Here is a 57,671-nt window from a genome sequence, read left to right as displayed (position 1 = left end):
GCATGATCTCGGTCGGCTTCCCGACCGCAGCGGGCTCGCTGGAGTCCGCCGACGTGCTCGCCGGACGGCCCCCGCAGGGCCTCCAGTACGAGCCGATCAAGTTCGTCGGCACCCGGGCCAACGCGACCTGGTACGGCGCCGTGAACTCGACCGGCACGCAGTTCTACTACTACGGCCTGCTGCTGCAGGGCGGGAACCTGTACCGGCACACGACGTACTTCTACGACAGCGACCGCGCTCCGCTCGCGACCTTCAAGAAGGTCGGCAGCGGCTGGTCGAGCTTCAAGACCATCGCCACCTCGAACTACAGCGTCGGCACGCCGCGGCACCAGTACCTGTACGGCCTGAACAGCAACGGCAGCCTGTACCGGTACTCGATCGTCGGCGCCGGCATCAAGTCGTACGGCTCGTTCCCCGGCTTCAAGGGGTTCAAGACGATGACGGTGCTCAGCGAGACCGCGACGTACGACACCCTGTTGATGACCACCACCGCCGGTGCGCTGTGGACCGTGCACATCCCGGTCGCGGCCGCCACCAAGCCGGTGCTGAAGCGGATCCGGACCGGTGGCTGGCAGAACTTCGAGTCCCTGGTCGTCGACGGCTGCGGCGACCGCGGCGGTTCGCTGATCGTTGGTGTGGACAACGACACCAAGACCGGCACGCTGTACGCAATGAGCAAGGCGAACGGCGCGGCCACCGCCCTGACCGGCTACGGCAAGATCCCGGACGTCGTCTTCAACGGCGTCAACTCGGTCCTGATCACCACGCACTACGACCAACTGGTCGGCGAGTAGTAACCCCGCCGGTGCCGCAATCGCAAGCGGCGTTTGGGTGGTTCACCTCAGAAATGGTCCGTTCCCACGCGGCATACCAACTGCACAGGGACAGCATCAGGGGTGAACCGCTCAAATGCGTGGCTGGGGTGCCTGGCCTCAGCGTTGCTTGTCGTGGGGCTAGTTGAGGCCTTTGAGGAGTTGGCGGGCCATGACGATGCGCTGGACCTGGTTGGTGCCTTCGTAGATCTGGGTGATCTTGGCGTCGCGCATCATGCGTTCGACGGGGTAGTCGTGGGTGTAGCCGTAGCCGCCCAGGAGTTGTACGGCGTCGGTGGTGACGGCCATCGCGACATCGGAGGCGAAGCACTTGGCGGCGGCACCGAAGTACGTCAGGTCGGCGTCGCCGCGCTCGGAGCGGGCCGCGGCGGCGTACGTGAGTTGCCGGGCCGCCTCGATCTTCATGCCCATGTCGGCGAGCATGAACTGCAGCCCCTGGAACTCCGCGATCGCCTTCCCGAACTGCTTGCGCTCCTGCACGTACCCGAGCGCGTAGTCCAGCGCCCCCTGCGCGATCCCGAGCGCCTGCGCCGCGATCGTCACGCGGGTGTGGTCCAGCGTCGCCATCGCGGTCGAGAACCCGGTGCCTTCCGCACCGATCATCCGCGCGGCGGGGATCTTCACGTTGTCGAAGTACACCTCGCGGGTCGGTGAGCCCTTGATCCCGAGCTTTTTCTCCGGCGCCCCGAAGGACACGCCCTCATCCGCCTTCTCCACCACGAACGCGGAGATCCCGCGAGACCGCGCCTCCGGGTCGGTGACCGCGAACACCGTGTAGAAGTCACTGACGCCGGCGTTGGTGATCCACCGCTTCACGCCGTTCAGCACGTAGTCGTCCCCGTCGCGGACCGCGCGGGTCTTCATCGACGCGGCGTCCGACCCGGCCTCGGGCTCGGACAGGCAGTAGGAGAACATCGCGTCACCGGCCGCGACCGGCGGCAGGTACCGCTGCTTGACCTCGTCCGACGCGGACAGCAGCAGCGGGAGTGAGCCGAGCTTGTTCACGGCCGGGATCAGCGAGCTCGAGGCGCAGGCCCGGGCCACTTCCTCGATCACGATCACCGTGGCGAGCGCGTCCGCCCCGGCGCCGCCGTACTGCTCCGGGATGTGCGGCGCGTGGAAGTCCGAGGCCTTCAGCGCGTCGTACGACGCCTTCGGGAACTCGGCCAGCTCGTCCACGTCCCCGGCGTGCGGGGCGACCTTGGCGTCGCAGACGTCGCGAACGGCCTCGCGGATCGCCTGGTGCTCCTCGGACAGCGCGTACAGCTCGAATGAGTTACTCACGAGTCACACAGTACGACGAACCACTCGCGCGCGGGGGACGTCGTACCCCGAAAGTGAGCAACAGCGCACTCTGCAGACATGAGCCGGTCACCGGCTGATAACCACGATGGGTAGAGTCCCCGACATGAGTGAAGCGACGCCCCGGCCGCTGCGGATCGCCGTCATCGGCACCAACTACCTCGGCGCGAACACCGCCGCGGGGATGGCCGAGTTCGGTTTCGACGTGATCGGTGTCGAGATCGACGAGCACCGGTTGAAGCTGCTGAACGACGGCAAGGCACCGCTGTACGAACCCGGGCTGGACCCGCTGCTGAAGAAGCACACCGAGTCCGGCCGGCTGCGGTTCACCAGGGACTACACCGAGATCGCCGACTGGGCCGACGTGCACTTCATCTGTGTCGGTACGCCGCAGCTCGAGGGCAGCGAGGCCGCGGACCTGTCCCAGGTGCACTCGGTCGTCGACATGCTCGCGCCACTGCTGACCAGGCCGGCGCTGGTGGTCGGCCGCTCCACGGTCCCGGTGGGTACGTCGACGATCGTCGAGCAGCGTTTCCACGCCGAGTCCCCGGCCGGTCAGGCGGTCGAGATCGCCTGGCAGCCCGAGTTCCTCCGCGAGGCGCACGGCGTCGAGGACACCCTGCACCCGGACCGGCTGGTCTTCGGTGTCCAGTCCGAGGCCGCGGAGACCCGGCTGCGCGAGGTGTTCGCCACCCCGATCGGCGAGGGTACGCCGGTGGTGGTGTGCAACCTGCCGACCGCGGAGCTGGTGAAGGCCGGCGCGAACGCGTTCCTGGCCACGAAGATCTCGTTCATCAACGCGCTCGCCGAGATGGCCGACGCGACCGGCGCGGACGTCACGCAGCTGGCCGACGCACTCGGGTACGACAAACGGATCGGCCGCGGCGCGCTGAACGCCGGGCCCGGGTACGGCGGTGGCTGCCTGCCGAAGGACCTGCGCGCGTTCATGCACCGCGCCGGCGAGCTCGGCGTCGAGGAGATCATCACGCTGCTCCGCGAGGTCGACGACATCAACCAGCACCGGCGCGCCGGAATCGTGGACCTGACCCACGAGATGCTCGGCGGCGAATGGGTCGGCAAGAACGTCACGGTCCTCGGCGCGGCCTTCAAGGCCGGTACGGACGACGTTCGGGACTCGCCCGCGCTGGACGTGGCCGGCCGGATCCAGCTGCACGGCGCCAACGTCACGGTCTACGACCCCGAGGCGATGGAGAACGCCCGCCGGGTCCGCCCGACGCTGCGCTACGCCTCGAGTGCGGTCGAGGCGTGCCGCGACGCGCACGCCGTACTGCACCTCACGGAGTGGCCGGAGTTCCGCGCGCTCGATCCGGCCGCGCTGAAGGAGGTCGTCGCCGCGCCGGTGGTGGTCGACGCCCGGCTGAACCTGGATGTCGAGGCCTGGCGCGCGGCGGGCTGGAAGTACCGCGCGCCCGGCAAGCCGTAACCGGCAGGCCGGCGCTCAGCTGACCCGGGCGTCGCGGATCACCGGGCGGCTGAGCGCGATCAGGCCGATCAGCGCGACCGCGACGCCGATGCCGAGGCAGACACCGGTGATCTGGATGCTCTTGACATCCGCCAGGCTGCCGAGCACCGGGTTCATCACGACCTGGGCGAGGCTCTGGCAGAGCACGATCACCGACTGCAGGCGGGACTGGTACTCGCGCTCGACCGAGTTCATCAGCAGCGGCAGGATGTGCCCGGTGAAGGTGCCGACGCCGATGCCGCTGATCACCGCCGCCACGATCGTGAGCGGCAGCGGCAGGAACGCGGACAGGCCGATGAAGCCGACGGCGGCGAGCAGCAGGCCCAGCATCGCGACGATCCCGGGGCGCTGGAACGCGCCGCGCATCAGGATCCGGATCGACACCACTCCGACGCCGAGGCTCCGGGTCGCGATCAGGATGCCGGCGGTCGTGGCATCCCAATGGTGGTCGCGGGCCAGCAACGGCAGCAGCAGGGCGTCCATCGGCATCAACAGGCCGGCCGCGATCGTCATCGTGATCAGCAGCGCCCGGGTGAGCGGCCGGCCGAAGGCCGCGCGGAGGCCGTCCGCGATCGAGCGGAACATGCTGGTCGTCCGGGACCCGTGCGGCGCGGTGGTGCCGCGGAGCAGGTACAGCACCACGATCATGATGCCGAAGGTGATCGCGTCGAAGCCGGCCGCCGCGGACAGGCCGGCCCAGTTGACCAGGAGACCGCCGACCGCGGTACCGGTGACGGCGAAGACGACACCCGAGACCTGGAAGCTCGCCAGTGCTCTCGGCACCTGTTCCGGCGGCACCAGGAGCCGCGGCATCGAGCGGGACGAGGGCAGGAAGAACGCGTCGATGACGCCGACCACCAGCGCCAGGACCACCAGCAGCCAGATCGGCTCGCCCACCGCGCGCGTGGCGGGCACCAGGGCGGCGGTGACCGCGAACATCGCGACGCAGCTGACGAGCAGCACCCGCGGAGCGCCGTACCGGTCGCCGATGGCTCCGCCGATCAGGAGGAGCACGGCGCGCGGTGCGGCAGCCAGCAGCAGGATCAGACCGGCCACCCGCCCACCGTGCTGGCTGGCGGACCATCCGATCGCGAACATCATGGTCAGGTCGCCGAGCAGCGAGACCAACGCGCCGAACAGCCAGATCCAATAGCGGACCGGAATGCGCTGCGTATCCGGTTCAGTGGGCGGAGTCACGATCGACGACCTTAAACGACAACGAATGGGATCTCACGACTACCCGCCCCCGTCCGGTGGAAACCAGCGACTCCCTCAGCCTTTACGCAACTCTGTCGCCCCGTCACGCACCGTGCTGCCCTTCCCGCGGGCGATCTCGGCGAGGGACTCCTGGAACCCGATCATCCGCTCCCGCAACTTCTCGTCGGAAGCAGCCAGGATCCGGACCGCGAGCAACCCCGCGTTCCGGGCGTTCCCGATCGAGACCGTCGCCACCGGCACCCCGGCCGGCATCTGCACGATCGACAGCAGCGAGTCCATCCCGTCGAGGTACTTCAGCGGTACCGGAACGCCGATCACCGGCAGCGGCGTCACCGAGGCGAGCATTCCGGGCAGGTGCGCGGCGCCGCCGGCACCCGCGATCAGCACCTTCAGGCCGCGCTCGTGGGCTGACCGTCCGTAGTCGATCATCTCGGTCGGCATCCGGTGCGCCGAGACGACGTCTGCCTCAAAGGGCACCTCGAAGTCCACGCACACCTCGGCCGCGGCCTTCATGGTCGGCCAGTCGGAGTCCGACCCCATCACGATGCCAATCATCAGCAGTCCTATTCGTCGATCGTGCCGGTCAGGTAAGCGGCCGCGTGCCGGGCCCGCTCGCGGGTTTCCTCGAGGTCGTCGCCGTACGCCGTGACGTGGCCGATCTTGCGGCCCGGCTTCACCGACTTCCCGTAGAAGTGCACCTTCAGGCCCGGGTCGCGCGCCAGGCAGTGCAGCAAGCCGCGGTGCATGTCCTCGACGTCCCCGCCGAGCACGTTCACCATCACCGTGTACGGCGCCCGCGCGGCCGGCGACCCCAGCGGCAGGTCGAGGACGGCGCGCAGGTGGTTCTCGAACTGGGACGTGACCGCCCCGTCGATCGACCAGTGACCGGTGTTGTGCGGGCGCATCGCGAGCTCGTTGACCAGCAGCCGCCCGTCGCGGGCCTCGAACATCTCCACCGCGAGGACGCCGACCACGCCGAGTTCGCCGGCGATCCGCAGCGCGGTCTGCTGCGCCTGGGCAGCCTTCTCCGGCGGCAGCCCGGGCGCGGGCGCGGTGACCTCGACGCAGATGCCGTCCTTCTGCACCGACTCGACGATCGGGTAGGCGACCGCCTGCCCGTGCGGCGAGCGGGCGACGATCGCGGACAGCTCGCGGACGAAGTCCACCTTCTCCTCGGCCAGGATCGGTACGCCGCTCGCGAAGGCAGTCGCGATCGCCTCGTCGGACGGTCCGTCGACGAACCAGACGCCCTTGCCGTCGTACCCACCGCGGGTGGTCTTCAGGATGATCGGGAAGCCGCCGACCCGCTTCGCGAAGTCCGCGACGTCGGCGGGCGTCTCGACCACCTGGTGCGCGGGCGACGGCGCGTCGAAGGTGTCCAGCCGGGCCCGCATCACGGCCTTGTCCTGGGCGTGCACGAGGGCGTCCGGACCGGGCCGGACCGCGATCCCGTCGGCCTCGAGCGCGTGCAGCAGGTCCGTCGGGACATGCTCGTGGTCGAAGGTGACCACATCGCACTCCGCGGCGAAGCGCCGTACCGTCTCGGGGTCCTTGTAGTCGCCGACGGGGGCATCGGCAACGGCCTGCGCGGCCGACACCGCGGGGCCTTCGGCGAGCACCCGGAGCTGGATGCCGAGCGCGACAGCCGACTCCTGGGTCATCCGGGCCAGCTGGCCGCCACCGACCATGCCGACCACCGGCGTACCGACGGGGAGGTCGTTTCGATCGAACTTCACAGCGGTGAGCCTAATGTCCATACAACATCGGCCGTACGGCGGCTACCGCAGCGCGCGGAGGATTTCGGGGTCCGACGGTCCGCCAGGTACCGTGGGAAGCTGCTGTGCCCGTCGCGATCCGATCACAGAAGGTTCCGAACCCCGTTGAAGCTCGTCACCACGCTGTACCGCCAGTTCCAGCACCTGGTGCACGAAATGGCCAAGTTCGGGCTGGTCGGTGTCCTGGGGCTGGTCGTGGACCTGCCGATCTACAACTGGCTGGTCTTCAACAACCCGCTGGTGCTCGCCGACTCGGGAGTCGGCATGCTGCACCACAAGCCGCTGACCGCGAAGCTGATCTCGACGACGGTCGCCACCATCGTGACGTACTTCGGGAACCGCTACTGGACGTGGCGGCACCGGGAGCGCAGCGGCCTGCACCGCGAGTACGTGCTGTTCTTCGTACTGAACGGGATCGGCCTGCTGATCGCGGCCGGATGTCTGGCGTTCTCGCGCTACGTCCTGGACCTGCACACCTGGCTGTCGGACAACATCGCGGCGAACTTCATCGGCCTCGGCCTCGGCACCTTGTTCCGGTTCTGGTCCTACCGCAAGTTCGTCTTCAAGGAAGAGATCGCCCTCGACGAGGTCGAGCACACCCCGGCCCCGAACTCCCCCGCCGAACTCGACGACACCGAGTCGACCGGCGACCTCCCCGCCGTCCGCTGACGGCGTCCGGCCGACGCCGGCTGCCCCGCAGCCACGGGCGTCCTCGGTCTCGTCCGGCGTGCGAAATTTATGGGACGACGGTTGTCGGTTCGGCGTGTGAAGATGCGGTGGTGACCGATATCGAGGTACGCACAGCGTCAGCGGACGATTTCGAGGCGATGCGGGACCTGTTCGCCGCGGCGATGATGTTCGACGCGTCGCCCGACGAGCTGTCCCGGCAGATCTTCGAGCCGGAGCGGGCGCTGGTCGCCGTCGACGGCGATCAGATCGTAGGCACGACCAAGGCGCTCACGCGGGATCTGTCGCTGCCAGGCGCGGTCGTCCCCGCGGCACATGTCACTGGCGTCGGCGTCCGCGCGACCCATCGGCGCCGCGGGATCCTGTCACAGCTGATGACGCGCCAGCTCCGCGAGGTCCCGGAGCCGATCGCGGTGCTGTGGGCCAGCGAGCCGGGCATCTACGGACGGTTCGGGTACGGCGCCGCCGCGTGGGCCGTGAACTTCGAAGCCGACCTGCACCGCGTCGGCCCGCCGGCCGTGCGGACGCGCCCGGGCGAGCTCGGGGAGATCTCGGTCGACGACGCCCTGATGACCTTGCCGGCCTTGTTGCGGGCCGTGCAGGACCAGCGCGCGGGCGTCTCGGGCCGGTCGGAGCTCCGCTGGCAGCAGCACCTGCAGGACAAGCCGGACGACCGCAACGGCCGCACCGCGCGGCACATCCTGGTGCATCGCGACGAGACCGGGACCGTCGACGGGTACGCGTTGTGGCGCGGGAAGATGAACTGGGGCCCGGCCGGTCCTGTCAACGAGGTCCTCGTCGAGGAGCTGGTCGCGCCCGAGTTCTCGGCGTACAAGGTGCTCTGGCAGCACCTGCTGACCATGGACCTGAGCGCCAAGCTCGGCTACGGCTACGGAGCGGTGGACGAGCCGATCATGCAGCTGGTGACGACGCCTACTGCACTGGATCGGCGAGTGAGCGAGTCACTCTGGCTCCGGGTGACCGACGTACCGGGTGCTCTGCGGCAGCGGCGGTACGCCGTACCGATCGACCTCGTACTGGAGGTGACGGACGACCTGATCGAGTCGAACAACGGACGCTTCCAGCTGACCGGCGACGATGCACTGGTGTCGTGCGAGCGCACCGACAGCCCGGCCGATCTGAGCCTGTCGGTGGGCGAACTCGGCGCTGCGTACCTCGGCGGCCGCAAGCTAGCGGAGTTCGCCACGACAGGCCGGGTCACCGAGCACACGCCCGGCGCCATCAACCGCGCAACCGCCGCCTTCACCTGGCCATTGGCGCCGGTCAGCCTGGAAGTCTTCTAGTCCCACCGAGTGACGCCGGGAGGCGTGCTACCTGTCGTCGTCCGAGCTGAAGAGGGTTTCGCCGTCCTCGGTGCGGGTGGGCCGTTCCTGCTGCGGGGCTCGGCGGCGCATGTGTTCCGGCGGTGCCTCGTCCTCGAGGATGCCGTCGCCGGGCTTGCCGTCCGGCCCGCCGAACAGCAGGTCGGACATCTGCAGGTGGACGTGCTCGACATGGGGTACGTCGGGCAGCACCACCTGACCGCGTTCACCGGCGGACTCGATGTGGAGCGTGCCGCACCCGAGGATGCGGTCGATCAGCCCGTGCTCGTAGGAGACGTCGTTCACCCGCATCAGCGGGATGTCGCGGCCGGTCCGGGTGAGGACGCCGTGCCGGGTGATCAGCCGCCGGTTGGTGATCGTGTACGTCGAGAAGAACCAGTTCAGGAACGGCTTCAGCGCGAACATCGCCAGAATCACCACGCCGACCGCGAGAATCGCGATCCGGGCCGGCGTCTGCACCGAACCGGCCGGCACGATCGCGGCCAGGAACCCACCGAGGGCCGCCACCACGAGCAGCAGGAGCACCGGGCCGATCAGCGCCTTCCAGTGCGTCCGGGTGCTGACGACGACGTACTCGTCCTCACCCAACAACTTCGCCGAGATCGCCATGGCCCCAGTCTCACAGGTCCCGGGTTCGGTTGTCCCCTCCCGACACGAACGGCCAGAAACTGGTTCAACTCTTCACAACGTGCATACAGTGAGCCAAGATGCGCGAGGGGTTACCAGCTGGGGGACGAGAGGAAGCCGTGATGGCAGTCTTGTCGGTACTTGATCGGGAGCACACCGTCGCACCGCCGGGGTACAGCCGGTGGCTGATCCCGCCGGCCGCGCTGGCCGTCCACCTGTGTATCGGGCAGGCGTACGCGACCAGCGTGTACAAGACGTCGATGGTGAAGCACTTCGGCGCCAGTCAGACGGCGGTCGGCGTGGTGTTCAGCATCGCGATCGTGATGCTCGGCCTGTCCGCCGCGATCGGCGGCACCTGGGTCGAACGCAACGGACCGCGGAAGGCGATGTTCGTCGCCGCCTGCTTCTGGGCGACCGGGTTCCTGGTCGGTGCCCTCGGCATCGGCACCGGCCAGCTCTGGCTGGTCTACCTCGGGTACGGCGTGATCGGCGGCATCGGTCTCGGGATCGGCTACATCTCCCCCGTCTCCACCCTGATCAAGTGGTTCCCGGACCGCCCGGGTCTCGCAACCGGCCTGGCGATCATGGGCTTCGGCGGCGGCGCGCTGGTCGCCAGCCCGCTGTCGCGCCAGCTCCTCGGCCTGTACGACGCGAACTACGACCCGAACGTGAGTACGTCGGTCGCGGGCGGCGGCGCGCTCGTCGGGCTGTTCATCACCCTCGGCGTCGGCTACTTCGTGATCATGATGTTCGGCGTCTTCAACATCCGCGTCCCCGCCGACGGCTGGGCGCCACCCGGCTTCGACTCCGCGTCCGTGCAGCAGAAGACGCTCGTCACCACCGCGAACGTGTCGGCCGCGAATGCGATCAAGACGCCGCAGTTCTGGTTGCTCTGGGTGGTGCTGTTCTGCAACGTGACCGCGGGGATCGGCATCCTCGAGCAGGCCAGCCCGATGATCCAGGACTTCTTCCGCGGCGACGACGGCAAGTCGACGGTCGCGGTCGCGGCGGCGGCCGGATTCGTCGGACTGCTGTCGATCTTCAACATGGGCGGCCGGTTCGGCTGGTCGAGTACGTCGGACGTGATCGGGCGCAAGCCGATCTACGCGATGTACCTCGGTGTCGGGATCGTCGCGTACGCGCTGCTGGCGACCGCCGGGCACACGAGCACGTTCGTGTTCGTCCTGCTGGCGGCGGTGATCATCTCGTTCTACGGCGGTGGGTTCGCGACCGCACCGGCGTACCTCCGGGACCTGTTCGGCACATACCAGGTCGGCGCGATCCACGGCCGGCTGCTGACCGCATGGTCGGCGGCCGGCATCGCGGGACCGCTGATCATCAACGGGTTCCTCGACAAGGAAGGCAAACCGGGCACGCTGACCGCGGCGGCGTACCGGCCGGCGCTGTTCACGATGGTCGGTGTGCTCGTCGTCGGGTTCGTCGCCAACCTGCTGATCCGCTCGGTCTCCGAGCGGTTCCACGAGAAGTCCGAGACGACGGCGGAGGCCGCACAATGAACCAGACCGCACGCCTGGTGATCTCCTGGCTCCTGGTCGCCGTCCTGCTCGGCTACGGCGTCATCGAGACGCTGATCACCGCAGCCAAGATCTTCACCTGACAAGACGAAAACGACCAAGTACGCCGGCCGCTCCGGGCTCTCAGGCTGAGCGTAGGTGCGTGACGTCGCCGGCTGCGAGTGGGCGTGGCCCTTCGGCGGTGTCGACGATCAGGCGGCCGTCGTCGGCGAGGTCGCGGGCGGTGCCTTCCAGGAAGGTGCCGTCCGGCAACTCCACGCGGACCTTCCGGCCGATCGTCGCGGACAGTTCGCGGTACTCCGGGAGGATCGTCTCCGGATCCCCACCCGACTCGACCCAGGTCCGGTAGCGGGACGCGAGCTCACGCAGTACCGCCGCCATCACCGTCGCACGATCAGTCGTGGATGCCTTCTCCAGCGCGAGTGACGTGGCCGCCTCATGCGGCTTCTCGGACTCGCGCAACGTCACGTTGAGACCGATCCCGATAACGGCGGCAGGACCCTCGACCCGTTCCAGCAGGATGCCCGCGAGCTTCCGGTCCTCGACGAGTACGTCGTTCGGCCACTTCACCTGCGCCGGTACGTCGGCCACTTCCCGCACCGCCGCGGCAACGGCCAGCGGTGCGAGCAGCCCCAGCCACGGCCAGCGCGACGCGTCAACCGCAGTGGGGCGCAGCAGCAGCGACATCAGTACCGCTGACTGTGGCGGAGTCGTCCACGTCCGCCCCAGCCGTCCACGACCGGACGACTGGTACTCCGCCACCACTACCAGCCCTTCGGGCTGGCCTTTCGCGGCAGCAGCCGCCACGACCGCATTGGTCGACGGCGTCTCCGCCAGTACGTCGATCTGCGTCCACAGCTCGCCAGGACGCACCAGGCGCCCCCGCAGGAACTTCTCGTCCAGCGGGGGCCGATCCAGGTTGTTGAACATCAGCCGGTGTTCTGGAGGCCGGCGGCAACTCCCGAGACGGTCAGCAGCAGCAACCGTCGAGTGCGGACGATCTGCTCCTCGCTGAGCGAGTCATCGGTCCGCAGTGTCCGCAGCGCGCGCAACTGCAGGTAGCTGAGCGCGTCGACGTACGGGTTGCGCAGCTCGACCGCACGGCCCAGCACGCGGCGGCCCTGCAGCAGTCGCTCCTGGTCGAGCACCTTGAGCACCCACTCGGTGGTGAGCTCGTGCTCGTCGAGCATCTGCTGTGTCAGCTCGTCCCGGTCGCCCAGCTCGAGGTAGCGGCCGAGGATGCGCCGGTCGGTCTTCGCCAGCGACATCTCCGCGTTCTCCAGCATCACCTGGAACAGCGGCCAGTTCTTGTTCGCGTCCTGCAGCAGCGCGACGTCACCGACGGCCTGCAGCGCCGTACCGAGGCCGTACCAGCCCGGTGCGTTCACACGGGCCTGCGACCATGCGAACACCCACGGGATCGCCCGCAGGTCCTCCAGCGACGACACCGCGACACCACGCCGCGCCGGACGCGAACCGAGCGGCAACTGCCCCAGCTCCTCCAGCGGCGTCACGGTGCTGAACCACTCCGCGAACCCCTCCGCCTTCACCAGCCGGTGGTACGCCGTCCGCGCGGCCTCGTCGAGCGTCTTCTCCATCACCGAGAACCGCTCGGCCGCCGCGACGGCCCGCTCCTCGATGGCCGGCGTCGACGCGAGCAGCGTCGCCGCGGTCACCTGCTCGATGTGCCGCTGCGCGATCGCCGAGTTCCCGTACCGGGCCGGAATCGCCTCACCCTGCTCGGTGAGCTTGAACCGCCCGGCCACCGACCCCGGCGCCTGTGCGAGTACGGCGCGGTTCGCCGGGCCACCGCCACGGCCGAGCGCACCACCACGGCCGTGGAACAGGGTCAGCCGGATCGCGTTGCGCTGCGCCCACGCGGTGATCCGCGCCTGCGCGTCGTACAGCGCCAGTGTCGCCGAGACCGGTCCGACGTCCTTCGCGGAGTCGGAGTACCCCAGCATGACCTCGAAGCGCCGGTCGTTCGCCGTGAGCCGGTGCCGCACGCGGGTGAGCTGGATCGCGTTGTCCAGCACCTCCACCGAGTTCTGCAGGTCTTCACCGGTCTCGAACAGCGGTACGACGTCCAGCTCGATCGGACGGCCGTCCAGCGCGGCGTCGGCGAGCTCGTACACGGCTGCCAGGTCACCGGCGTTGCGCGTGAACGAGACGACGTACCGACGGCAGGCCTCGGGGCCGAAGCGCTGCTGGATCTGTGCGATCACCCGCAGCGTCGCCAGCACCTCTTCGGTCTGGTCGGACAGCTCACCGCCGCCCAGCACCTCTTCCAGGGCCTTGGCGTGCACGGAGGAGTGCTGACGGACCTCCAGCTCGGCCAGGTGGAAGCCGAACGAGTTCACCTGCCAGATGAGCTGCTGGAGCTCGCCGTACGCCTGGCGTGGCGCGCCGGCGGTCACCAGCGAGTCCTGCAGGACCTTGAGCTCGTGCAGGAAGTCGGCGGACCGCGGGTAGCCGAAGTCGGCGTCCCGGTTCCGAGTGGCGGCCAGCCGGCGCGCGGCGAGCAGCAGGAGCTGCCGGTGCGGCTCGGCGGGCGAGCGGCTCTCGATGTCCGCGATCAGCTCCGGGTTGACCGCCCGGGCGTCCTCCAGGATCCGGCGGACCGGTGCGGACGGCGGAGTGGTCGCGGCGTCCAGGGTGAGCGCGCGGCCGAGCACCTCGGTGGCCTGCTCGAGCGCCCGCAGGACGTGGTCGGCCTGGATCTGCATGGCCTCGCGGGTGATCGCCGCGGTGACGTTCGGGTTTCCGTCGCGGTCGCCGCCGATCCACGAACCCAGGTGCACGAACGGCGCCACCACGGGCGGCCGCGTCCCCGCCGCGTCACCGGCGAGCGCGTCGTCGAGCCGGCGGTACACGTTGCCGACGACGTTGAACAGGGTCTCCTCGAACACCGCCATCGCGGACCGCACCTCGTCCAGTGGCGAGGGGCGGCTGGTGCGGAGTTGCGACGTACGCCACAGGACGTCGACCTGCTCGACGAGACGGCGGCGGTTCTCGGCGAGGTCGCTGTCGCCGGCACGTGGGTCGTGGCGCTCGTCCAGCAGCGACGAGATCCGCCGGATCGTCGCCAGTACGGCGCGGCGCCGGGCCTCGGTCGGGTGCGCGGTCAGCACCGGGCGGAACTCCAGGCCGTTCAGCAGCGCGCGGGCCTGCTGCTCGCCGCTGTCGCGCGCGATCTGCTCGACAGCCTGGGCCAGCTCCGACACCACGGCCTCGCTGCCGGCCCGGTCGCGCTCACGGAGCACGCGGGCGCGGTGCAGTTCCTCGCTGAGGTTCGTCAGGTGGAAGTAGCAGGTGAACGCGCGGGCCACGTCCTCGGCACGCTCGTGCGGCCAGGAGGCGACCAGTTGCTCGGCCGCGGCGCCGTCTCCGGCGATGGTCAGCTCGCGTAACTTCTCGACGTCGTCGAGCAGCGGCTGACCGGCGTACTCGACCAGAACCTTTCCGAGTATCTCGCCGAGCAGGCGGACGTCGGCCCTGAGTTCTTCAGGTACCTCGAACCGCGCGCGGGTACGGGTCTCACTTCCGGTCTCGGTCACGTTCGCCCACCCTATCGGCGGACGCCGTTCCGTGCCGCCGAGTCCGCCCACTGGAAGCCGATCGTGACCGGGCGTTCAGCTACTTCACAGTATGTGAGCCGAGAGTGCGGCGCTGGTCACACTCCCCGACCGCCGGCTCTGCCCGAGAAGGTTCAGACCGAGAAGGTTCAGACCGAGGCGAAGCCGCCGCCGACGACCTGGGACACGGTGCGCGCGAGTTCGGCAGGGGTTCGGTCGGTACCGCCGGGGCCGTCGGTGACGAGCATCCGGGCGCAGGTCTCGGTCATCGCGGCGAGCAGTTCGGCGAGCACCGGGAGGTTCGCGGCCGGGTCGGTGACGCCGGGCAGCGACTTCAGCAGGGTCAGCCGGAGACTCTCGACGAGGAACGCCCGCGCGGCGCGGACCCGCTCGGCGATCACGGGCGTGGCGCCGTACTGCGCTCCGAAGACGATCCGCCAGGACTGCGGCTGCTTCTGGACCGCGGTGAGGAACGTGGTCAAGCCCTCCAGGACGTGCTGCTGCGCGGTGCCGACGCCCGGGTCGGCCGGCAGCGCGCCGACGATCGAGATCACCAGATGCTGCTCCTCGCGGGCGAGCAAGGCGAGCAGGAGCTCGTCACGGTTCGCGAAGCAGTCGTAGACGACCGGTTTGGTGACGCCGGCCGCGTCCGCGATCGACTGCATCGTCGTACCGGCGTACCCGTTCGCGGCGAAGACCCCGAGGGCGGCGTCCAGGATCAGGGGACGGCGGCGTTCCGGACCGAGGTGCCGCGCCCGCCGGCGTCGTTCACTGTCCTCGACCACTTGACAAAGCTACCGCATCGTAGGAAATTCCTACGGTCTGGTAGGGAAGTTCGCCGGACGCACTTCGGCGCCGCAAGCGGCGAAGGGTGTGCGGCGAACCTCCCACTCACTGCCGCGGGGGTGGTCGATGACCGAACGAGGCAGTGCCGGCTGGCTTGAGTCCGAGGGCATCACCGCCCTGGACGCGAGCGAGCTTGCCCGGATGGTCGACCGGACGTCGGAGCGGGAGCTCCGGCATCGACTCATCGGGGGAGTACGAGAGATCGCGTTGCGCGAGATCTTTCGGCGGATGCCGGAGTACCTGCGACCCGCCCGGGCCGCCGGGTTCGATGCCGTCGTCAGATGGCAGATCACCGGCGCGGGCGGGGACGGCCTCGACGAGTACTGGATCCAGGTGCACGCCGGCCGCTGCGCCGCCGTACCGCCGCGGGCCACGCCACCTGACATCTCGATCCGCACCGACCCCGCGACCCTGCTGCGCATCGTCACCGGCAACGAGGACCCCATCGCCGCCGTCCTCAAACAACGCCTGACCGTCCAAGGCGACCTGGCCCAAGCCGCCCGCCTGACCAAACTCTTCGCCGTCGGCCCCACCTGAGGGGTCGTGGCTCAGCAGCCCGGGGTGTCGTCACTGACTGGCAGGGTGCCTAGTCGGACGATGCCGCACCCTCGGCCAGGGTGCCGAGCGTTTCGGCCAGCGACTCGTTCATTTCCAGGGCGGCGTCGCGTTCGGCGATGGTCGGCGCGGCCTCGGCGATGCGGGTGATCTCGGCGATCCCGGCCTCCGCGCGGGTGCGGCGTTCCGCCGGCGTACCGTCCGGTCGGGAGGCCTCCAGCAGTACGTCGCCCGCTCGGCGTACGGTCTCGCTCTCGGGTGTCCGCGCCTCGGTGACGAGGTCGTCGAGGATCTCTAGATAGCGCATCGCCCGGGTCTGGTCCGCCTGATCGGGGAGGCCGGCTGCCTGCTCGTGCAGGGCGGCGACGGCGGCGGCGAGTTCCTGAGGGTCGGTGATCGAACGACCCCAGGACTGGGCGATGCGGCGGCGTTCGGTGTCGAACTCGCTGTACTCCACCGGTCAATCGTGACAGCCGACGGGTTCGCGACCCGGCTACTTCCCACACCGCGCGGGTTCGCGACCCGGCTACTTCTCCATGCCGCGCGGCTTGTACGGGCCCGAGCCCGTCGCCTGGCTTGCCGGTTGGGTGTCGGCGGGTGCCTGCACGGCGCCGGACCTTGCGCTCGTCGGGTCGAGGCCGGGGACGAAGCGGGCGGCGGGGTCCTGGCGCGCCCAGACCAGTTCGTGGACCTCCCGGGCCAGCCCCTGCCCGAACTCGCGAGACCTGCCCGCGATGTCGCCCTCCGCCGTACCGGCTTCTCGCCAGGCCTGCACCTGCGCGGGCAGCATGCCGAACGCCGCGTCGACCCGCGCGGCGACGTCCCGGGCGATCGCGGGCCGCTGCTCGCTGGGAATCCTGGCGTGCGCCGTCAGTACGTCGGCTGCGGTCGTCGCGATCGCCGCGCGGTGCTGACCGGCGAGCTGCCGCAGCGTCTCGCCGGCGTCCCGACCCGTGACGTCGTCGATGCCGCGAGCGAACGCCCGTGCGGCCGGTGCGCGCTCCGAGTCGACGAACGGAACGGCCTGCCCGGTGAGCCGGGCAGCGACATCACTAGGCAGCGTCTGCTCGATGACCCGGTCGAGATTGTCCTCCGAGAACGCGAGACCGACCGCATGCGTGGTCTCAGGAGGAATGGCGGCCTGCGCCCGGAGCTCGTCGGCACGGGTGTAGCCCTCCGGAACCGCCTGCCACGACAACGTCGCGGTGAGGGACTGCATTGCTGTTCGAGCCTCGACGACCTGCTCGTCCGTCAGCACAGCCGGGCCGTCCGCGGTCAGTTGTCGCAGCGGGGTCTCCGCCCTGTCCCTGTTCAGGTACAGCGTGCCGTCGGCGTCGTGCGACACGAACACCTCGTCCCACGCACCACCGATCGGCGCGAGCGCATACTCCCCGTTCCACAGCGACTCCGGCGCCCCGGTCAGCTCACCAACACTCCCCCGCATCCCGCCAATCAATTCACCAACCGACCCGGGCCGCGAGCCGACGGGAGCTGACCCGACCGGAGCCGACTCAACCTGGGCCGACTCAACCTGGGCCGACTCGACCGGAGCAGGCCTGGCCTGAGCGCTCGCGCGGTTGGCGTCGCGGGTCTGTTTGGCCTCGTGCCAGTCCGGCAGCTGGTCGAAGAACTCGTGGAGTTCGCGGATCTCCGCGACAACTCTCGCGTTCGCCCCGTCGACAGCACCCGCGCCACCGGCAATGTCGCCCCAGCGGCTCTCGATCTCCTCGGTCAGGGCCCGGACCCGGGCCTCGCCGAGGTCCCGTGCCCCGAAGCGGGTCTCGAGCTCGTCGGAGAAGTTGTCCGCGAACACCTCCCGCTGCTTGCCGGCAGGCAGCGTCATGTAGTCCTCGTTCCGGTACAGCAGCAGGCCCGCGGCCGCCCGTCCGGCGCAGCCGGCACCAGCGCCTACCAAGGCCTTCAGCACCCGCTCGTCGTTCTGGTCGATCCGTGCGCCGACCGCGAGCGCGAGCGCCCGCGCGGCCGCGGCGTCGCCTTCGAGGATCGTGTGCGGGAAGCTCCCCAGGTCGTCCGGACGGCCGTTCGTCAACAGTCCCGGGACGATCCGCTGGGTCGCGGTCGCCGCGTACGCCTGACCGATGGCCGTCGTGAGCCGCTCGCGGCGCGCCGGGTCGGTCGTCGGTGGCGGCGGGATGCGGGCGTCGAGCGAGCTCGCGCAAGCGGCGACCACGGCGGTCAACGCTGCCCGGACGTCCTCCCGCCGGTCGACCACCTGCCGCGCCCCGCGGGTCAGGTCGACCTGGGGGCTGGAGGCAAGCTTCACCGGGAGGTCGAGGTTCCTGGCGAGCGCCCCGAGCGCCTGGTGGTGACCGCTCGCCGCCTCGAGCACCCGGTCGCTGGGTCCGGCCGATCGGCCCCGGCTGTCCCGGGCAACAAGCTGGTTGATTCTGTGCACGAGATTCAGGACATCGGGGTCGAGATCAGCCACCCAGAAACGCTATCCGCGCCGCGGTTCAGCCGGCCCACTTCAGCCCTCAGCGGGTTGGGGTGGCGGGGCCTTCGCGGCGAGTCGTGGGAGTGCTGAGGCGGGCTGCGGTGGTGGCGGGTCGGGTTGGGCGGAGTGGCGGTACGGCCTGGTCGTTGAGGAAGCGGGCTGCGGCGTCCTGGCCGCGCTCGGCGATCGGGTCCTGGGGGTTTGGTGGCCGGGTCTCGAACTGTCTGATCGCCGCCATCGTCTGGTCCCCGAGCGACGCGCCGTACACCCGGGCCTCGTGCGCCAGGTCGTAGCCGCGCGCCTGCCACTCCGCCACTCGGGCGGGCAACTCATCGAAGCCCTCGGCCAGCATCGTGGCGGTCGCGGCCGCGGCGGCCGGACGGCTCGCCCGCGGGATGCTCGACGAGCCCACCATCGCGTCCGCCGCCGCGACGGTCACGGCAGCCGGCGACGCCGCCTGGGCCGCGGTGAGGCTGGTGTCGCTGCGGGAATGGTGCTCGACCCTGGTCAGGAGCCGCTCGGACACGATCGCCTGGAGCGCCTCGAACTGTTGATCAGCCACGCCCGGCAGCGTAGCGACAAGCAGAGTCAGCGCACCGTGCGGCGGACGTCACAGGCGGTACGGCGTACTGGCGCGTAGGCTGCCCGTTCATGGGAGAGACCGTGAACATCCACACCACGGCCGGCAAGCTCGCGGATCTCGAGCACCGGCTCGACGAGGCCGTGCACGCCGGGTCGGAGCGCGCGGTGGAGAAGCAGCACGCGCGCGGCAAGAAGACCGCCCGCGAGCGGATCACGATGCTGCTCGACGAGGGCTCCTTCTCCGAGCTGGACGAGTTCGCCCGGCACCGGTCGACGAGCTTCGGCCTGGACGCGAACCGCCCGTACGGCGACGGCGTGGTGACCGGCTTCGGCACCATCGACGGCCGCCAGGTGTGCGTGTTCGCCCAGGACTTCACGGTCTTCGGCGGCAGCCTCGGCGAGGTGTTCGGCGAGAAGATCGTCAAGGTGATGGACCTGGCGATGAAGATCGGCTGCCCGCTGATCGGCATCAACGACTCCGGCGGCGCCCGGATCCAGGAGGGCGTGGTCTCCCTCGGCCTGTACGGCGAGATCTTCCGCCGCAACGTCCGCGCGTCCGGCGTGATCCCGCAGATCTCGCTGATCATGGGCCCGTGCGCGGGCGGCGCGGTGTACTCCCCCGCGGTCACCGACTTCACGGTGATGGTCGACGAGTCGTCGTACATGTTCATCACCGGACCGGACGTGATCAAGACCGTCACCGGTGAGGACGTCACCCAGGAGGAGCTCGGCGGCGCCCGGACGCACAACACCAAGTCCGGGAACGCGCACTACCTCGGCAGCGACGAGGAGGATGCGATCGAGTGGGTGAAGACGCTGGTCGGTCACCTGCCGCAGAACAACCTCGAGGATCCCCCGGTGTACGACGCCGCCTATGAAACTGCGGACCTCGAGCTCGCCGACACCGACCTCGCCCTCGACACCCTGATCCCGGATTCCCCGAACCAGCCGTACGACATGCACACCGCGATCGAGGCGGTCGTGGACGACGGCGAGTTCCTCGAGGTGCAGGAACTGTTCGCGCCGAACATGATCGTCGGCTTCGGCCGCGTCGAGGGCCGCCCGGTCGGCGTGGTCGCGAACCAGCCGATGCAGTTCGCCGGCACCCTCGACATCGACGCGTCCGAGAAGGCGGCCCGCTTCGTCCGCACCTGCGACGCGTTCAACCTGCCGATCCTGACCTTCGTCGACGTGCCCGGCTTCCTGCCCGGCACCGACCAGGAGTGGAACGGCATCATCCGCCGCGGCGCCAAGCTGATCTACGCCTACGCCGAGGCGACCGTCCCGATGATCACCGTGATCACCCGCAAGGCCTACGGCGGCGCGTACGACGTGATGGGGTCGAAGCACCTCGGCGCGGACATGAACATCGCCTGGCCGACGGCGCAGATCGCGGTGATGGGTGCCCAGGGCGCCGTCAACATCCTGCACCGCCGGGAGCTCGCGGCCGCGGAGGACGTCGACGCCCGGCGGCAGGAACTGATCACGGAGTACGAGGACCACCTCGCGAACCCGTACATCGCGGCGGAGCGCGGCTACATCGACGCGGTGATCAAGCCGAGCGAGACCCGCGCCGAGATCGTCCGCGCCCTCCGCCTGCTGCGCACCAAGCGCGACACCCTGCCCCCGAAGAAGCATGGGAACATCCCACTGTGATCGAGATCCGCAAAGGCAACCCGACCCCGGAGGAGCTCGCCGCTCTGGTCACGGTCCTGGCCGCCCGCGCCGCCGCACCCGCACCCGCCCGAGACCCGCAGCGCGCGAGCAACTGGGCAACGTACTGGCGCAACGCCCGCACCCCGTTCCACCCCGGCCCCGGCCAGTGGCGCGCCTCCGCACACCCGTGACCTGCGGACGCCCACCACTCACCAACGCGCGGCGCGAGGCCAAGTCAGGACCTGGCTGAGCGTCGGCCGCGTCCGGTGCCTCCGGTTGGTGAGTGGTGGGGATCCGCCTTCACGTTCAGACGCGGAGGAAGCGGATCAGTGGGTAGAGCGGAGCAACGCCGGTGTGACGGGTAGGACCGGCGAAGGTCGTGGCACTGTCGAGGGCCAAGCCGTGGCGGGCGGCGACTGCGACCAGATGGGCGAGTGAGTCCTGGGAGCGGGTGTCGTTGGGGCCGCGACCGTCGGCGTACCGGCTGGCGTCGGTCTTCTCGGTGGTGGTCACGAAGACGCCGTCGGTGCGCAGCACCCGGGCGACCTCGGCGATCACGGGCTCGCTGTCGTCGAGCAGATGCAGCAACCACACGGCGACCACCGCGTCGCACCGGCGATCCGCGATCGGCAGCCGGCCCGCGTCCGCCGCCGCGACATGCCCCGGCAGCCGGACCCGCGCGTGCCGCAGCATCGCCGCGGACAGGTCGACACCGTGCACCAAGTTGCCCAAAGCAACCAGCTCGGCGCCGACGATCCCGGTCCCGACCGCGAGCTCGAGTACCCGGCCGCCCTTCGGCAGCAGCGAGTCGACGGCACGGGCGGCCGCCTCCGCACGCGCCGGTCCACCACGCGTCTCGTCGTACGTCGAGGCGACGGTCTCGTCGTAGGTGTAGGCCTGCTGCGTCTTCCACAACTCCGGCCAGGCGATGCCGACCTCGGCAAGCATCCGCCGGAGCAGCGGGAGCGAGACGCCGACGACGTTGTGGTAGTCACCCTCGGTCGAGGTGACGAACGGTCCGCCCAGACCGTCGACGGTGAACGAGCCCGCCACCACCAGCGGCTCACCCGTGGCGACGTAGGCATCGATCTCGTCGTCGGTGAGCTCCGCGAACTCCACGGTCGTCGACGCCAGCTCACGCAGTTCCTGCTTGCTCTCGGTGTCGATCAGGCAGTGTCCGGTGTGCAGGATCCCGGTCCGTCCGCTCATCGCGCGCAGCCGTTCGCGCGCGACGTCCGGCGTACCGGGTTTGCCGTACGGCTCGCCGTCAAACTCCAGCACCGAGTCGCATCCGAGCACGGTGGCGTGATCGGTCAACCCCGCGACCACCGCGCGGGCCTTCAGCGTCGCGAGCAGCCGGGCGAGCTCGCCCGGGGACTCCGCGGTGATGTGGTCCTCGTCGACGCCGGAGACGATGACCTCCGGCTCGACGCCCGCCCCCCGCAGGGTCTTCAGCCGGGCCGGCGAGGCCGACGCGAGGACGAAGCGCGGGCTCACAGCTTCGCCAGCGCCCGGCGCAGCGGGTCCAGCCCGATCGACCCGAGGTTCAGCGCGTCGGAATGGAACGTCCGCAGGTCGAACGCGGAACCCTTGCGCTGCTTGGCCTCCTCGCGCGCCTGCAGCCACATCCGCTCCCCGACCTTGTACGACGGCGCCTGGCCGGGCCACCCGAGGTACCGGAGCAGTTCGGCGCGCAGGAACTCGGTCTCCATCCGGCAGTGCGCGCGCAGGAACTCGAACCCGAGGTCGGCGTTCCAGCGCTCGCCCGGCCGCCAGCCGAACGGGTTGTCCCGCGGGACCTCCAACTCCAGGTGCATGCCGATGTCGACGATCACCCGCGCCGCCCGGAAGCTCTGCCCGTCCAGCATGCCGAACCGCGCGCCGGCGTCTTCGAGGTAGCCGAGCTCCTCCATCAGCCGCTCGGCGTACAGGGCCCAGCCCTCGCCGTGTCCGGAGACCCAGCAGGCGATCCGCTGCCAGCGGTTCAGCAGGTCGGTGCGCAGCATCGTCTGGGCGACCTGGAGGTGATGCCCGGGCACGCCCTCGTGGTAGACCGTGGTGACCTCGCGCCAGGTGGCGAAAGTGTCCACGCCGCTCGGGACCGCCCACCACATCCGGCCCGGCCGGGTGGTCAGGTCCTCGCTCGGCTGCGTGTAGTAGATCGAGCCGTCCGAGGTCGGCGCGATCATGCACTCCAGGGTGCGGATCTCGTCGGCGATGTCGAAGTGCGTGCCGCCGAGCTCGACGACGGCCGCGTCGGACAGCTGCTGCATCCAGTCCCGGAAGGCTTCCTTGCCGTGCACGGTCCGCGCCGGGTCGCTGTCCAGCAGCGCCGCGGTCGCCTCGATGCCGCGGTCGCCGCCGTTCAGGCCGGCCGCGATCTGCTGCATGTCCGACTCGATCCGGGCCAGCTCCTGCCAGCCCCAGGCGTAGGTCTCCTCGAGATCGATCGTCGCGCCGAGGAAGCTGCGCGAGGCCAGCTCGTACACCTCCCGGCCGCACGCGTCCCGCTGCGGTGCCCGCGGCGCGAGCTCGGTGGTCAGCCAGCCGCCGAACTGGTCGAACGCCTTCCGGGCCGCGGCCGCCGCGGCCTCCACCGTCGGCTTCACCGCGCTCTCCGGCGCCCGCGCGGCGAGGCCGGCGAAGAAGTCGTCGCCCTCGGCCCCGGTCCAGCTGGCGATCCGCTCGGCCAGCCCGTTCACCTGCCGGACCGCCGAGACGCGTCCCAGCTCGGCCTGTTCGAGCAGCGTGTCGCGGTACCCGTCGAGCGCCGTACCGATCTGGTTGAGCCGGATCGCGACGATCTCCCAGTCCTGCTCGGTGTCGGTCGGCATCAGGTCGAACACCTGCCGCAGCGAAGCGGGAACCGACGAGATCGCGTTCAGCTGGTGCTGCGGTACGCCGGCCTCGTAGCGCTCCACCTCCAGCCCGAGCCGCTCCACGAAGGCATCCTTCGCGACCTCCTCACGGGGACTCGCGGGCTCGATCGCGCGGGCTTCGGCGAGCGACCGCCGGGCCAGCTCGGCGCGGGCCTCGAAACCTGCCGTGGTGAAGTCGGGCAGCTCGTGGTCGTGGCCGGCGATCCCGAGTTCGGTCGCCGCGATCGGGTCGAGAACGATCTCCTGCTCGAGGTGCCGTTCGGCGAGCTGGTCGATCGGGCTGTTCGGCGTCGTCGCCGGGGTACGGGCATCGGTCACGCTGCCGACACTACCGTCCGGGGGTGCTCCGAACTGACCTGATTGTTGCCGATACTGTGGCGGTCGCTGTGCCAGCCGGGGGCAGCAGAGGGACGAGAGGATCGGCGTTGAGCCAGCCACCCTACGGGCCGCCGGGCCAGAACCCGCCGTATCCGCAGTACCCCCAGCAGGGACCGCCACCGGGACCACCCCAGTACCAACAGGGACCACCGCAGTACCAGCAGCAGTACCAGCAGGGCCCGCCGCCGGGTCAGTACGGCCCGCCGCAAGGCCCGCCGAACTACGGACCGCCTGCGCAGGGCCCCGGCTTCGGCTGGGGCCCGAACTTCGGTCCCGGCGGCCCGCAGCCGCCGCGGAAGAAGTCGAAGGCCCCGCTGGTCGTGATCCTGTCGCTGATCGGTGTCGTGATCGTCGGCGGCTGGATCCTCGGCGTCGTCAAGAAGAACGCCGACAACACCACGACGCCGCCGGTCAGCCCGACCCGCTATACGCCGGAGCCCACCACGTCGGCCTCTCCGACCGAGGAGCCGACCGAGGAGCCGACCAGCACCGAGACGACCTCGACGACGCCGAACAAGCCGGCCGACTCGACGATCGTGGCGAAGAACGCGCTCTACAAGGTCGGCCAGATGCGCAGCGTCGGCTGCCGGGAACCGTCGGTCCGCCCGACCAACGCGCGGAACGCGGCCGCGTACTGGACCGCGATCAAGCCCTGCCTGGACAAGTCCTGGTCGCCGCTGGTGGCGAAGGCCGGCTACACGTTCAAGGCGCCGACGATGACGTTCTGGGCGGGCACCAACGCGACCGGCCCGTGCGGCAGCGGCCCGGTCAACGTGCCGTACTTCTGCTCGGTGAACAACAACCTGTACATGAAGGTCGACGTCTTCGTGAAGGCGTACACCGAGTACTCGGACGCGGAGTCCAAGGCCTACGCGCGGATGTGGTACACCCGCTCGGTCGCGCACGAGTACGGTCACGCCGTCCAGAACATGACCGGCATCCTGCAGGCCTCCGACAACATCCGGTACGAGCTGACCAGCTACGAGGACCGGACCCGGCAGACCCGCCGGATGGAGCTGCAGGCGAACTGCTTCGCGGGTGTCTTCCTGGCCGTCAACAAGCGGACCTACCCGATCAGCGGCGAGATGCTCTACGTCTGGAACAAGTGGGTGGTCACCGCCGGCGACAAGCCGGAGGAGGGCGACCACGGCAGCGTCGCGAGCCAGAAGCGCTTCATGGGTACGTCGTTCAAGACCGGCAACCCGGCGAGCTGCAACACCTTCGCGGTATCACCCAAGTACGTCAGTTAGACCAGTCGGCGAACTCCGGCGGCGCGACCTGGCGCCAGGAGTCGATCAGGATGTCGTGCAGTTCGGCGGCGTCCTCGAGCGCGGCGAGGCGGGCCCGAACCCAGTTCGAGCCCGCCTCGTGTTCGGGTACCCAGAACTTCTCCGGCTCCGCCGCGATCAGTTCCTCGCGCTCCAGCCGCGGACACCGGACGGCGAACGAGGTCTGGTCGTCCGGGACCGTGACGAACATCCGCCCGGCCACGTCGAACGTCGGGTGTCCCCAGCGCTGCTTCTCCACCGTCTCCGGAAAGGACAGCGCGATCCGTCGTACGTCGTCAGCGTCCAGCACGGTCACACTGTAGAGCGTTCCCGGCCCGGCAGCAGGAGCGCGGCGAGCGCACCGGCGGCCACGATCGCGGCGCCCGTCCAGACCGCGGGGACCAGACCGTCCGCGTAGCTGACCGGGGACTCGTAGGAGCCCGCCGACGCGAACACCGACGCCAGTACGGCGACCCCCATCGCGACCCCGACCTCGCGGATGGTGTTGTTCGTCCCGGACGCCACGCCTCGGTCCGCGTCCGACGCGCTGCCCATCACCACGCTCGCGGACGGCGCGAAGGTCAGCCCCATCCCGACCCCGGCGAGGACGAACGGTACGACGAGTTCGCCGTACTGCGTGGTCGCGGTGGTGATCAGTGCGATCCAGCCGAGGGCCCCGGCGAGGAACACCTGCCCGACGGTGATCAGCAGCCGCGCGCCGACCCGGTCGACGATCAGCCCGGCGATCGGGGCGACCACCAGCGGTGCCGCGGTCCACGGCAGCGTGCGGACACCGGACTGGAACGGCGTGTAGCCCTGCACGACCTGGAAGAACTGCGCGAGCAGGAACACCGACCCGAAGACGCCGACCGAGAACGTGAACATCACGACGTTCACGACGCTGAACGAGCGCACCCGGAAGAGTCGCAGCGGCAGCATCGGCGCCGCGGTCCGGCGCTCCCATCCGACGAACGCGGCCAGCAGTACGCCGCCCGCGATCAGCGAACCGAGGACTCCGCCCGAGGTCCAGCCGTCGTCGGCTCCGTGCACGACACCCCACACGATCGACAGCACGCCGGCGGTGGCCAGCACCAGCCCGAGCAGGTCGAGCCGCTTCGCCGCACCCTTCGACTCGGTCAGGACGCGCGCGGCGAGCACCACGGCGACGACGCCGACCGGGACGTTCAGCCAGAAGATCCACTGCCAGTTCAGGCCGTCCACCACCGCACCGCCGACCACCGGCCCGACCGCGACGCCGAGGCCGGAGATGCCGCCCCAGATGCCGATCGCGGCGCTGCGCATCTTCTGCGGTACGGCGTCGGCCAGCAGCGTCAGCGACAGCGGCATCACGGCCGCGGCGCCGATGCCCTGGATCGCCCGTGCGCCGATCAGCATCCACGGCTCGGTCGCCAGCGCGCAGGCGGCGGAGGCGAGCGTGAACAGCGTGATGCCGGCCAGGAACACCCGGCGCCGGCCGAGCCGGTCGCCGATCGCGGCCGCGGTCAGCAGCAGCGCGGCGAAGGCCAGCGTGTAGGCGTTCACGAACCACTGCAGGTCGGTCAGAGACGCGCCCAGCTCGGTCTTGATCACCGGGAGCGCATTGGTCACCACCAGGTTGTCGAGCGTGACCATGAAGGTCGGGATCCCCACCGCGGCGAGCACCACACCGAGCCCCCGGCTCCGCGCGGCGGTCCGTGCTGCGTCCCTCTCCTCGAGAGCGGTCGATGTCATCTCACTACCCCTTGTTGTAATTGACTGATAACAAGCTTGCGACGAGAGTATGCATCCACTGATAACATGTCAAGGGTCGAGAGGAGAGACGATGCCGAGCAGGGTCAGGCTGACGGCCGCCGAGCGGGGCGAGGAGGTGCTGCGGGCCGCCGTACAGGCGTTCGGGGTGTCCGGCTACGAGGGCACCAAGACGGACGAGATCGCCCGGATGGCCGGGGTCTCACAGCCCTACGTGATCCGCTTGTTCGGGACCAAGCAGCAGCTGTTCCTGGCCGCCGTCCAGAGCGTCTGCGAGCGGATCGAGCAGATCTTCCGCGAGGCCGCCGCCGAAAACCCTGAGCTCGACGCGCTGGGCCGCAACTACAAGCGGCTACTGGCCGAGCCCGAGCTGCTCCTGGTGCTGCTGCACGGCTTCTCCGCCAGCGGCGACCCGGCCATCGGCGACTGCGTCCGCGAGCGCTTCGGCAGCATCTACCGGCTGGTCCGGGACCTGACCGGCGCCTCGGCGCAGGAAGCCCGGGAGTTCCTGTCCACCGGCATGCTGATGACCGTCATGTCCGCGATGCAGGTGCTCGGCCCGAAGGCGATCCCGATGCCGTGGGCCGAGGAGATCATCGAGACGTTCGGGAACGAGGCCTAGTCGCGGCCGAGTTTCTGGCCGGCGGCGAACCAGATGGTCAGCGCGACCAGCGCCATCGCCGCCGCGACCACCACCAGCGACCCCGGCACGCCGGCTCCCTGAACCAGCCGCGCGGCCACCGCGCCGATCACCACCAGCAGCAAGGCGATTGCCGTCGGCAACCACCAGCGCCGGAGCGCCGCCGGACGAATCCGGACGTACGACGGAAGTTGCGCCGCGAACGCGGTGGCCAGATGCACCACCACGAGCGCCATCGCGGTGATTGCGAGACTCCAGCTGACCTCCCGCGGCGCCCGCAACAACCATCCGAGCCCGACGAGCAGCAGGAACCCCGTCCCCGCCAGCGAGTCGGGCAGTACGAGGGTCGCCAGCAGCAGCGGTGCGCCGACGATCGGCACCAGGTCCATCTCGTCCCAGGACTGCAGCGCCGGCACCACCAGCGCGACGGCTCCCGCGATCGCGATCACCGTGCGCGCGATCCGCATCGCCTGCCCCGACGCGCGGATCTGCTCGAGCCACAGCGAGATCCGTTCGGCGGCCGTCATGAGCGGATCCTCGGGGCCGCGGACAGCCGCGCCGCGTCCCGCAGTACCTCGTCCAAGGTCCCGGAACCTTGCCAGGGCACGGTCGGTACGCCGAGGTCGCTGAGGCGATCGAGATCGCGACGGCGTTCCAGCAGCCGCAGGCGCCAGGCAAGCGGCCAGGTCCGGGCGTCGTGGTCCTCGACGTCCATGATCTCGCCGACGTCGGGCGGCAAGGTGTCGATCGCGATCACCGTGCAGCCGGAGTGCACCAGCGTGACGATGTAGCCGAGCATGGTCTGCCGCAGCAGCGGACTGAGGACCAGCACCAGGCTGTCCGACCGGACCCGGTTCCGCCGCGCCAGCTGTTCTTCGTCCTGCTGCCGGCCACGCCGGTCGGCGTGCACCAGGGTGTCCAGGATCCGCCGCAGATGCCCGCGACCGCTGCCCGATCGCACCCCCCGGAACAGGCTCCCGGTGTCGATCAACCGCACCCGGTCGCCGTTGCGCAGGTAGTGCTCGGCGATCGCCGCGGCCGCCCGGACCGCGGTGTCGAGACTCGACGAGCGTCCGTCGATCCCTTCGCTGATGCCGATCTCGCCGCCGGTGTCGACCATGATCACGACCTCGGTGTCGCGGTCCGACCAGGTCGACGTGACGTGCAGTTCCTGCGTGCGGGCCGACACCGCCCAGTTGATCCGCCGCAGCCGGTCACCGGTCCGGAACGGCCGTACGCCGGCCAGCTCCGTCCCTTCACCCGGCCGCCGCGACCGGTGCAGCCCGACCAGCCCGGCCGGTCGCGGGACCGAATCCACAGCCTCGAATCCTTCGCGCAGCGGCAGCGTCGTCACCGACTGCGACTCCGCCGACGTCACCTGCAGCCGGTACGCACCGATCGTCGACGTCGCCGTGACCGTTGGCCTCTCCAACGACCGCAGTCCCCAGCGCTTCGACCGTACGCCGACCTCCAGCGTCACGTCGCCGTCCGCGACCGGTTCGGCGATCGCCGCCTGCGCCGGGTCGTACTGGAACCACGCCGTCCGCGGCAGCGCCGCCACGACCAGGTCGATGTCCGGATCCACCGCCTCCGGAACCCGCAAGCGGTACGTCGTACCCTGCCCCTCGAACAGCACGTCCGCGTCCAGCTCGGTGTGCACCTCAGGCTGCCCGGTAGGCCGGAAGAACCGCCCCCACGCAGCCAGGAACGCCAACGGCAACCCGAACACGGCCGCATCCGGACGCCGGAACAGTACGGCGACGGCGAGCAGCACCGCAGCGACGCAGACCGCCCGGATCTGCGCGTGCGTCGGCCGCCACCTCATGCGCCGGCAGTGCCGACGACGGTCGGCGGCGCCGCGACCGAACCGAGCACCGCCCGTACCACCGTCGCGCCCGTGACCTCGTGCAGCCACAGCTCCGGCCGCACCGTGATCCGATGCGCCAACGCCGGCACCGCAACGGCCTTCACGTCCTCCGGTACGACGTAGTCGCGACCCTTGATCACCGCGTAGGCCCGAGCAGTCAGCAGCAACGCCAGCGAGCCACGCGGCGACGCACCGACCAGCACCTGCGAGTCCCGTCGCGTGGCCGCGGCGAGATCGACGCAGTACTGACCGACCGTGTCGTCGACCGTCACCGTCTCGACCGTGCGTTGCGCGGCGAGCAGTCCGGCGGCGTCCGTCACCGCGTCGACGGTCTGGTCCTCGCGGCGGCGGCTCATCCGGCGGCGCAGTACCTCCCACTCCTCCGCGGGGCTCGGGTAGCCGAAGCCGATCCGCAGCATGAAGCGGTCGAGCTGTGCCTCGGGCAACGGATACGTGCCCTCGTACTCCACCGGGTTCGCGGTGGCGAGCACGTGGAACGGGCTGGGCAGCGGGAACGTCTGCCCCTCGACCGTCACCTGGTGCTCCTGCATCGACTCCAGCAGCGCGGCCTGCGTCTTCGGCGGCGTCCGGTTGATCTCGTCGGCGAGCAGCAGGCCGGTGAAGATCGGGCCCGGCCGGAAGACGAACTCGGACTCCTTCTGGTCGTACACGAAGGCACCGGTCACGTCCGACGGCAGTAGGTCGGGCGTGAACTGTACGCGGCGGAACTCCAGCCCCAGTGCCTGCGCGAAGGACCGCGCGGCCAGCGTCTTCGCCAGGCCCGGGTAGTCCTCCAGCAACACGTGCCCGCCGGCCAGGATGCCCGCCAGCACCAGCTCCAGCGCGTCGGCCTTGCCGACCACGGCCTGGCTGACCCGCTCCAGCACCTGCCGGCTCAGTGCGGACACCTCATCGAGGGTCAGCTCGGCATCAGTCGCGGTATCGCTCACGGATATCCCTCACAGGTTCTCGATGGTGTGAATCGCGTACTCGATGTCGTCGAGGGACGCGGTGCGCTGGCCGTCGCCGCTGATCAGCTGCCAGAGACGGTCCCCGGTGATCGCCCGGGCCCGCTCGGGCTCGGTCTCGGGATCGACACCGTGCCGGTGCACGAGGCGGTCGGTGGTCAGCTCGAGCAGCAACGGCCGGACCCGGCGCGCGAACGTCCGCGAGCCTTCACCGGCCCGCCGCTCACGGCTCGACTCCTGCAACCAGGTGGCGATGAACTGGGTCCGGTTGTCGTTGGCACGGACCCGCAGCGCGGCCAGCCGTTCGTCGTACCGTCCCGGCCAGCTGGTCTCCAGGACCTGCGGTACGAGCAACCGGATCGCCAGCGACCCGACTCCGATCGCGAGCGCGGCCATCACGAACCAGAGCGGCTTCGGCGCCATCCCGGCGGCGCCGAAGACGCCGACCAACAGCAGACTTCCCAGCACGGCCAGCCCGAGATGCTGGACGAGCAACTTGTTCGGCAGCAGCGAGCGGGACCGTTTGACCTCGGGCGGCGGCCCCTTCTCCTCCAACGGCGTCCAGCGGTACGACGTCATCCGGCCACCTCCGCCTGCTCGGGGCGAGCCACCGCGAGTTCCTCCCGCAACCGGAGCAACGCCGCGCGGGCCTCCGTCCGCGCCTGCTCGCTCGACCCATGCGTGGAGTACCGCGCCTCGCGGTACAGCTCACCGAGCCGGACCAGCTGCGGCTCGGAGATCCCGCCGACGCCGAGCACCCGCACGGTGAACTCGGCCGGCGTCTCGGACGCCTCCCGCGGTACGCCGGCCGACGCGGCCGCCTCCTCCAGCGCCACCCAGCACGCCACCACCGCGTCCGTCGCAGTGCCGCTGTCGATCCGGGCCAGACCCGCGTCGACCGCCTCGACAAGCCGCTCGGTCTTCACCCGTTCCCAGTCGGTGTCCTCAGGCTCCGTCTTCGGCAACCGGATCTTGCGCACGACCCGGACGATCGCCACAACGACGAGGACCACGACCGCTGCGACGACCAGGTACGCGAACGCCTGCCAGAGCGCCTGCAGCCAGGCCGGCGGCTCGGTCGGATGACTCTGGGCAGTAGGCGTCCCGAACGTGGCCGACGGCGCCGTCTGGGTCGGGGTGATGGTCGGCAGTGGGCGCGGGGTGGACCGCAGCGTGCTGTCGCTGACCGGGCGAACGGGGCCGCCGGCGGACGCGAGCACGACGAAGCCGGCCACCACGACTCCCACGGCCACAACGGCGGCCACCGCGAGCGCACCCCTACGCTGCGTCTGCATCCCGGCAGGCTACCCCCTCAAAAGCCAGTATCCAGGAAAGGAAGCCGAGATGTGGAAAACGCTTGCGCTGTCGCGGCCAGCGCACCGGCCGTGTGCTCGGCGACCAGACCGGCCCGGCCCAGCCTCTCCAGCGACGGACGTCCGAGGTAGACCGCGCCGAGGTCGCGGACATCCAGCGTGAGGTCGGCGTCCCGGGACACCGACTCACAGGTCGCGCCGTCGGGTCCACCGACCAGGTGCCAGCGGCCCGCGTTCCACGGCAGGAAGTCGTCGGCCACCTCGATCACCACGTCGACGTCGCGCGCGTACGTGCGGCCCGCGAGCGCGCGGCCGACATCGACCGGCCGGATCCACAGGCCGTCGCGCGTGATCGGCGACGGCGCCCGCGGATCGAGCAGCAGGTCGAGCAGCGGATCGTCGGACGCGAGCATCTCGCAGTGCGTCTGGCTGAGCAGGTCCGGCTCGAGCAGGTACCGCCACAGCGCGGCATGCGACGCCAGATCCACGGCGTGCACCCGCTGGACGTCGACGTACCCCTTCTCGGCGCGCTTCGTCCGGTAGTACGCGAACCCGGTCAGCTCGCCGTCGCGCTCGGCCACCACGCACCGGAGCTTCGACGCGTTCGCGGTACTGCTCGTGACGTTGTCGCTGATCGCGTACACCTGCCAGCGCTCGTCGTGCTGGAACATGCCCGGTCGCTCCAGCGCCAGCCGGTTCCGCAACTCGGCACAGCGGGCGAGGTTCTCGCGAAGGTCGACGTACCGGATCCGGATGTCGTCGATGCCCGCCACCGGGCGCAACGCGCGGGACACCTTCGGTACGACGATCTCCTGGTGGTCCGCCGCGAGTCCGTACCCGAACCGCGGGTAGATCACCGGCTCGCTCGCGGTGAGGGCCGCCAGCGGTTCGCCGGCCTCGTGCACGGCCGTCAGTTGCGCGCGCATCAGGTCGCGCAGGATGCCACGCCGCCGATGCGTCGGCCGGACGCCGACCATCGTCACGCCCGCGACCGGCAACTGCCCGCCCGGCACCGACATCCGGTGCGAGAACGTGCCGGTGTGCCCGACGAGCTGCCCGTCGTCGATCGCGACCACACTCCGCTCGCGCTCCCAGATCCCTCGCTCGGCCTCGTACTGCGCATCGGTCCACGGCGACGAGAACGCCATGTCCAGGAGCTCCAGGAGGTCGTCCCACTCACCGCTGAACTGCCCGATCTCGATCGCCATGCCTTTTACCTACCAGACGATCGGACCCTCTGGACTGATGAAAACCGTTTTCATATAATGCGGAGATGACCGCCCAGGGGAAAACGCCGTTGTCCTTGCTGGCCGGGCTTTCCGCGACCTTGCGCGAGCCCGTTCTCGAGGCGATGACCGATGCGACCACCGTCGTGGTGACGGTCGCGCAGGACGAGCTGACCGAGCGCGGCGTGCTGTCGTGGCAGGTGCGGGACGCGTCCGGCCCGATCGACGCCGGCGAGTTCGCGGTCGGCGACGACTGCGGCGCGTGCCAGTTGATCGAGTCGCTCGTGCCGCTGCTGGAGACCCTGGTCGCGCGCGGGCACTGGGATCACATCGTGCTCTCGGCGCCGCCCGCGATGGAGGCCCGGCCACTCGTCAGCACCCTCGTCGGCGTCCTGCCGGAGATCGTCGTCGACACGGTCACCTGCGTCGTCGACGCCGTACTGCTGGTCGAGCAGTTGTCCGGTGACGAGTTGCTCGCCGAGCGCGGGCTCGCGCTCGGTCTCCCGGACCGGCGCAACGTCGCGGAGCTGACCGCGCGCCAGATCGAGTACGCCGATGTCTGCGTGCTCGCCAACACACATCGCAGTACGGCGGTCGAGCGACTGGAACACCTGTTGGTCCACCTGAACCCGCGGACCTCGGTGCTGACGACGGACATGGACGGCGTACCAGGCGGACCCGTCGCGCGGACGGGACGGTTCGACTTCGACGCGGCGGAGGCCTGGGCCGGTGAGCTCGCGGCGTCGGACCGGGTGCAACCGAGTGGCGACGGGGTGACGACGGTGCTGTGGCGGTCGACGCGTCCGTTGCATCCGGCCCGGTTGAACGACGCGCTCGAGGACATCGTGCACGGTGTCGTGCGCAGTCGCGGCGTGGTCTGGCTGGCGAACCGGCCGACCCAACGGGTCCGCTGGGAGTCGGCCGGGTACAGCGCGTCGCTCGGGATGCTCGGCGAGTGGTCGGACAGCGAGCACCTGGCCGAGTGCACGGTGGTCGCGACCGGGATGGGCCTCGATCCGGCCCGCCTGCAAGCGGTCCTGGACGCCTGCCTGCTGACCGAGTCCGAGCTGGCGAAGCTGGACTGGCGCGATCTCGAGGATCCGTTCGCCGGGGTCTTCTAACCGAGCAGCGGCAGCCGGTTCGCGTGCGGACCGAGCATGTCCAGGTCGTCCTCGTCCAACGGCACCCGGCCGGTCGCCTTCAGCACGTACGTCGTGGTGTCCCAGCCGATCACGTCCCACGCGTCCGGACCGAACAGTCCGTCCAGCGTGCGCGCGGTGACCTGCAGCCCCTCGGGATCCGGCTCCGGCGCGTCCGGAAGTCCGACGGTCAGGTCCAGGTGATGAACCGTTGCCTCAAGCACCAAAGTGGCGACGAAGTCGAGCGCCGGCAACACGTGCCCCTGGGTCTCGACCCGGCGCCCCTTGGTGGCCAGTCCCAGCGCGGCCGCGCGGACCGCGGCCTCGGACACCTCCCGCCAGTGCTGCACGAGCAGACCGGGCCTGCGGTACGACGCCGCGACGCCGCGCACGAAGCTCGTGTCCACGTCGCCCTCGGGCTGCGGCGGGAAATCGGTCCAGTACGTGACGAAGTCCCGGTCGGGCTCGGCCACGGCCGGGCTGGCGAACGCGATCAGCGCGCGCTGGGCGTCGTACAGCAGATGCACCAGGAGCGGGCCGACCGGCATGCCGGGGCAGCGGGTCTCGCGCTGGAAATCCGCGTCGCTCAGCCCCTGCACGGTTTCGGTCAGCCGCCCGTAGGTCCGGCCCAGCGTGCTCGCCAGTCCGCGCGGCAACGCGCCGCGCTCGGGTGCTTTCATCCCGGCCCTCCTCGGTGTGCTCGTCTCCGAACCTAACCCGAGAACCGGTCGAGGTGTTCCGTCAGGACCGCGCGGTTTCCAGGTGCGCGGCGGCGATCGCCTCGAGGTGGCTGAGATCCGAGGCGACAGTCGCGAAGCTGTACCCCTGCTCCAGCCGCCGCTTCGCCGACTCCCCGTCGAAGGTGTGGATGCCGGCCGCGATCCCCGCCTCCCGCGCGGTCCGCGCGATCAACGCGACCGCTTCCTCGAACGGTCCGTCGACATCCGGGTCGCCCGGGAACCGCGCGCCCAGCGCGAGGCTGAGGTCCGAAGGCCCGACGTACACGCCGTCGAGGCCGGGGGTCGCGCAGATCTCGGCGACGTTCGCGAGGCCGAGCGGGGTCTCGATCATCGCCAGCACCACGGTCGCGTCGTTGCTCTCGGCCGGCACCGGTCCGATCCGCAGCGCGGCCCGCATCGGACCGAACGACCGCACCCCGACCGGCGGGTACTTCGCCGCGCGCACCGCCCGGGCCACGTCGTCCGCACTGTCGACCAACGGCACGATCACCCCGGTCGCCCCGGCGTCCAGCGCCCGCCCGATCGGTGTCGGGTCGTTGGCCTCGACCCGCACCAGCCCGACCGACGGCCGCGGGCCGATCGCCGAACCCGCGTCGATCGCCAGCAGCCCGTTGACGAGGCCTTGGTACCCGATCAGGCCGTGTTGCCCGTCCAGCACGACGTAGTCGTACCCGAGCCGCCCGATCCGCTCGGCCGCCGCCGGCGAATCCAGCGTGATCCAGTACCCGACCAGCTTCTCGCGACCCCGAACCTTCAGCGCGAAATCGTTTGCACTCATGGCTCGGACCCTATCTACACCGGCGGTACGCCGTGCCTGCGGTGCGAGAACGTCCGGTCCTTGGACTGCGCGGCGGCCAGCCGGGCGATCAGGTCGGTCCGCAGGCTCTCGGGCTCGACGATCGCGTCGATGACCAGGTCCGCGGCCAGCCGGAGGATATCGATGTCGGTCTCGTACTCCTCGCGGAGCTTGGAGACGTACTCGACCCGCTCGCCCTCGTCGGCGATCTCCTGGATCTTGTTGTAGTACACGGCGTTGATCGCCGCCTCTGGTCCCATCACCGCGATCTTCGCGGTCGGCAGCGCGACGCACGCGTCCGGCGAGAAACCCGGCCCGCACATCGCGTACAGCCCGGCGCCGTACGCCTTGCGGACGATCACCGACACCGTCGGCACGGTCGCCTCCGACACCGCGGTGATCATCTTCGCGCCGTGCCGGATGATGCCCGCCCGCTCGACCTCACTGCCGATCATGAACCCGGGCACGTCACACAGGTAGACCAGCGGCACGTTGAACGCGTCGCACAGCCAGATGAACCGCGCCGCCTTGTCCGCCGAGTCGACGAACAGGACGCCGCCCTTCACCGCCGGCTGGTTCGCGACGATCCCGACCACCTGACCGGCCAGCAGCCCGAACCCGACCACCAACTCCGGCGCGTACGCCGGCTTGATCTCGAAGAACGTGTCCGCGTCCAGGACCGCGTCGATCACGTCGTGGATGTCGAACCCGATACTCTCCTCGGCCGGCACCAGGTCCCGGGTGAAGTCCCGGGCCGGCTCGGCGGCGTCGTACGACGGGGGTCGCGAGCGCCACGAACCGGGCAGGTAGGAGAAGTACTGCTTCGCCAGCTCGATCGCCTCGGTGTCGTCGCTCGCCAGCAGGTCACCGCAGCCGGAGACGCTGGTGTGCATCCGGGCGCCGCCCATCTCCTCCAGCGTGACCTTCTCGCCGACGACCATCTCGGCCATCCGCGGCGAACCGAGGTACATCGAGGCGTTGCCGTCGACCATGATCACGATGTCGCAGAACGCCGGGATGTACGCGCCACCCGCGGCCGACGGGCCGAACAGGCAGCAGATCTGCGGGACCTTGCCGGACAGCGCGACCTGGTTGTGGAAGATCCGGCCCGCGCCGCGGCGGCCCGGGAACAGCTCCACCTGGTCCGTGATCCGCGCGCCCGCGGAGTCGATCAGCCAGAAGATCGGCAGCTCGTCGCGGAGTGCGACCTCGGTGATCCGGACGATCTTCTCGACCGTCCGGGCACCCCAGGAGCCGGCCTTCACGGTCGGGTCGTTCGCGACCAGCAACGCCGGCCGGCCGTCGACCAGGGCCCGGCCCGTGACCACGCCGTCCGCGGGCAGGCCAGGCTTCAGTGCGTTGGCGAGCTGCGCGTCCTCGACGAAGCTGCCCTCGTCGACGAGCAGCGCGATCCGGTCGCGGACGTACAGCTTGTTCTGACTGTCCAGCTTCGCCTTGGCCTTCTCCGGCGGAGCGAGCGTGGCCTCCCGAGCGACCTTGACCTCGGTCCAGTGGTCGTGCGTCATACCTGCATCATTCCACCGGGAGACCGAGGGACCGGGCGATCAGCATGCGCTGCACCTCCGACGTACCCTCGCCGATCTCGAGGATCTTGGCGTCGCGGTAGAAGCGGGTGACCGGATACTCCTCCATGAAGCCGTAGCCGCCGAAGACCTGGGTGGCGATCCTGGTAGCGGTCACCGCGGACTCGGTCGCGTACAGCTTGGCAACGGACGCCGCCTGCTTGAAGTCGGCCATCGAGGCGCCGGCGTCCTTCAGCGCCGCAGCGCGGTAGACCAGAAGCTCGGTGGCGTCGGCCATCACCTTCAGGTCGGCGATCTGGAACGCCACGCCCTGCTTGCGGCCGATCGGTCCGCCGAAGGTCTGCCGCTCACCGGCGTACTGGACCGACATCTCGAGGCACGCGCGGATGCAGCCGAGCGCGACGGCCGCGATCGCCACCCGTCCGTCGTCGAGCGTGGCCAGGAACTGCCCGAACCCCTTACCGCGCTGACCGAGCAGGTTCGCCTCGGGGACGCGGCAGTTCACGAAAGACAGCGGGTGGGTGTCGGACGCGTGCCACCCGAGCTTGTCGTACGCCGCTTCCGCGGTGAACCCCGGCGTACCGGTCGGGACGATGATCGTGGAGATCTCCGGCTTACCGTCCGGACGCTCCCCGGTGCGCGCGGTGACCGTGACACAGGACGTGATCGACGAGCCGGAGTTGGTGATGAACTGCTTCGAGCCGTCGATCACCCACTCGCCGCCGTCGAGCACCGCGCGGGTCTTGGTGGCGCCGGCGTCCGACCCGGACTCCGGCTCGGTCAGGCCGAACCCGGCCAGCGTGCGGCCCGCGACCAGGTCGGGCAGCCAGGTGGCCTTCTGCTCGTCGGTGCCGTAGGTGAGGATCGGGTTGATCCCCAGCCCGACCGCCGCCTCCAGCGTGATGCCCATCGACTGGTCGGCGCGGGAGATCTCCTCGATCGCCACGCACAGGCTGGTGAAGTCGCCGCCGGCGCCGCCGTACTCCTCCGGCGCGGTCAGCCCGAACAGCCCGAGGCGCCCCATCTTCTGCACGACCTCCACCGGGAAGTAGTGCTTGCGATCCCACTCCGCGGCGTGCGGCGCGATCTCCGCCTCGGCGAAGTCCCGGACGCTACGGCGGAACTCCTGATGCTCCGCGGACAACTCGAACATGCGGCACCCCTTCGTGCTTGACGCTTACGTAAACGTAAAGCACGCTAGGCCCATGCACAACAGCCAGGTGCCGTCGGAGACCTGGTCGATCGCCGAGCTGGCCGCCGAGTACGACGTCAGTCTCCGCACGATCAGGTTCTACGAGGACCGCGGCCTGCTCTCCCCCGAACGCCGCGGTACGGCACGCGTCTACCACTCGCGCGACAAGGTCCGCCTCGGCCTGATCCTGCGCGGCAAGCGGCTCGGCTTCTCGCTCGGCGAGATCGCGAAGATCGTCGACATGTACGACGCCGAGCCCGGCGAGGAAGGCCAGCTCGTCTACCTCCTGGAGCAGATCGCGCACCGCCGCGCCGAGCTGGAGCAACGCCGCCAGGACATCGAGGACGCCCTGAAGGACCTCGCCGAGGTGGAGGCCCGCTGTCAGGCCGACCTCGAGGCGCTGCGCACGCGCTGAATCTCCCCCGGGCGGGCGTCGCCCCAGCACAATCTTCCCGGCCTGGTCTCCCCCAGTACGGACGATGGGCGGGAGGCGACGCCGGGATTACCGTGAGGAACGGGGCCGCCGTCCATGCGACGGAGGGAGAACTCGTGAGCGAGACCGGTATGACAGCGCCATCGACCGGCACCGAGCGGCCGGCGTACGCGCTGGACGCGGCCGCGGTGATCGCCGCGGCCGGGTCCGACGCGACCGCCGGATTGTCCGGATCCGCGGCGGCCGATCGGCTCTCGTCGTACGGCCCGAACGAGATCGCGGCCGAGAAGCCGCCCTCGATCTGGGCAGTCGCGCTCGCCCAGGTCCGCGACCCGATGAACCTGATGCTGATCGCCGTCGTGGTGGTCAGCCTGCTGATCGCCGAGATCTCCACCGCGATCCTCGTCGCCCTGCTGATCCTGCTGAACATCGGTCTCGGCACCCGCCAGGAGCTGACCGCGCGGGCCAGTGTGGACGCGCTGTCCAAGATGCAGGTGCCGCAGGCCCGGGTGACCCGCGACGGCGACGTCACGCTGGTTCCCGCCACCCAGTTGGTCCCGGGCGACCTGGTCGAGGTCGAGGCCGGCGACATCGTGCCGGCTGACGGACGGATCGTCCGGTCCGCGACGCTGGAGGCACAGGAGGCGGCGCTCACCGGCGAGAGCGCCCCGGTCGCCAAGGACGCCGGCGCACTCGCGGGCGACGACGTCTCGCTGGGCGACCAGACCGACATGCTGTTCCAGAACACCTCGGTCACCCGCGGCACCGGCACGATCTTGGTCACCGCGACCGGGATGCAGACGCAGATGGGCCAGATCGCGGAGATGCTCACCTCGGTGAAGCGCACCCGATCGCCGTTGCAGCGCGAGCTGGACTCGCTGACGAAGGTCCTCGCGATCATCGCCTGGGGCGCGGTCGCGGTGATCGTGATCGCCGGGCTGATCCGCGGCGTTCCGGGCAAGGACCTGCTGCTGCTCGGTACCGCGATGGCGATCTCGGCGATCCCGACCGGTATGCCGGCGTTCGTGTCCGGCCTGCTCTCACTGGGCGCGAAGGAGCTGGCCACGTCCAAGGCGGTGGTGAAGAACCTCACCGATGTCGAGACGCTCGGCGCGACCAGCGCGATCAACACCGACAAGACCGGGACGCTGACGCTGAACCAGATGATGGTGTCCACGCTGTACGCGAGCGGATCCTGGTTCACCGTCGACGGCGAGGGCTACCGCAAGAGCGGCGCGATCCGTTCGGTGGCCGGCACCCCGGTGCCCGACTTCAGCCGCCTCGGTCTCGGGCTGGCGCTCGACAGCGACGCGGTCGTCGACGACGACGGGTCGGTGATCGGTGACCCCACCGAGGCGGCGCTGGTGGTGCTGGCCGCGAAGCTCGGCATCGACGCGGAGCAGACCCGCCAGGCGTACCCGCGGCTGGCCGAGGTCCCGTTCGACTCCGAGTACAAGTTCATGGCGACGTTCCACCGGGCGACCGTCGACGGCGTGGAGCACCTCATCGAGCTGGTCAAGGGAGCGCCGGACGTCGTCGTCGCGCGGTGTACCCAGGCCGGTGGCCCGTTGAGCGGCTCGCAACTGCCGATCGCGGAGGCACGCGCCGGGATCGACGACGCCAACCTGCGGATGGGACAGCAGGGCCTGCGGGTCCTCGCGTTCGCCGCCCGCCTGGTCGCCGACGACGAACAGGCCGCGATGACCAGCGATCCGATGTCGCTGACCCAAGGCCTGTCGTTCGTCGGACTGGCGGGCATCATCGACCCGCTGCGGGCAGAAGCCAAGGACGCGGTCCGCACGGCGCTCACGGCCGGCATCGACGTACGGATGATCACCGGTGACCACGCGATCACCGCGCAGGCGATCGGGGGCGAGCTCGGCCTCGGTCCGGGAGCGGTCAGCGGCACGGAGTTGCAGGCGATGAGCGACGACGAGCTGAAGCAGCGGCTGCCGCAGTTGCACGTGTTCGGGCGGGTCACGCCACAGGACAAGTTGCGGCTCGCGCGGGCCATGCAGGAACTCGGGCTGATCGTGGCGATGACCGGTGACGCGGTCAACGACGCGGCCGCGCTCAAGCAGGCCGACATCGGGGTCGCGATGGGAACCGGGAGCGAGGTCACCAAGCAGGCCGCGCGGATGGTGCTCACCGACGACAACTTCGGCACCCTCGTCCACGCCGTGGAGATCGGCCGCCGCGTCTACGACAAGGTCGTGTCGTACGTGCGGTACCAGATGACGCAACTGCTGGCGCTGGTCCTGCTGTACCTCGCCGCTTCGGTGTTCGACATCAACCAGGGCGTGGCGATGACACCGTCGATGGTGCTGTACCTGCTGTTCGTCGCCACCGCGGTGGGAGTGGTGATCATCGCGGTCGACCCGGGCGATCCCGACGTGATGCACCGGCCGCCGCGCGATCCCGCCGTACCGATCACGAACCGGGGTGCGGTGACGATGTGGCTCGGCTATGCCTTGGTGCTGTTCCTGGCCGCGCTCGGTCCGCTGGTCGCGGGACCGGACGATCCGAGCCCCGACCACCCCAGCGCGTCGATGACCATGACGTTCGTGGTGCTGGGGCTGGGGACGATCTTCAACGCGCTCGTCAACCGGCGCGACCCCGCCAGCGGCCTGGCCGCACCGATCGTCAAGGCCGTGGGGATCGGACTGATCTCGTTCGTCCTGCTCTTCCTGGGTACGCAACTCCCGACGCTCCAGCACGGGCTGCTCACCCAGACCCTGAGTCCGCGCCAGTGGCTCACCTGCGCCGGCCTCGCCGCGATCCTGCCGATCGTCGTCGAGGTGGCCAAGGCGATCAGGAGGCGCCGGAACCCGCGCCCGGCGACGCTGAGCCCGGAGTACGCCGTCGCGCCGCAACGGGCCCGCAGCAGGTCCGAGGTCAGGGGGAACGCATGACATCACGGGAGCAACGGATCGCCGATTTCATCGAGCCGCTCCGAGTCGACCCCGGCTCGAAGGTCAGGCTGGCGAAGGACTTCGACCCGGCCTTCCGGGGCACCGTCCACTCCAAGAAGAAGGGCCGGCAACTGCTGTCCGAGGGGACCGAACTACTGGCCGAGTACCAGGCGAAGCTGTACGCCCAGCACACCCACGGCGTACTCGTGGTCCTGCAGGCGCTCGATGCCGGCGGCAAGGACGGGACCATCCGGCACGTGATGACCGGGGTCAACCCGCAGGGTGTCGATGTGCACGGCTTCAAGGTGCCGTCCAGCGAGGAGCTGGATCACGACTATCTGTGGCGCTACGGGCTGCAACTTCCCGAGCGCGGCAAGATCGCGATCTTCAACCGCTCGCACTACGAGGAGGTGCTCGTCGTCCGCGTGCATCCGGAACTGCTCGAGCGCCAGCACCTGCCGCGGAGCGCCCGCGGCAAAGGGGTCTGGCGGCGACGGTTCCACGAGATCAACGAGTGGGAGCGGACCCTCAGCCGCAACGGCACCAAGATCGTCAAGCTGTTCCTGAACCTGTCGAACGAGGAACAGCGGATCCGCTTCCTGCGGCGCATCGACCTCCCGGACCACAACTGGAAGTTCTCCGCGGCCGACGTCCGCGAACGGGAGTACTGGGACTCCTACCAGCGGGCGTTCTCGAAGATGCTGTCCAACACCAGCACCCGGTGGGCGCCCTGGTACGTGATCCCGGCCGACCGCAAGTGGTACGCGCGGATCGCCGCCGCGGCGGTGATCGCCAACGCGCTGATCGAGCTCGATCCGCGGTTCCCGACCATCGACAGCGATGCGCGCCGGCGGCTGCTGAAGATCAAGGAGACTCTCGAGGCGCAGTCGCCGGCGGGCGCCGCGCCCGACCCGTTCGAAGCCGGCTAGGCCGCGATGGCCACGCCGACCGCCCGTCCCGAGGACGAACCGCCGCGATGGCGGGAGTTCGTTCCCGGAGTCGAGCTGGCCAGGTCGTACCAGCGATCGTGGTTGCCGAAGGACGTCGTCGCCGGCCTGGTCCTGTCGGCGCTGCTCGTACCGCAGGGGATGGCGTACGCCCAACTCGCCGGACTGCCACCGGTGACCGGTCTCTACACCTCGATCCTGTGCCTGCTCGGCTATGCGGTCTTCGGTCCGTCCAAAGTGCTGGTGCTCGGCCCCGATTCGTCACTGGGACCGATGATCGCGGCGACGATCGCGCCGCTGCTGCTCGCGAACGGTGACCCGGAGCGGGCGATCGCGCTCGCCTCGATGCTGGCCTTGATGGTCGGCGTGGTGATGGTCGTCGCCGGACTGGCCCGCTTCGGGTTCGTCGCGGACCTGTTGTCGAAGCCGACCCAGATCGGCTACCTGAACGGGCTCGCGCTGACCATCATCGTCGGTCAACTGGCGAAGCTGTTCGGGTTCTCGGTGGATGCCGACGGGCTGATCGCCGAGTTCCGGGCCTTCGTGTCGGGGCTCGCGGACGGGAAGGCGAACGCGACGGCCGCGGCCCTGGGAGTCGCATCGCTGGCCGGCATCCTGCTGCTGAACCGGTTCCTGCCCAAGCTCCCGAGCGTCCTGATCGTCGTCGTACTGGCGGCCGTCGTGGTCGGCGTGTTCGACTTGCAGTCGCACGGTGTCGACACCGTCGGCGTACTGCCCGAGGGCTTCCCGCCGTTCACGATTCCGCACGTGAGCTGGGGTGATCTGCCACCACTGCTCGTGGGCGCGCTGGCCATCGCCGTCGTCGCGCTCGCGGACACCATGTCCACGGCCTCCGCGTTCGCCGCCCGCCGTGGCGAGCGGGTCCACGGGAACCAGGAGATGATCGGCATCGGCACCGCCAACCTCGCGGCCGGGCTCTTCCAGGGCTTCCCGGTCAGCACCAGCGGATCGCGAACAGCGGTAGCCGAGCAGGCCGGGTCCAAGTCCCAGGTGACCGGTGTCGTCGGCGCCGCGACCATCACCGTGGTGCTGCTCTTCGCGACCTCGGTGATGCAGTACGTACCGCAGCCGACCCTGGGCGCGATCGTGATCGCCGCCGCGTTGTCGCTGGCCGACCTCGCCGGGACCCGCAGGCTCTGGCACCAACGCCGCACGGAGTTCTGGCTGTCCATCGCCGCGCTGCTCGGCGTCGCGTTGCTCGGTGTACTGCCCGGCATCCTGATCGCGGTCGCGCTGTCGATCCTGAACGTGTTCCGCCGGACCTGGTGGCCGCACCAGGCCGAACTCGGCCGGGTGCAGGGCGTCGCGGGTCTACATGACACCAGGAGCTACCCCGACGCGGACCTGCTGCCCGGCCTGGTCGTCTACCGTTTCGACGCGCCGCTGATCTTCGCGAACGCGCGGATGTTCGGCGAGAAGATCCGTGAGCTGGCCGAGGACGATCCGGACCTGCAGTGGATCATCGTGGCCGCGGAGCCCATCACCGACGTGGACACGACCGCGTCCGACATGCTGCAGGAGCTGGACGGATGGCTCAACGAGCGCGGCATCTCGCTGGTGTTCGCGGAGATGAAGGATCCGGTGCGCGCGAAGATCGAGCGCTACGAGCTGACCCGGACGATCGACCCGCGGCACTTCCTGCCGACCCTGGACGAGGCCGTCGCCGAGTACGTCCGGCAGACCGGCGCGACCTGGCGCGCACCGGACAACCGGGGAGTCACCCGCCCGTCAGACGGCGACCGCTGACGTTCGGACGGCCGCGTCGTAGCGATGCAGGGCGAGTTCGGCCAGCCGCGGGTCGGCGCCGAGCGGCGGGCTGACGAACCGCGACCCGGCCAGTCGGCGGACCCGGCCGGCGAAGAACCCAGGGGCCAGCAGGTACGTCGCCACCGCGACGCGCCCGCGCCCGCGGGACAGGACCGCCGACAGGCGTTCGCCGGCCCCGGAAAGGTAGCCGACGGCAACGGGTCTGGCGATGCGCCGGGCCAGCAGCTCCGCCGTCTCCTCGCAATCCATCAGTGCGCGCGGGTCGGACGAACCCGCCGCGGCGAGGACGACCTGATCGACGCGGGACAGATCCCCGAGGCGATCGGCCAGGATGTCGGCGAGGACGGGATCCGGCCCGAGGGCGGCCGCCGCACGAAGCTTGTGCGGACAGCGAGCAGCTTCGGCGGCGATGTCGACGTACACGTGGTAGCCGGAGCTGAGCAGGAGCGGCACGAGGACGGCTTCGTCGGCATCCGTCGCTACCCGGCGCGCGAGTTCGGGAAGGGCCGGCCGCAGGAGGTCGACGAAGCCCAGCGAAACAGGCAGATCCGGCCGCCGGCGCGCCATCTCGCGCACCAGCTCGTGGACCACCGCGATCCCGGCTGGATCCGCGGTGCCATGGGCGACTGCGACGAGGTCGGTCATGTGGGGACTCCCGCGGGTTCGACGGCCAGGCGGTAACCGCGGCGGACCACCGTGCGGACCAGTTCGGGGCGGCCGACGGCGGTCCGCAGCCGGTTGACGGTGACCTCGACCGCGTGGACGTCCTCCGCACCGGGCAGGACGGCCAGCAGTTCCGGCCGTGAGACCACGTCCCCGCCGGCAGCGACCAACGCGGCCAGTACGGCGCGCGGCCCCGGCCCGAGCGGCAGTACGACACCGTCGAGCACCGCAGCGCCACCGCGAATCACCAGCAGACCGAACTCGGTCTCGATCGACCGCGCGTTGTCATCGGTGAGCCGGTCGGTGACGATCCGGATCAGCGCACCGAGCCGGTACCGATCCGGAACCAGCGGCTCCAGCCCGAGCGCCACGAACGGCCCGGCGGTCACCGGGCCGACGCAGGCGTTCAGCACGCGCCCCGTGCGCAGCGCCGACACCAAGGCGTCGTACTGCCCGTTGAGCGCCGCCGCGTCGAGCATCGCTTGGGCACCGGGTGCCGACGTGTGGACGACCGCGTCCACCGTTCCCGTGCAGATCTGCGAGATCATCCGCTCGACCACCGCCGGGTCGGGCGCCGGACCCCAGCGATACACCTCCAGCCCGCGTACCGACCCCCCGGCCGATCGCAAGGCATCCTGCAGCGCCGGATCCGACAACCCGTGCAGCTGGACAACGATCTTCCGCCCCACGACGCCTTGGGTGCGCAACCAGTCGACCACCTCGGCCGTGGTCTCGGACCGCGCCGACCAGTGCTCCACCAGCCCCGCGGCCCGAATCGCGCCGCGCGCTTTCGGACCGCGCGCCAGGATCCGTGAATGTTCCAGGGTCCCGAGCAGATCCGCCGCCAGTCCGGCGGTGTCGGCCGCCTCGATCCAGCCGCGGAACCCGACCGCAGTCGTCACCACCACGTCGTCCGGCGGGTTCGCGATCACCCGCCGGGTCGCCTCCAGCAGCGCGTGGTCGTCGGCGACCGGGACGATCTGCAGCGTCGGCGCGTGCAGCACCTTCGCGCCGCGCCGTTCGAACGACGCGACCAGGTCCTCCGCGCGCCGGTGCGCGGTGATCGCGATCGTGCAGCCGCTCAGCGGGCCGGACCTAGTGCTCACCGGTACCCACCACGACCTGACCGTCGACGATCCGCACCGGGTACACCGGCAACGACGTCTCCGGGTCGTCCAGGCACACCCCGGTGCGCAGGTCGAACACCTGCTTGAACATCGGCGACGCCACCGTCGGTACGTCACCGCGGCTGCCGACGATGCCTCGCGACATCACGTTCGCCCCGCTGAACGGATCCTGGTTGCCGATCGCGAACACCTGACCGTCGTGGGTGCGGAACAGCGCGATCTGCGCGTCCCCGAGGAGCGCGGCGGCACCACGCTCGGGGAGCAGGACGTCGTACCGGCAGATCACTGTCGAGCTCACGGCTGTGACGCTCATCGGCGTACCTCCAATCGGGGGCCGGCCAGCAGCACCGGCTCCAGCTGCCCGCGCTCGGCCGGGGTGGCCGGGCGCGGCTGGTTGCGCTCGACCACATACCGCAGGTCGGCGTCCGGCTGGTCCGGCGCGTTCACGAACGACACGAACCGGGCCAGCTTGTCGGGGTCGTTCAGGGTCGCCCGCCACTCGTCGACGTACGAGTCCACGTGCTTGGCCATCGCGGCGTCCAGATCGGCGGCGATGCCGAGGCTGTCGTTCAGTACGACGTCCTGGACGTGCGCGAGCCCGCCCTCGAGCTCGCGCATCCAGACCGCCGTCCGCTGCAGGCGGTCGCCCGTGCGGATGTAGTACATGAGGAACCGGTCGATCGCCTGGAAGAGTTCCTCGTCGCTCAGGTCCGACGCGAGCAGCTCGGCGTGCCGCGGCGTCATCCCGCCGTTGCCGCCGACGTACAGGTTCCAGCCCTTCTCGGTCGCGATCACGCCGACGTCCTTGCCGCGCGCCTCGGCGCACTCCCGGGCACACCCGGAGACGCCGAGCTTGAGCTTGTGCGGCGAGCGGAGTCCGCGGTACCGCAGCTCCAGCGCGATCGCCATGCCCACCGAGTCCTGGACCCCGTACCGGCACCAGGTCGACCCGACGCAGGACTTCACCGTCCGCAACGCCTTGCCGTACGCGTGCCCGGACTCGAACCCGGCGTCGACCAGCCGGGCCCAGATCGCCGGCAACTGCTCGATCCGGGCCCCGAACAGGTCGACCCGCTGACCGCCGGTGATCTTCGTGTACAGCCCGAAGTCCCGCGCCACCTCGCCGATCGTGATCAGGCCCTCCGGCGTGATCTCGCCACCGGGAATCCGCGGTACGACGGAGTACGTGCCGTCCTTCTGCATGTTGGCCATCACGTGGTCGTTGGTGTCCTGCAGCGTCGCGCGCTCGCCGTCGAGCACATGCCCAGCCGGGTCGGTGCTGGCCAGGATCGACGCCACCACCGGCTTGCAGATGTCACACCCACGCCCGGTCCCGTGCCGCTCGACGATCTCGCTGAACGTCCGCAGCTCGGTGACCCGGACGACGTCGAACAGCTCGGCCCGGCTCAGCGCGAAGTGCTCGCAGAGCGCCTTGCTGACCTCGACACCGGCCTTGGTGAGCTCGTTGTTGACCAGGTTCTTCACGATCGGCAGGCAGGACCCGCAGCTCGTGCCGGCCTTGGTCTTGCCGCACACCGACTTGATGTCGGTGCAGCCCTCGTCGCGGACGGCGCAGCGGATCTTCCCTGCCGGCACGTTGTTGCACGAGCACACCGGCGCGTCGTCGGGCAGTTCGAGCTGCACCGGCGCGGCACCTTCGGGCAGCAGGAACGCCGCCGGGTCCGCACCGAGTTCGCGGCCGACCATCGGCCGCAGACCGGAGTACGCCGACGCGTCGCCGACCAGGATGCCGCCGAGCAACGTCCGCGCGTCGTCGGACAGCACCAGTTTCTTGTAGACGCCGGCCACCGGGTCGGCGTACACGATGTCCAGGGCGCCCTCGGTCGCGCCGAACGCGTCGCCGAAACTCGCGACGTCGACCCCGAGCAGTTTCAGCTTGGTCGAGGTGTCCGCGCCGGGGAAGGTCGCCGCGCCGCCGAGCAACCGGTCCGCGACGGTCTCGGCCATCGTGTAGCCGGGCGCGATCAGACCCCACACCCGCCCCTCGATACACGCGACTTCGCCGATCGCCCAGACGCCGGGCACCGACGTCCGGCAGGCCTCGTCGACAACCACGCCGCCACGTTCGCCGATCTCGAGCCCGGCCGCCCGGCCGAGCTCGTCACGCGGCCGGACACCGGCCGCGAACACCACCACGTCGGCCGGCAGATCGGGGCCGTCGGCAACGGCCATCGCGCGTGCCGAACCCTGTGAGGTCAGCTTCACCCGCTGGCATTGCGTCGCGGTGAGCACCTCGACGTCCAGTCCCTCGATCAGCCGAGCCAGCGCCGACCCACCGCCCTCGTCGACCTGCAGCGGCATCAGCCGCGGCGCGAACTCGACGACCTTGGTCGCCGCACCCAACGCCCGCAGCGCACCGGCCGCCTCCAGACCGAGCAGACCGCCGCCGACGACGACACCGCTGACCTGCTTGCCCTCGGACTTCAACCGCTCCACGTAGACCCGGAGCGCGGCGACGTCGTCGATCGTCCGGTAGACGAAGCAGCCTTGCGCGTCGTTGTTCTTCACCGGCGGGACGAAGGCCGCGGAGCCGGTCGCCAGCACCAGTTCGTCGTACCCGACCTGCTCGCCGCGCGCGGTGGTGACGGTCTTCGCGGCGGTGTCGATCGAGCTGATCAGCACGCCCTTGCGCAGGTTCACCGCCGGGTCGTCCCAGAGGTCGGGGTCGCCGAGCGACAGGTCGTGCGGGTCACGGCCGGAGAAGTAGCTGGTCAGTGCTACCCGGTCGTACGGGAGCCGCGGCTCCTCGGCGAACACCGTGATCCGGTAACTGGTCCCGGTGTCGCGTTGCCGGAGTGCCTCGACCAGGCGGTGCGCCACCATGCCACCGCCGACCACCACCACGTGCTTGGCCTTCTTCAGCTCTGCCATCGTCGCCCTCCTGCTCGGGACTGGTTCGGTCTCGCCGCGCCGGAAGCGGTCGAGCAGTTCGCCGACGGCACCGGTGCAACTGCCGCATCCGGTGGTCGCCCGCGTTGTGGCGGCGATGCCGGCGACACTGTCGGCACCCCCACGGAAGGCCGCCTCGATCGCGGCCCGGGTCACGCCGTTGCATCTGCAGACGGCCACAGCCTTCTTCTTCGGCAGCACGGGTGCGGCAAGCAACCCGTCCGCTACCACCGGCGTCCCGCGGTCCGCCAGCAACACCAACTCCGCGGCCACCTCAGGTGCTCCCACCACGACCGCGGACCGCACCACTCCGTCCCGCAGGACGGCCCGCACGTACCGGTTCTCGTCCTCGAGCCGGACGACTTCGCCCGCCTCGTCCATGTCCCCGTTGTCTCCGAGAACCAGGAGATCCAGCCCACCTGCCGTCACCCGCACGACCTCGTGCTCCGCCAGCTCGACGGGCTGCCCGGTCAGGTGCCGCGCCAGCGCTTCCGCGTGGGCCCAGGCGGATTCGACGGTGCCGGTGACCCGGCCGTCGATCTCGGCACAGTCGCCGATCGCGTGCACCCGTTCGTCGTCCGGGCTCGTCAGCGTGCCGTCCACGACGATTCCGGTGCGGACGGTCAACCCGGTCGCGAGCTCGGTCCGCGGACGCACTCCACACGCGACGACGAGCAGATCGGCATCCGTCCCCTCGTACGTGCTGTTGAGTCGTACGTCGACGCCCAGCCGCCGCACCGCTCGCGTCACCCGCCGACCCGCCGATGCGCGAACCGTCTTGTCCAGCAGCGTTCCGCCGTCGTGCACCAGCGTGACCGCGACCCCGCGTTCCCGCAGCGCGCACGCCGTCTCGACGCCGAGCACCCCGCCACCGAGCACGACAACTCGCTGTGACCGCCCGGCCGCCGCGACCAGAGCGCGCGCATCCTCGAAGGACCGCAGCAACAGCCCGCGCCCGGCCCCACGCGGTACGGCACCCGTTGCGAACACGAGATGGTCGTAGGCGTACTCACGACCGTCGGTGTCCACCACCACCCGCCGCGCACGATCCACGCCGGCCACGCGCGTCACCGGCTCGTTGCCAACAGCAACTTCCGCGCGACCGGCGACGTACTCAGTCAGCCGGCTGCGGTTGTACGACGGTTCGTCGCCGAGCAGCGTCACGTCGTACGACGATTCGTCGCCGAGCAATTCGGCCAGCCGCCGACCCGCCGTCCCACCGCCGATGATGACGACCTTCATGCCGGAACTCCCGTCGCCGGAAGGGCAGCGGCGGTGACCTCGACGGCACACGCCTTGAACTCGGGCATCCGCGAGACCGGGTCGAGCGCGTCGTTGGTCAGCTCGTTGACCGCCTCCGCGCCACCGAAGTGGAACGGCACGAACACCGTGTCCGGCCGGACGTCGTCCGTCACGCGCGCCGGCAGCACCATCGAGCCCCGCGCGGTCCGCAACCGCATCGGCCGCCCGTCACCGATCCCGAGCTGCGCCGCCACCCGCGGATGAATCTCGGCGAACACCTCCGGCTCGGCCTCGACCAGCTCAGGAACCCGGCGCGTCTGCGCGCCGGTCTGGTAGTGCTGCAACAAGCGTCCAGTCACCAGGTACATCGGGGCGTCGGTGGTGAGATCGTCCGCCACCGGCCGATGGTCGACGGGTACGACGTGTGCTCGCCCGTCGGCCGTCGCGAAACCGTCGGCGAACAGCCGCGGCGTCCCCGGATGCCCGTTGTGCGGCACCGGCCAGAACAACGCCTCGCCACCGTCCAGCCGGTCCCAGGTGACGCCTGAGTAGTCGGCCTTCCCACCGGCACTCGCCTGCCGCAGCTCCTCGAAAACCTCCGCCGGATCCGTCGAGAACCCCCGAACCCCCAGCCGCTCGGCGACTCCCGCGAACACCGCGAGATCGCTCCGCACCTCACCAGGTGCGGCGATCGCGGCGCGCCGTCGCAGTACCCGCCCCTCGAGGGAGGTCATCGTGCCGTCCTCTTCGGCCCACTGGGTGACCGGGAAGACGACATCCGCGAGCAGCGCGGTCTCCGACGGCACCACGTCGGCGACCACCAGCAAGTCGAGCGACGACAGGCGCTCCCGGACGGATGACAGGTGCGGAGCCGAGACGAGCAGGTTGCTGCCGTGCACGAACAAGGCCTTCGGACCGTTGGCCGTACCCAAGGAATTGATCAGCTCGACAGCACTCTTCCCTGGGCCGGGCAGCTCGTCCGGGTCGATGCCCCACACGCCGGCGACGTACTCGCGGGCGACCGGGTCCGAGATGCTCCGGTAGCCAGGCAGCTGGTCAGCCTTCTGACCGTGCTCCCGACCGCCTTGCCCATTGCCTTGACCGGTGATGCTGCCGTATCCGCTCCCCAGCCGACCAGGCAGCCCGAGCGCCAGCGCGAGGTTGATGCAGGCCGTGACGGTGTCCGTCCCCTTGCTGTGTTGCTCCGCTCCGCGCCCCGTGAGGACGAACGCGCCGGCGCCACCGTTCACCGGCGCAGCGGCCGCCAGGACCCGCGCGGCTCGGCGAATCGTTGCGGCCGGTACACCCGTCACCCGTTCCGCCCGCTCGGGCCACCAGGAGGCCGTGGAGCGGATCAGGGCATCCGGATCGTCGGTGCGGTCGTTGAGGTAATCGCGGTCCGCCAGGCCTTCCTGCAGCACGACATGTGTCAGGGCGAGTACCAGCGCCAGGTCGCTGCCCGGAGTCGCCTTGAGGTGAATCCCGGCGTCGTCCGCGGTCAGTCCGGCGGTGGCGGAGCGACGCGGGTCGACGACCAGAAGCCCACCCGCGCCACGTGCACCGTCCAGATGCGCCACTGCGGGCGGCATCGTCTCCGCGAGGTTGCTACCGACCAGCAGCACCGCTCCGGCGGTCCTCAGATCGGCCAGCGGGAACGGCAGTCCGCGATCGATCCCGAAGGCCCGGTTCGTCGCCGCGGCCGCCGACGACATACAGAACCGGCCGTTGTAGTCCACGCTCGCCGTCCGCAGCGCGACCCGCGCGAACTTCCCCAGCGCGTAGGCCTTCTCGTTCGTCAACCCGCCACCGCCGAACACCGCGACCGAGTCCCGGCCGTGGGCGGCTTGCAGAGCCCGGACCCGCTCGGTCACGAAGTCCAGCGCGGCGTCCCAGCTCGTCTCCTCGAGCTCGCCCGCGGCATTGCGGACGAGCGGCACGGTGAGCCGATCCGGCACCGTGAGTACGTCGGGAGCCGTCCAGCCCTTCCGGCACAGCCCACCCCGGTTGGTCGGGAAATCGCGTGGCTGCACCTCCACCGCACCCGGCCGCTCGACCGGGTGCAGCGTGGTGGCGCACTGCAGAGCGCAGTACGGGCAGTGCGTAGGGACTCGCGTGGGCTCAGGCGTCACACGCGCTCCCGGCTGAGCGGGCCGCCCTTGCGCAGGTAGCAGAAGTACGTCACCGCGAGGCACAGCACGTAGAAGCCGCAGAACACGTACAGCGCCGGGATCAGCGAGCCGAAGTGACTGGTGGACATCGCGAACCCGCGCGGTACCAGGAAACCGCCGTACGCGCCGACCGCGGAGGCGATCCCGATACAGGCCGCCGCCTCGCGCCGGGCCCGTCCCGGGTCGTCCGCGGTGGTGAGCCGGAAGACCGCCGGAATCATCCGGTACGTCGATCCGTTCGCGACCCCGCTGGCGACGAACAGCACCAGGAAACTGATCAGGAACGCCGGGAAACTCTCCGCCTTCAACGCCACGATCGCGGAACCGATACCGAGACCCATCACCACGAACGAGCAGACCGTCACCCAGGCACCGCCGACCCGGTCCGCCAGCCGGCCGCCGAACGGCCGCGAGACCGAGCCGACCAGGGCGCCGAGGAACGCGTAGTGCGCCGGCGTGACGTCCGGGAACGTGGTCTTGATCAGCAGCGGGAACGCCGCGCCGAAACCGATGAACGACCCGAAGGTGCCGATGTAGAGGAACGAGATCACCCAGGTGTGCGGGCGCTTGGCGGCGGCGACCGAGGTACGGAACGAGGAGTTCGCGACCGACAGATTCGCCATCGCCTTCCAGGCCCAGACCGCGGCCAGCGCGATCAGCGGCAGCCACATCAGGCCGGACCGGTTCAGCGTCAGGCCGGCACCGGCGACGATCACGATCGGCACCAGCAGCTGCACCACGGCGACACCGAGGTTGCCACCGGCCGCGTTCACGCCGAGCGCGAAGCCCTTCTCCTTTTCCGGGAAGAAGAAGGAAATGTTCGTCATGCTGCTGGCGAAGTTTCCGCCACCGACACCCGCGGTCGCCGCGACCAGCGCCATCAGCCAGAACGGCGTGTCCGGCTGCGTCATGAAGTAGGACAGTCCCAGGGTCGGGATCAGCAGCAGCAGCGCGGAGCACACCGTCCAGTTCCGGCCGCCGAACCGCGGGACCGCGAACGTGTACGGCAGCCGCAGCGTCGCCCCGACCAGGCTCGGCAGCGCGACCAGCCAGAACAACTGGTCGGTGCTGTAGGTGAAGCCGGCCTTCGGCATCGACACCACGACGATGCTCCACAACTGCCACACCGAGAAACCGAGGAACTCGGCGAAGATCGACGGCCACAGGTTCCGCTGCGCGACCGCCCGCCCCTTCGCGGCCCAGAAACCGCTGTCCTCGGGATCCCAGACGTCGATCCAGCGTCCGCGCCGCGGCGCCTCGACCGTGCCCACCGCGCCACTGCCCTCGCGGGTGGCGACGGCCGCTTGTCGTGCCTCGAGCGTCATCGCAAGTCTCCGATCATCCGACCTCATCGATTAGGCCTGGACGTTATGACCGGGGTGTTTCCGCGTAGTCATCTTGTTGTTACGCCGCCGAAACGGCTCCCGCACACCCACCGGCGGATGGTGAGAGATCCCGGGTACTGTGCCCACGTGAACCGGTGGATGTGGCGCGCGGGGATCGCCGCCGTACTGATCGTCTGGCTGCTGCTCGGGTCGCTGGGCGGACCGTCGGTGAGCAAACTCAGCGAGGTCCAGCAGAACGACAACGCCAACTTCCTCCCGAAACAGGCCGAGTCGACGGTGGTGGCCAACGAGTCGGCCAAGTTCGTCGACTCCAAGGCGCTGCCGTACTTCGTGCTGGTGGAGCGCGAATCCGGGATCACCCCGCAGGACCTGGCCAAGGTCAAGGCGTTCATCGCGACGATCCCGGGCCTGGACGTCGGGAACGGGAAGAAGCTCGGCGAGTACCTGGTCGCGCCGGTCGGTGAGCCGGTTCCGTCCCGCGACGGGAAGGCCCTGCTGATCACCGTCCAGACCAACGGCGACCGTGCCGACGAGGTCGCCGGACAGGGCAAGACCGTGCTGTTCACGGTCGCGGACGGACTCCGGAACCAGATCAAGAAAGACCTCACACCCACTGGTCTGCAGGTGTACGTGACCGGCCCCGGCGGCGTGTTCGCGGACTTCGTGGTCGCGTTCAGCGGGATCGACGGGATCCTGCTCGGGGTCGCCCTCGCCGTGGTCTTCGTGATCCTGCTGATCGTCTACCGGAGCCCGATCCTGCCGATCGCCGTTCTGCTCACCGCGGTCTTCGGTCTCGCACTGGCCGCCCTGATCGTCTACCCGCTCGCGAAGCACGGCGTACTCCAGCTGAACGGGCAGAGCCAGGGCATCCTGTTCATCCTCGTCGTCGGCGCCGCGACCGACTACTCGTTGCTCCTGGTCTCCCGGTACAAGGAGGAGCTGCACGACTACGAGAGCAAGTACGAGGCGATGCGGGTGGCCTGGCGGGCGTCGATCGAGCCGATCGCGGCCAGCGCGGCGACCGTCATCCTCGGTCTGCTCTGCCTGCTGCTCTCCCAGCTCGGCAGCACGAAGGGTCTCGGCCCGGTCGGCGCCTTCGGGATCGCCGGCGCCTTCATCGCGGCGATGACCTTCCTGCCCGCGGTCCTGCTCGCGTTCGGCCGCCGGATCTTCTGGCCGGCGATCCCCCGCGTCGACCACGTGCACTCCGCCGACCAGGTCGGCGGACGCCGGCTCTGGGGCCGCGTCTCCGCACTGGTCGGCACCCGCGCCCGCCGGGTCTGGGTGATCACCGCGCTCGCCCTGCTCGCGTGTGCGGCGTTCCTGCCGACGTTCAAGGCGAGCGGCACGTCCCAGGAAGACCTGTTCCTCAACAAGGTCGAGTCCGTCACCGGGCAGGAGCAGCTCGCCAGACACTTCGACGCCGGCGCCGGTACGCCGGTGCAGATCCTCACGCCGGTCGCGCAGGTCGACCAAGTGGTCCAGACCGCGACCAAGGTCGACGGTGTCGGCGCGGCGTCCGCCTCGATCGCACCCGGCGTACCGCCGAAGGTCGTCGACGGCAAGGTCCTGGTGCAGGCCACGCTGACCGTGCCGGCCGATTCGCCCGCGGCGACCAAGGTGGTGAAACACCTGCGGAGCGAGCTGGACACGGTCAACCCGGACATCCTGGTCGGCGGCAACACCGCCATCAACCTGGACGTCCTGGACGCCGCGCAACGCGACCTGCGGGTGATCATCCCGACGATCCTCGCGGTGATCTTCGTCGTCCTGATGCTGCTGCTGCGCTCGCTGGTCGCGGCGGTGCTGCTGGTGATCGCCAACGTGCTCTCGTTCGGGGCGACCGTCGGGGTCAGCGCGGTGGTGTTCAACCACGTCTTCGGCTTCCCGGGCGCCGACCCGGGCATCCCGTTGTACGCGTTCGTCTTCCTGGTTGCCCTGGGCATCGATTATTCGATCTTCCTGATGACCCGGGTACGCGAGGAGGCGCAGGCGTACGACACCCGGCAGGGCATCCTGATGGGGCTGGCCGTCACGGGCGGCGTCATCACCTCGGCCGGCGTCGTACTGGCGGCGACGTTCTCGGCGCTTGCCGTGCTGCCGATCCTGTTCCTGGTCCAGATCGCGTTCATGGTCGCCTTCGGCGTACTCCTCGACACGACGGTCGTCCGCTCGCTGCTCGTCCCGTCGGCCGCCTACGACATCGGCAAGAGGATCTGGTGGCCGAGCAAACTCTCCCGCGCCGCACAAGAAGAGGATGCGTAGCCCGCACTCACCTGAAGAACTTCCGGATGTCGGCGACCAGCAGGTCCGGCGACTGGGTCGCGGCGAAGTGGCCGGGCCGGTCGAAGACGTTCCAGGACACGAGGTTCCGGTGGTCGCGATGGACGAAGCGCCGGATCGGCATGGTGTCCCGGCTGAATTGGGCCAGAGCCACCGGAAAGGTCGTCGGGACCACAGGACCGTCCTGACGGGCGAACTCGTAGTAGATGCGCATCGCTGAGGCGACGGTGCCGGTGAGCCAGTGGATCATCACGTTGGTCAGGATGAAGTCCGGGTCCAGGCCGCCGCGGTAGATCAGGCAATGCCAGCCGAGCAGACCTATCGGCGAATCCGCCAGCGCGTGCGCGAGCGACTGCGGTTGCTGCGCCTGGAGTACGCCGTACGCACTCATGGTCTGCTCGAACTCGCGCTCGTTGTCCAGGGCGGCCTGCTCGTCATCGGTGAGGTTGTCCAGCTCGCCCGGCTCGCCGGCGGGACCGGTGAAGATCTGCGTCACGTGCACCCCGACGACCCGCTCCGGTGCGATCCTGCCGAGCTCGAACGAGACGAAGGTTCCCCAGTCGTTACCGGCCACGCAGTAGCGCTCGTACCCGAGCCGGGCCATCAGCTCCGCCCAGGCCGCCGCGATCCGCCGCGGCCCCCAGCCCCGCTCGGTGGTCGGCCCGGAGAACCCGAATCCCGGTAGCGAGGGAACGACCAGATGAAAGGCCGTCGCCGGATCGCCACCGTGCGCGCGCGGATCGGTCAGCGGTCCGATCACGTCGAGGAACTCGGCAACCGAACCCGGCCACCCGTGGCTGAGGATCAGCGGCCTCGCGTCCGGCTCCGGCGACCACACCTGCAGGAAATGGATCCGCTGGCCGTCGATCACTGTCGTGAACTGCGGGTACCTGTTGAGTCTGGCCTCCCACGCGCGCCAGTCGTACTCCGTACGCCAGTGGGCGACGAGATCCCGCACATACGCCACCGGTACGCCGTAGTCCCACCCTGAATCCGGTAGCTCCTCGGCGAACCGCCCCCGCTCCAGCCGCTGCTGAAGGTCATCCAACTCCCGCTGCGGTACCTCGATACGAAACGGACTGATGGTGTTCATGCTCATCCTTCGCTCATCGGACGCTTTCACAACAAGGTCGTAGCGGCCGGAGCCACCTCGACATTTGCCGCACCCAGTTGGCGCGGGCAGTGCCTCGACCGACGGGATCCCTTACAGGTAAGGGTTTTGTGGATGTCCGGGTTTGGCTGAGCGATCCCGGTGGCATAGAATCGAACACATGTTCGAGAATGAATTGAGTGAGCTCGCGACGGCCGACCTGCTGGAGTCGGCCGCCGCGCACCGCGCGATCGCCAACCGGGCCGACGCGCGGCTGCTGGAGCACGCTCAGATCTACGCCGACCGGTTCCATCCCAGCGCCCGCAACGACAGGCTGCCCGTTCGCGGCCGCCGCGCCGGCGACGGCCGCGAACGATCGGTCGTGCTGGGCGGCGACGGCTGCCCACCGATCATGGAGTTCGCGATCGCCGAGTTCGCCGTCGTCCTCGGGATCTCCCCGATGGTCGGCGCGAGATTCCTCGGCGAAGCGCTCGCCCTGCGGCACCGGTTCCCGTTCACCTGGGCCCGCGTCCAATCCGGCGACGCCACACCATGGAAAGCCCGCCAGATCGCGGCCGCCTGCCGGAAACT

48 protein-coding genes and 1 pseudogene (1 of these 49 running past the window's edge) are annotated in these 57,671 nt (G+C 70.0%); 17 read left to right on the top strand and 32 right to left on the bottom strand.

Annotation, left to right across the window (positions count from 1 at the left end; genetic code table 11):
• A protein-coding gene (locus ACFYRH_RS30750) for a hypothetical protein (RefSeq protein ID WP_387782650.1) crosses the window boundary here: on the top strand, positions 1-794 show its 3' portion. The gene continues 154 nt to the left of window position 1, outside the view; the window shows 794 of its 948 coding nt (coding positions 155-948); its start codon lies off the left edge, out of view; it ends in the stop codon at positions 792-794.
• A gap of 159 nt (positions 795-953) precedes the next feature.
• On the opposite strand, the gene ACFYRH_RS30745 is transcribed toward ACFYRH_RS30750, so the two are convergent.
• Positions 954-2,117 (bottom strand): acyl-CoA dehydrogenase family protein, encoded by a 1,164-nt coding sequence (locus ACFYRH_RS30745; protein ID WP_387782648.1) that lies wholly within the window; start codon positions 2,115-2,117, stop codon positions 954-956.
• A 124-nt stretch (positions 2,118-2,241) separates the two neighbouring features.
• On the opposite strand from ACFYRH_RS30745, the gene ACFYRH_RS30740 reads away from it, so the two are divergent.
• Entirely contained in the window at positions 2,242-3,579 is a 1,338-nt protein-coding gene (locus ACFYRH_RS30740) for a UDP-glucose dehydrogenase family protein (RefSeq protein ID WP_387782646.1), read from the top strand.
• A 15-nt stretch (positions 3,580-3,594) separates the two neighbouring features.
• Here the strand turns inward: ACFYRH_RS30740 and ACFYRH_RS30735 are convergent, their stop codons facing one another.
• The 3 genes from ACFYRH_RS30735 to ACFYRH_RS30725 all read right to left on the bottom strand — a co-directional run bounded on the left by ACFYRH_RS30735 (position 3,595) and on the right by ACFYRH_RS30725 (position 6,572).
• Positions 3,595-4,815 (bottom strand): MFS transporter, encoded by a 1,221-nt coding sequence (locus ACFYRH_RS30735; RefSeq protein WP_387782644.1) that lies wholly within the window; start codon positions 4,813-4,815, stop codon positions 3,595-3,597.
• 75 nt (positions 4,816-4,890) lie between these two features.
• Entirely contained in the window at positions 4,891-5,391 is a 501-nt protein-coding gene (gene purE, locus ACFYRH_RS30730; RefSeq protein ID WP_387782642.1) for a 5-(carboxyamino)imidazole ribonucleotide mutase, read from the bottom strand.
• A gap of 8 nt (positions 5,392-5,399) precedes the next feature.
• A complete protein-coding gene (locus ACFYRH_RS30725) occupies positions 5,400-6,572 on the bottom strand; it encodes a 5-(carboxyamino)imidazole ribonucleotide synthase (RefSeq protein ID WP_387782640.1) in 1,173 nt (390 codons plus the stop codon).
• Between the two features lie 144 nt (positions 6,573-6,716).
• On the opposite strand from ACFYRH_RS30725, the gene ACFYRH_RS30720 reads away from it, so the two are divergent.
• Both ACFYRH_RS30720 and ACFYRH_RS30715 read left to right on the top strand, forming a co-directional pair.
• Complete coding sequence (locus tag ACFYRH_RS30720; protein ID WP_387782638.1) at positions 6,717-7,280, top strand: GtrA family protein; 564 nt, start codon at positions 6,717-6,719, stop codon at positions 7,278-7,280.
• Between the two features lie 110 nt (positions 7,281-7,390).
• Positions 7,391-8,602: a GNAT family N-acetyltransferase gene (locus tag ACFYRH_RS30715; RefSeq protein WP_387782636.1), complete on the top strand. Its 1,212-nt coding sequence runs from the start codon at positions 7,391-7,393 to the stop codon at positions 8,600-8,602.
• A gap of 27 nt (positions 8,603-8,629) precedes the next feature.
• Here ACFYRH_RS30715 and ACFYRH_RS30710 read toward each other — a convergent pair whose 3' ends face one another.
• Positions 8,630-9,250, bottom strand: coding sequence for a PH domain-containing protein (locus ACFYRH_RS30710; protein WP_387782634.1), 621 nt, complete (start codon positions 9,248-9,250; stop codon positions 8,630-8,632).
• Between the two features lie 140 nt (positions 9,251-9,390).
• Between ACFYRH_RS30710 and ACFYRH_RS30705 the strand changes: the two genes are divergently transcribed.
• Positions 9,391-10,785 carry an OFA family MFS transporter gene (locus ACFYRH_RS30705; protein WP_387782632.1) on the top strand — a complete coding sequence of 465 codons (1,395 nt, stop codon included), beginning with the start codon at positions 9,391-9,393 and terminating at the stop codon, positions 10,783-10,785.
• A 141-nt stretch (positions 10,786-10,926) separates the two neighbouring features.
• Here the strand turns inward: ACFYRH_RS30705 and ACFYRH_RS30700 are convergent, their stop codons facing one another.
• The 3 genes from ACFYRH_RS30700 to ACFYRH_RS30690 all read right to left on the bottom strand — a co-directional run bounded on the left by ACFYRH_RS30700 (position 10,927) and on the right by ACFYRH_RS30690 (position 15,163).
• A complete protein-coding gene (locus tag ACFYRH_RS30700) occupies positions 10,927-11,733 on the bottom strand; it encodes a biotin--[acetyl-CoA-carboxylase] ligase (protein ID WP_387782630.1) in 807 nt (268 codons plus the stop codon).
• Positions 11,733-14,360: a phosphoenolpyruvate carboxylase gene (locus ACFYRH_RS30695; protein WP_387782628.1), complete on the bottom strand. Its 2,628-nt coding sequence runs from the start codon at positions 14,358-14,360 to the stop codon at positions 11,733-11,735. Before ACFYRH_RS30695 ends, ACFYRH_RS30700 begins: the two co-directional genes overlap by 1 nt.
• 167 nt (positions 14,361-14,527) lie before the next feature.
• Positions 14,528-15,163 (bottom strand): TetR/AcrR family transcriptional regulator, encoded by a 636-nt coding sequence (locus ACFYRH_RS30690; RefSeq protein ID WP_387782627.1) that lies wholly within the window; start codon positions 15,161-15,163, stop codon positions 14,528-14,530.
• Between the two features lie 127 nt (positions 15,164-15,290).
• Here ACFYRH_RS30690 and ACFYRH_RS30685 point away from each other — a divergent pair, with 127 nt between their 5' ends.
• The gene (locus tag ACFYRH_RS30685) at positions 15,291-15,761 is read left to right on the top strand and encodes an SCP2 sterol-binding domain-containing protein (RefSeq protein WP_387782625.1); all 471 of its coding nucleotides are present in this window, start codon (positions 15,291-15,293) and stop codon (positions 15,759-15,761) included.
• A gap of 49 nt (positions 15,762-15,810) precedes the next feature.
• Here the strand turns inward: ACFYRH_RS30685 and ACFYRH_RS30680 are convergent, their stop codons facing one another.
• From ACFYRH_RS30680 to ACFYRH_RS30670, 3 genes are all read right to left on the bottom strand, one after another.
• Positions 15,811-16,236 (bottom strand): hypothetical protein, encoded by a 426-nt coding sequence (locus ACFYRH_RS30680; RefSeq protein WP_387782623.1) that lies wholly within the window; start codon positions 16,234-16,236, stop codon positions 15,811-15,813.
• Positions 16,237-16,305: 69 nt separating this feature from the next.
• Positions 16,306-18,228, bottom strand: a complete 1,923-nt coding sequence (locus tag ACFYRH_RS30675) for a hypothetical protein (RefSeq protein WP_387782621.1) — start codon at positions 18,226-18,228, stop codon at positions 16,306-16,308.
• A gap of 46 nt (positions 18,229-18,274) precedes the next feature.
• Positions 18,275-18,796 carry a hypothetical protein gene (locus tag ACFYRH_RS30670; RefSeq protein WP_387782619.1) on the bottom strand — a complete coding sequence of 174 codons (522 nt, stop codon included), beginning with the start codon at positions 18,794-18,796 and terminating at the stop codon, positions 18,275-18,277.
• An 89-nt stretch (positions 18,797-18,885) separates the two neighbouring features.
• Between ACFYRH_RS30670 and ACFYRH_RS30665 the strand changes: the two genes are divergently transcribed.
• Both ACFYRH_RS30665 and ACFYRH_RS30660 read left to right on the top strand, forming a co-directional pair.
• Entirely contained in the window at positions 18,886-20,472 is a 1,587-nt protein-coding gene (locus tag ACFYRH_RS30665) for an acyl-CoA carboxylase subunit beta (RefSeq protein WP_387782618.1), read from the top strand.
• Entirely contained in the window at positions 20,469-20,663 is a 195-nt protein-coding gene (locus ACFYRH_RS30660; RefSeq protein WP_387782616.1) for an acyl-CoA carboxylase subunit epsilon, read from the top strand. The genes ACFYRH_RS30665 and ACFYRH_RS30660 overlap by 4 nt, the downstream gene beginning before the upstream one ends.
• 115 nt (positions 20,664-20,778) lie before the next feature.
• Here ACFYRH_RS30660 and ACFYRH_RS30655 read toward each other — a convergent pair whose 3' ends face one another.
• Both ACFYRH_RS30655 and ACFYRH_RS30650 read right to left on the bottom strand, forming a co-directional pair.
• Positions 20,779-21,969 carry a Maf family nucleotide pyrophosphatase gene (locus tag ACFYRH_RS30655; protein WP_387782614.1) on the bottom strand — a complete coding sequence of 397 codons (1,191 nt, stop codon included), beginning with the start codon at positions 21,967-21,969 and terminating at the stop codon, positions 20,779-20,781.
• Complete coding sequence (locus tag ACFYRH_RS30650; RefSeq protein WP_387782612.1) at positions 21,966-23,669, bottom strand: DUF885 domain-containing protein; 1,704 nt, start codon at positions 23,667-23,669, stop codon at positions 21,966-21,968. Before ACFYRH_RS30650 ends, ACFYRH_RS30655 begins: the two co-directional genes overlap by 4 nt.
• A gap of 107 nt (positions 23,670-23,776) precedes the next feature.
• On the opposite strand from ACFYRH_RS30650, the gene ACFYRH_RS30645 reads away from it, so the two are divergent.
• Positions 23,777-24,979 carry a neutral zinc metallopeptidase gene (locus ACFYRH_RS30645; protein ID WP_387782610.1) on the top strand — a complete coding sequence of 401 codons (1,203 nt, stop codon included), beginning with the start codon at positions 23,777-23,779 and terminating at the stop codon, positions 24,977-24,979.
• On the opposite strand, the gene ACFYRH_RS30640 is transcribed toward ACFYRH_RS30645, so the two are convergent.
• Both ACFYRH_RS30640 and ACFYRH_RS30635 read right to left on the bottom strand, forming a co-directional pair.
• Complete coding sequence (locus tag ACFYRH_RS30640) at positions 24,972-25,307, bottom strand: MmcQ/YjbR family DNA-binding protein (RefSeq protein WP_387782608.1); 336 nt, start codon at positions 25,305-25,307, stop codon at positions 24,972-24,974. The two genes, ACFYRH_RS30645 and ACFYRH_RS30640, sit on opposite strands and share 8 nt — an antisense overlap.
• Before the next feature lie 2 nt (positions 25,308-25,309).
• A complete protein-coding gene (locus ACFYRH_RS30635; protein ID WP_387782606.1) occupies positions 25,310-26,728 on the bottom strand; it encodes a DHA2 family efflux MFS transporter permease subunit in 1,419 nt (472 codons plus the stop codon).
• Positions 26,729-26,819: 91 nt separating this feature from the next.
• Between ACFYRH_RS30635 and ACFYRH_RS30630 the strand changes: the two genes are divergently transcribed.
• Complete coding sequence (locus tag ACFYRH_RS30630) at positions 26,820-27,368, top strand: TetR/AcrR family transcriptional regulator (RefSeq protein ID WP_387782604.1); 549 nt, start codon at positions 26,820-26,822, stop codon at positions 27,366-27,368.
• Here the strand turns inward: ACFYRH_RS30630 and ACFYRH_RS30625 are convergent.
• Genes ACFYRH_RS30625 through ACFYRH_RS30600 form a run of 6 tightly spaced genes read right to left on the bottom strand, consistent with a single transcriptional unit; the run spans position 27,365 to position 32,742 of the window.
• The gene (locus ACFYRH_RS30625; RefSeq protein WP_387782603.1) at positions 27,365-27,913 is read right to left on the bottom strand and encodes a hypothetical protein; all 549 of its coding nucleotides are present in this window, start codon (positions 27,911-27,913) and stop codon (positions 27,365-27,367) included. The genes ACFYRH_RS30630 and ACFYRH_RS30625 overlap by 4 nt on opposite strands.
• Entirely contained in the window at positions 27,910-29,211 is a 1,302-nt protein-coding gene (locus ACFYRH_RS30620; RefSeq protein WP_387782601.1) for a DUF58 domain-containing protein, read from the bottom strand. The genes ACFYRH_RS30625 and ACFYRH_RS30620 overlap by 4 nt, the downstream gene beginning before the upstream one ends.
• Positions 29,208-30,203, bottom strand: coding sequence for an AAA family ATPase (locus ACFYRH_RS30615; protein ID WP_387782599.1), 996 nt, complete (start codon positions 30,201-30,203; stop codon positions 29,208-29,210). Before ACFYRH_RS30615 ends, ACFYRH_RS30620 begins: the two co-directional genes overlap by 4 nt.
• Positions 30,204-30,212: 9 nt before the next feature.
• The gene (locus tag ACFYRH_RS30610; protein WP_387782598.1) at positions 30,213-30,800 is read right to left on the bottom strand and encodes a hypothetical protein; all 588 of its coding nucleotides are present in this window, start codon (positions 30,798-30,800) and stop codon (positions 30,213-30,215) included.
• A complete protein-coding gene (locus ACFYRH_RS30605; RefSeq protein ID WP_387782596.1) occupies positions 30,797-31,516 on the bottom strand; it encodes a DUF4129 domain-containing protein in 720 nt (239 codons plus the stop codon). The genes ACFYRH_RS30610 and ACFYRH_RS30605 overlap by 4 nt, the downstream gene beginning before the upstream one ends.
• A gap of 17 nt (positions 31,517-31,533) precedes the next feature.
• A complete protein-coding gene (locus ACFYRH_RS30600; protein WP_387782594.1) occupies positions 31,534-32,742 on the bottom strand; it encodes a GNAT family N-acetyltransferase in 1,209 nt (402 codons plus the stop codon).
• Positions 32,743-32,807: 65 nt separating this feature from the next.
• On the opposite strand from ACFYRH_RS30600, the gene ACFYRH_RS30595 reads away from it, so the two are divergent.
• Positions 32,808-33,881 carry a CobW family GTP-binding protein gene (locus tag ACFYRH_RS30595; RefSeq protein ID WP_387782592.1) on the top strand — a complete coding sequence of 358 codons (1,074 nt, stop codon included), beginning with the start codon at positions 32,808-32,810 and terminating at the stop codon, positions 33,879-33,881.
• Here the strand turns inward: ACFYRH_RS30595 and ACFYRH_RS30590 are convergent.
• From ACFYRH_RS30590 to ACFYRH_RS30575, 4 genes are all read right to left on the bottom strand, one after another.
• A complete protein-coding gene (locus tag ACFYRH_RS30590) occupies positions 33,878-34,579 on the bottom strand; it encodes a maleylpyruvate isomerase N-terminal domain-containing protein (protein WP_387782590.1) in 702 nt (233 codons plus the stop codon). The two genes, ACFYRH_RS30595 and ACFYRH_RS30590, sit on opposite strands and share 4 nt — an antisense overlap.
• A 61-nt stretch (positions 34,580-34,640) precedes the next feature.
• The gene (locus tag ACFYRH_RS30585) at positions 34,641-35,417 is read right to left on the bottom strand and encodes an HpcH/HpaI aldolase/citrate lyase family protein (RefSeq protein ID WP_387782588.1); all 777 of its coding nucleotides are present in this window, start codon (positions 35,415-35,417) and stop codon (positions 34,641-34,643) included.
• A 14-nt stretch (positions 35,418-35,431) separates the two neighbouring features.
• Entirely contained in the window at positions 35,432-36,961 is a 1,530-nt protein-coding gene (locus tag ACFYRH_RS30580; RefSeq protein WP_387782586.1) for an acyl-CoA carboxylase subunit beta, read from the bottom strand.
• Between the two features lie 7 nt (positions 36,962-36,968).
• Positions 36,969-38,132, bottom strand: a complete 1,164-nt coding sequence (locus ACFYRH_RS30575; protein WP_387782585.1) for an acyl-CoA dehydrogenase family protein — start codon at positions 38,130-38,132, stop codon at positions 36,969-36,971.
• A 52-nt stretch (positions 38,133-38,184) separates the two neighbouring features.
• On the opposite strand from ACFYRH_RS30575, the gene ACFYRH_RS30570 reads away from it, so the two are divergent.
• From ACFYRH_RS30570 to ACFYRH_RS30555, 4 genes are all read left to right on the top strand, one after another.
• On the top strand, positions 38,185-38,586 hold the full coding sequence (locus ACFYRH_RS30570; RefSeq protein WP_387782583.1) for a MerR family DNA-binding transcriptional regulator: 402 nt from the start codon (positions 38,185-38,187) through the stop codon (positions 38,584-38,586).
• A gap of 134 nt (positions 38,587-38,720) precedes the next feature.
• Entirely contained in the window at positions 38,721-41,516 is a 2,796-nt protein-coding gene (locus ACFYRH_RS30565) for a cation-translocating P-type ATPase (RefSeq protein WP_387782581.1), read from the top strand.
• Positions 41,513-42,445 (top strand): PPK2 family polyphosphate kinase, encoded by a 933-nt coding sequence (locus tag ACFYRH_RS30560; protein ID WP_387782579.1) that lies wholly within the window; start codon positions 41,513-41,515, stop codon positions 42,443-42,445. The genes ACFYRH_RS30565 and ACFYRH_RS30560 overlap by 4 nt, the downstream gene beginning before the upstream one ends.
• Before the next feature lie 6 nt (positions 42,446-42,451).
• Positions 42,452-44,230: a SulP family inorganic anion transporter gene (locus ACFYRH_RS30555; protein ID WP_387782577.1), complete on the top strand. Its 1,779-nt coding sequence runs from the start codon at positions 42,452-42,454 to the stop codon at positions 44,228-44,230.
• Here ACFYRH_RS30555 and ACFYRH_RS30550 read toward each other — a convergent pair.
• The 6 genes from ACFYRH_RS30550 to ACFYRH_RS30525 are packed head-to-tail and all read right to left on the bottom strand — an operon-like array spanning position 44,213 to position 53,686.
• Complete coding sequence (locus ACFYRH_RS30550; protein WP_387782575.1) at positions 44,213-44,896, bottom strand: sirohydrochlorin chelatase; 684 nt, start codon at positions 44,894-44,896, stop codon at positions 44,213-44,215. The genes ACFYRH_RS30555 and ACFYRH_RS30550 overlap by 18 nt on opposite strands.
• A complete protein-coding gene (locus tag ACFYRH_RS30545) occupies positions 44,893-46,020 on the bottom strand; it encodes a uroporphyrinogen-III synthase (RefSeq protein WP_387782573.1) in 1,128 nt (375 codons plus the stop codon). Before ACFYRH_RS30545 ends, ACFYRH_RS30550 begins: the two co-directional genes overlap by 4 nt.
• Positions 46,010-46,354, bottom strand: a complete 345-nt coding sequence (gene nirD, locus ACFYRH_RS30540) for a nitrite reductase small subunit NirD (protein WP_387782571.1) — start codon at positions 46,352-46,354, stop codon at positions 46,010-46,012. The genes ACFYRH_RS30545 and nirD overlap by 11 nt, the downstream gene beginning before the upstream one ends.
• Complete coding sequence (gene nirB, locus ACFYRH_RS30535; protein WP_387782570.1) at positions 46,351-50,193, bottom strand: nitrite reductase large subunit NirB; 3,843 nt, start codon at positions 50,191-50,193, stop codon at positions 46,351-46,353. The genes nirD and nirB overlap by 4 nt, the downstream gene beginning before the upstream one ends.
• Positions 50,190-52,322, bottom strand: a complete 2,133-nt coding sequence (locus tag ACFYRH_RS30530; protein ID WP_387782568.1) for a molybdopterin oxidoreductase family protein — start codon at positions 52,320-52,322, stop codon at positions 50,190-50,192. Before ACFYRH_RS30530 ends, nirB begins: the two co-directional genes overlap by 4 nt.
• On the bottom strand, positions 52,319-53,686 hold the full coding sequence (locus tag ACFYRH_RS30525) for an MFS transporter (RefSeq protein ID WP_387782566.1): 1,368 nt from the start codon (positions 53,684-53,686) through the stop codon (positions 52,319-52,321). Before ACFYRH_RS30525 ends, ACFYRH_RS30530 begins: the two co-directional genes overlap by 4 nt.
• A gap of 147 nt (positions 53,687-53,833) precedes the next feature.
• On the opposite strand from ACFYRH_RS30525, the gene ACFYRH_RS30520 reads away from it, so the two are divergent.
• A complete protein-coding gene (locus ACFYRH_RS30520; protein WP_387782564.1) occupies positions 53,834-55,972 on the top strand; it encodes an MMPL family transporter in 2,139 nt (712 codons plus the stop codon).
• Between the two features lie 7 nt (positions 55,973-55,979).
• Here ACFYRH_RS30520 and ACFYRH_RS30515 read toward each other — a convergent pair whose 3' ends face one another.
• Positions 55,980-57,083, bottom strand: coding sequence for an epoxide hydrolase family protein (locus ACFYRH_RS30515; RefSeq protein WP_387782562.1), 1,104 nt, complete (start codon positions 57,081-57,083; stop codon positions 55,980-55,982).
• Between the two features lie 178 nt (positions 57,084-57,261).
• On the opposite strand from ACFYRH_RS30515, the pseudogene ACFYRH_RS30510 reads away from it, so the two are divergent.
• Positions 57,262-57,671 (top strand): annotated as a pseudogene (locus ACFYRH_RS30510) (hypothetical protein); the annotation flags it as partial.

It is taken from the genome of Kribbella sp. NPDC004875 (assembly GCF_042873375.1).
In the GTDB taxonomy this organism is placed as follows: domain Bacteria; phylum Actinomycetota; class Actinomycetes; order Propionibacteriales; family Kribbellaceae; genus Kribbella.
Note: the sequence above shows the minus strand (reverse complement) of the source record. Positions and strands in the feature narration are given on the sequence as shown.

Excerpts from the sequence above, each read along its gene's own strand:
- ACFYRH_RS30685 (WP_387782625.1), top strand. The coding sequence starts at position 15,291 with ATGACCGAACGAGGCAGTGCCGGCTGGCTTGAGTCCGAGGGCATCACC.
- nirB (WP_387782570.1), bottom strand. The coding sequence starts at position 50,193 with ATGAAGGTCGTCATCATCGGCGGTGGGACGGCGGGTCGGCGGCTGGCC.
- ACFYRH_RS30705 (WP_387782632.1), top strand. The coding sequence starts at position 9,391 with ATGGCAGTCTTGTCGGTACTTGATCGGGAGCACACCGTCGCACCGCCG.
- ACFYRH_RS30610 (WP_387782598.1), bottom strand. The coding sequence starts at position 30,800 with ATGACGTCGTACCGCTGGACGCCGTTGGAGGAGAAGGGGCCGCCGCCC.
- ACFYRH_RS30700 (WP_387782630.1), bottom strand. The coding sequence starts at position 11,733 with ATGTTCAACAACCTGGATCGGCCCCCGCTGGACGAGAAGTTCCTGCGG.
- ACFYRH_RS30740 (WP_387782646.1), top strand. The coding sequence starts at position 2,242 with ATGAGTGAAGCGACGCCCCGGCCGCTGCGGATCGCCGTCATCGGCACC.
- ACFYRH_RS30570 (WP_387782583.1), top strand. The coding sequence starts at position 38,185 with ATGCACAACAGCCAGGTGCCGTCGGAGACCTGGTCGATCGCCGAGCTG.
- ACFYRH_RS30590 (WP_387782590.1), bottom strand. The coding sequence starts at position 34,579 with ATGAAAGCACCCGAGCGCGGCGCGTTGCCGCGCGGACTGGCGAGCACG.
- nirD (WP_387782571.1), bottom strand. The coding sequence starts at position 46,354 with ATGAGCGTCACAGCCGTGAGCTCGACAGTGATCTGCCGGTACGACGTC.
- ACFYRH_RS30620 (WP_387782601.1), bottom strand. The coding sequence starts at position 29,211 with ATGAGGTGGCGGCCGACGCACGCGCAGATCCGGGCGGTCTGCGTCGCT.
- purE (WP_387782642.1), bottom strand. The coding sequence starts at position 5,391 with ATGATTGGCATCGTGATGGGGTCGGACTCCGACTGGCCGACCATGAAG.
- ACFYRH_RS30575 (WP_387782585.1), bottom strand. The coding sequence starts at position 38,132 with ATGTTCGAGTTGTCCGCGGAGCATCAGGAGTTCCGCCGTAGCGTCCGG.
- ACFYRH_RS30600 (WP_387782594.1), bottom strand. The coding sequence starts at position 32,742 with ATGGCGATCGAGATCGGGCAGTTCAGCGGTGAGTGGGACGACCTCCTG.
- ACFYRH_RS30515 (WP_387782562.1), bottom strand. The coding sequence starts at position 57,083 with ATGAACACCATCAGTCCGTTTCGTATCGAGGTACCGCAGCGGGAGTTG.
- ACFYRH_RS30555 (WP_387782577.1), top strand. The coding sequence starts at position 42,452 with ATGGCCACGCCGACCGCCCGTCCCGAGGACGAACCGCCGCGATGGCGG.
- ACFYRH_RS30630 (WP_387782604.1), top strand. The coding sequence starts at position 26,820 with ATGCCGAGCAGGGTCAGGCTGACGGCCGCCGAGCGGGGCGAGGAGGTG.
- ACFYRH_RS30580 (WP_387782586.1), bottom strand. The coding sequence starts at position 36,961 with ATGACGCACGACCACTGGACCGAGGTCAAGGTCGCTCGGGAGGCCACG.
- ACFYRH_RS30625 (WP_387782603.1), bottom strand. The coding sequence starts at position 27,913 with ATGACGGCCGCCGAACGGATCTCGCTGTGGCTCGAGCAGATCCGCGCG.
- ACFYRH_RS30595 (WP_387782592.1), top strand. The coding sequence starts at position 32,808 with ATGACCGCCCAGGGGAAAACGCCGTTGTCCTTGCTGGCCGGGCTTTCC.
- ACFYRH_RS30585 (WP_387782588.1), bottom strand. The coding sequence starts at position 35,417 with ATGAGTGCAAACGATTTCGCGCTGAAGGTTCGGGGTCGCGAGAAGCTG.
- ACFYRH_RS30635 (WP_387782606.1), bottom strand. The coding sequence starts at position 26,728 with ATGACATCGACCGCTCTCGAGGAGAGGGACGCAGCACGGACCGCCGCG.
- ACFYRH_RS30560 (WP_387782579.1), top strand. The coding sequence starts at position 41,513 with ATGACATCACGGGAGCAACGGATCGCCGATTTCATCGAGCCGCTCCGA.
- ACFYRH_RS30550 (WP_387782575.1), bottom strand. The coding sequence starts at position 44,896 with ATGACCGACCTCGTCGCAGTCGCCCATGGCACCGCGGATCCAGCCGGG.
- ACFYRH_RS30525 (WP_387782566.1), bottom strand. The coding sequence starts at position 53,686 with ATGACGCTCGAGGCACGACAAGCGGCCGTCGCCACCCGCGAGGGCAGT.
- ACFYRH_RS30710 (WP_387782634.1), bottom strand. The coding sequence starts at position 9,250 with ATGGCGATCTCGGCGAAGTTGTTGGGTGAGGACGAGTACGTCGTCGTC.
- ACFYRH_RS30665 (WP_387782618.1), top strand. The coding sequence starts at position 18,886 with ATGGGAGAGACCGTGAACATCCACACCACGGCCGGCAAGCTCGCGGAT.
- ACFYRH_RS30605 (WP_387782596.1), bottom strand. The coding sequence starts at position 31,516 with ATGCAGACGCAGCGTAGGGGTGCGCTCGCGGTGGCCGCCGTTGTGGCC.